At 47.0% G+C, this 57,671-nt stretch carries 54 protein-coding genes and 1 pseudogene (1 of these 55 running past the window's edge); 31 read left to right on the forward strand and 24 right to left on the reverse strand.

Annotated elements, in window-relative coordinates:
- Positions 1-202: 202 nt before the first annotated feature.
- The 6 genes from WH95_RS17590 to WH95_RS17615 all read left to right on the forward strand — a co-directional run bounded on the left by WH95_RS17590 (position 203) and on the right by WH95_RS17615 (position 5,765).
- On the forward strand, positions 203-1,114 hold the full coding sequence (locus tag WH95_RS17590) for a CheR family methyltransferase (protein WP_082114224.1): 912 nt from the start codon (positions 203-205) through the stop codon (positions 1,112-1,114).
- Between the two features lies 1 nt (position 1,115).
- Positions 1,116-1,793, forward strand: coding sequence for a chemoreceptor glutamine deamidase CheD (locus tag WH95_RS17595; protein ID WP_113772047.1), 678 nt, complete (start codon positions 1,116-1,118; stop codon positions 1,791-1,793).
- Positions 1,777-2,874, forward strand: coding sequence for a protein-glutamate methylesterase/protein-glutamine glutaminase (locus tag WH95_RS17600; protein WP_281174850.1), 1,098 nt, complete (start codon positions 1,777-1,779; stop codon positions 2,872-2,874). Before WH95_RS17595 ends, WH95_RS17600 begins: the two co-directional genes overlap by 17 nt.
- Positions 2,875-2,922: 48 nt before the next feature.
- A complete protein-coding gene (locus WH95_RS17605) occupies positions 2,923-4,128 on the forward strand; it encodes a methyl-accepting chemotaxis protein (protein ID WP_046509672.1) in 1,206 nt (401 codons plus the stop codon).
- Between the two features lie 63 nt (positions 4,129-4,191).
- On the forward strand, positions 4,192-4,500 hold the full coding sequence (locus WH95_RS17610) for an STAS domain-containing protein (RefSeq protein ID WP_052742125.1): 309 nt from the start codon (positions 4,192-4,194) through the stop codon (positions 4,498-4,500).
- A gap of 74 nt (positions 4,501-4,574) precedes the next feature.
- Positions 4,575-5,765, forward strand: a complete 1,191-nt coding sequence (locus WH95_RS17615; RefSeq protein WP_052742126.1) for a PP2C family protein-serine/threonine phosphatase — start codon at positions 4,575-4,577, stop codon at positions 5,763-5,765.
- A 61-nt stretch (positions 5,766-5,826) separates the two neighbouring features.
- Here the strand turns inward: WH95_RS17615 and WH95_RS17620 are convergent, their stop codons facing one another.
- Both WH95_RS17620 and betC read right to left on the reverse strand, forming a co-directional pair.
- Positions 5,827-6,726, reverse strand: a complete 900-nt coding sequence (locus WH95_RS17620) for an ATP-binding response regulator (RefSeq protein WP_046509673.1) — start codon at positions 6,724-6,726, stop codon at positions 5,827-5,829.
- Positions 6,727-6,916: 190 nt separating this feature from the next.
- Complete coding sequence (betC, locus tag WH95_RS17625) at positions 6,917-8,440, reverse strand: choline-sulfatase (protein WP_046509674.1); 1,524 nt, start codon at positions 8,438-8,440, stop codon at positions 6,917-6,919.
- A 128-nt stretch (positions 8,441-8,568) separates the two neighbouring features.
- On the opposite strand from betC, the gene WH95_RS17630 reads away from it, so the two are divergent.
- Both WH95_RS17630 and WH95_RS17635 read left to right on the forward strand, forming a co-directional pair.
- Entirely contained in the window at positions 8,569-9,489 is a 921-nt protein-coding gene (locus WH95_RS17630) for a LysR family transcriptional regulator (protein WP_046509676.1), read from the forward strand.
- Between the two features lie 137 nt (positions 9,490-9,626).
- On the forward strand, positions 9,627-10,793 hold the full coding sequence (locus WH95_RS17635; protein ID WP_281174853.1) for a multidrug effflux MFS transporter: 1,167 nt from the start codon (positions 9,627-9,629) through the stop codon (positions 10,791-10,793).
- 75 nt (positions 10,794-10,868) lie between these two features.
- Here the strand turns inward: WH95_RS17635 and WH95_RS17640 are convergent, their stop codons facing one another.
- The 5 genes from WH95_RS17640 to WH95_RS17660 all read right to left on the reverse strand — a co-directional run bounded on the left by WH95_RS17640 (position 10,869) and on the right by WH95_RS17660 (position 17,411).
- Positions 10,869-11,270 (reverse strand): DoxX family protein, encoded by a 402-nt coding sequence (locus WH95_RS17640; RefSeq protein WP_204247831.1) that lies wholly within the window; start codon positions 11,268-11,270, stop codon positions 10,869-10,871.
- A gap of 266 nt (positions 11,271-11,536) precedes the next feature.
- A complete protein-coding gene (locus WH95_RS17645) occupies positions 11,537-11,965 on the reverse strand; it encodes a universal stress protein (protein WP_046509678.1) in 429 nt (142 codons plus the stop codon).
- A gap of 11 nt (positions 11,966-11,976) precedes the next feature.
- The gene (locus WH95_RS17650; protein ID WP_046509679.1) at positions 11,977-14,790 is read right to left on the reverse strand and encodes a TRAP transporter permease; all 2,814 of its coding nucleotides are present in this window, start codon (positions 14,788-14,790) and stop codon (positions 11,977-11,979) included.
- Between the two features lie 206 nt (positions 14,791-14,996).
- On the reverse strand, positions 14,997-15,962 hold the full coding sequence (locus tag WH95_RS17655) for a TAXI family TRAP transporter solute-binding subunit (RefSeq protein WP_046509680.1): 966 nt from the start codon (positions 15,960-15,962) through the stop codon (positions 14,997-14,999).
- Positions 15,963-16,517: 555 nt separating this feature from the next.
- Complete coding sequence (locus WH95_RS17660) at positions 16,518-17,411, reverse strand: MurR/RpiR family transcriptional regulator (protein ID WP_052742127.1); 894 nt, start codon at positions 17,409-17,411, stop codon at positions 16,518-16,520.
- A gap of 171 nt (positions 17,412-17,582) precedes the next feature.
- On the opposite strand from WH95_RS17660, the gene WH95_RS17665 reads away from it, so the two are divergent.
- Together WH95_RS17665 and WH95_RS17670 are read left to right on the forward strand one after the other, a co-directional pair.
- Positions 17,583-18,917: an aspartate aminotransferase family protein gene (locus WH95_RS17665; RefSeq protein WP_046509681.1), complete on the forward strand. Its 1,335-nt coding sequence runs from the start codon at positions 17,583-17,585 to the stop codon at positions 18,915-18,917.
- 4 nt (positions 18,918-18,921) lie between these two features.
- Positions 18,922-19,749, forward strand: coding sequence for a BKACE family enzyme (locus WH95_RS17670; protein ID WP_046509682.1), 828 nt, complete (start codon positions 18,922-18,924; stop codon positions 19,747-19,749).
- A 62-nt stretch (positions 19,750-19,811) separates the two neighbouring features.
- Here the strand turns inward: WH95_RS17670 and WH95_RS17675 are convergent, their stop codons facing one another.
- The 7 genes from WH95_RS17675 to WH95_RS17705 form a co-directional block, all read right to left on the reverse strand.
- On the reverse strand, positions 19,812-21,194 hold the full coding sequence (locus tag WH95_RS17675) for an aspartate aminotransferase family protein (RefSeq protein WP_046509684.1): 1,383 nt from the start codon (positions 21,192-21,194) through the stop codon (positions 19,812-19,814).
- Positions 21,195-21,277: 83 nt separating this feature from the next.
- Positions 21,278-22,789, reverse strand: a complete 1,512-nt coding sequence (locus tag WH95_RS17680; RefSeq protein ID WP_046509685.1) for an NAD-dependent succinate-semialdehyde dehydrogenase — start codon at positions 22,787-22,789, stop codon at positions 21,278-21,280.
- A 132-nt stretch (positions 22,790-22,921) separates the two neighbouring features.
- Positions 22,922-23,428, reverse strand: a complete 507-nt coding sequence (locus tag WH95_RS17685) for an Lrp/AsnC family transcriptional regulator (protein ID WP_046509686.1) — start codon at positions 23,426-23,428, stop codon at positions 22,922-22,924.
- A 35-nt stretch (positions 23,429-23,463) separates the two neighbouring features.
- Positions 23,464-24,627 (reverse strand): acetylornithine deacetylase, encoded by a 1,164-nt coding sequence (gene argE / locus WH95_RS17690; RefSeq protein WP_046509688.1) that lies wholly within the window; start codon positions 24,625-24,627, stop codon positions 23,464-23,466.
- Entirely contained in the window at positions 24,624-25,811 is a 1,188-nt protein-coding gene (doeA, locus tag WH95_RS17695) for an ectoine hydrolase DoeA (RefSeq protein ID WP_046509737.1), read from the reverse strand. Before doeA ends, argE begins: the two co-directional genes overlap by 4 nt.
- A gap of 190 nt (positions 25,812-26,001) precedes the next feature.
- On the reverse strand, positions 26,002-26,967 hold the full coding sequence (locus tag WH95_RS17700) for an NADPH:quinone oxidoreductase family protein (RefSeq protein ID WP_052742128.1): 966 nt from the start codon (positions 26,965-26,967) through the stop codon (positions 26,002-26,004).
- 33 nt (positions 26,968-27,000) lie between these two features.
- Positions 27,001-27,801 (reverse strand): IclR family transcriptional regulator, encoded by an 801-nt coding sequence (locus WH95_RS17705; RefSeq protein WP_046509689.1) that lies wholly within the window; start codon positions 27,799-27,801, stop codon positions 27,001-27,003.
- A gap of 118 nt (positions 27,802-27,919) precedes the next feature.
- Between WH95_RS17705 and WH95_RS17710 the strand changes: the two genes are divergently transcribed.
- The 5 genes from WH95_RS17710 to WH95_RS17730 all read left to right on the forward strand — a co-directional run bounded on the left by WH95_RS17710 (position 27,920) and on the right by WH95_RS17730 (position 31,610).
- On the forward strand, positions 27,920-28,528 hold the full coding sequence (locus tag WH95_RS17710) for a carboxymuconolactone decarboxylase family protein (RefSeq protein WP_046509690.1): 609 nt from the start codon (positions 27,920-27,922) through the stop codon (positions 28,526-28,528).
- 165 nt (positions 28,529-28,693) lie between these two features.
- Complete coding sequence (locus tag WH95_RS17715; protein WP_046509691.1) at positions 28,694-29,470, forward strand: IclR family transcriptional regulator; 777 nt, start codon at positions 28,694-28,696, stop codon at positions 29,468-29,470.
- A gap of 173 nt (positions 29,471-29,643) precedes the next feature.
- Entirely contained in the window at positions 29,644-29,988 is a 345-nt protein-coding gene (locus tag WH95_RS17720) for a RidA family protein (RefSeq protein ID WP_046509692.1), read from the forward strand.
- Between the two features lie 39 nt (positions 29,989-30,027).
- Entirely contained in the window at positions 30,028-31,215 is a 1,188-nt protein-coding gene (locus WH95_RS17725) for an alpha-amylase family protein (RefSeq protein WP_046509693.1), read from the forward strand.
- Between the two features lie 104 nt (positions 31,216-31,319).
- Positions 31,320-31,610 carry a DUF1330 domain-containing protein gene (locus WH95_RS17730; RefSeq protein WP_046509694.1) on the forward strand — a complete coding sequence of 97 codons (291 nt, stop codon included), beginning with the start codon at positions 31,320-31,322 and terminating at the stop codon, positions 31,608-31,610.
- A gap of 112 nt (positions 31,611-31,722) precedes the next feature.
- On the opposite strand, the gene WH95_RS17735 is transcribed toward WH95_RS17730, so the two are convergent.
- Positions 31,723-32,877, reverse strand: a complete 1,155-nt coding sequence (locus WH95_RS17735) for a saccharopine dehydrogenase family protein (protein ID WP_046509695.1) — start codon at positions 32,875-32,877, stop codon at positions 31,723-31,725.
- 288 nt (positions 32,878-33,165) lie between these two features.
- Here WH95_RS17735 and rplU point away from each other — a divergent pair.
- The 14 genes and pseudogenes from rplU to WH95_RS17805 form a co-directional block, all read left to right on the forward strand.
- Positions 33,166-33,474: pseudogene (rplU, locus tag WH95_RS21735) on the forward strand (50S ribosomal protein L21); the annotation flags it as partial.
- Between the two features lie 195 nt (positions 33,475-33,669).
- Positions 33,670-33,927 (forward strand): 50S ribosomal protein L27, encoded by a 258-nt coding sequence (gene rpmA / locus WH95_RS17745; RefSeq protein WP_046509697.1) that lies wholly within the window; start codon positions 33,670-33,672, stop codon positions 33,925-33,927.
- Between the two features lie 216 nt (positions 33,928-34,143).
- Positions 34,144-35,193 (forward strand): GTPase ObgE, encoded by a 1,050-nt coding sequence (obgE, locus tag WH95_RS17750; RefSeq protein WP_046509698.1) that lies wholly within the window; start codon positions 34,144-34,146, stop codon positions 35,191-35,193.
- Positions 35,194-35,208: 15 nt separating this feature from the next.
- Complete coding sequence (gene proB, locus WH95_RS17755) at positions 35,209-36,357, forward strand: glutamate 5-kinase (protein WP_046509699.1); 1,149 nt, start codon at positions 35,209-35,211, stop codon at positions 36,355-36,357.
- 82 nt (positions 36,358-36,439) lie between these two features.
- Positions 36,440-37,699, forward strand: a complete 1,260-nt coding sequence (locus WH95_RS17760; RefSeq protein ID WP_046509700.1) for a glutamate-5-semialdehyde dehydrogenase — start codon at positions 36,440-36,442, stop codon at positions 37,697-37,699.
- A 24-nt stretch (positions 37,700-37,723) separates the two neighbouring features.
- Complete coding sequence (locus WH95_RS17765; protein WP_082114227.1) at positions 37,724-38,389, forward strand: nicotinate-nucleotide adenylyltransferase; 666 nt, start codon at positions 37,724-37,726, stop codon at positions 38,387-38,389.
- Between the two features lie 180 nt (positions 38,390-38,569).
- Entirely contained in the window at positions 38,570-39,028 is a 459-nt protein-coding gene (rsfS, locus tag WH95_RS17770) for a ribosome silencing factor (protein WP_082114228.1), read from the forward strand.
- Between the two features lie 51 nt (positions 39,029-39,079).
- Positions 39,080-39,553 carry a 23S rRNA (pseudouridine(1915)-N(3))-methyltransferase RlmH gene (gene rlmH / locus WH95_RS17775; protein ID WP_046509701.1) on the forward strand — a complete coding sequence of 158 codons (474 nt, stop codon included), beginning with the start codon at positions 39,080-39,082 and terminating at the stop codon, positions 39,551-39,553.
- Between the two features lie 107 nt (positions 39,554-39,660).
- Positions 39,661-40,566, forward strand: coding sequence for a hypothetical protein (locus tag WH95_RS17780; protein WP_052742129.1), 906 nt, complete (start codon positions 39,661-39,663; stop codon positions 40,564-40,566).
- Between the two features lie 209 nt (positions 40,567-40,775).
- Positions 40,776-42,320: a 2,3-bisphosphoglycerate-independent phosphoglycerate mutase gene (gene gpmI, locus WH95_RS17785; RefSeq protein WP_046509702.1), complete on the forward strand. Its 1,545-nt coding sequence runs from the start codon at positions 40,776-40,778 to the stop codon at positions 42,318-42,320.
- Positions 42,321-42,440: 120 nt separating this feature from the next.
- Positions 42,441-43,712: a murein hydrolase activator EnvC family protein gene (locus tag WH95_RS17790; RefSeq protein ID WP_157846002.1), complete on the forward strand. Its 1,272-nt coding sequence runs from the start codon at positions 42,441-42,443 to the stop codon at positions 43,710-43,712.
- On the forward strand, positions 43,712-45,007 hold the full coding sequence (locus tag WH95_RS17795; RefSeq protein WP_046509704.1) for a S41 family peptidase: 1,296 nt from the start codon (positions 43,712-43,714) through the stop codon (positions 45,005-45,007). Before WH95_RS17790 ends, WH95_RS17795 begins: the two co-directional genes overlap by 1 nt.
- 36 nt (positions 45,008-45,043) lie before the next feature.
- Positions 45,044-46,486 (forward strand): divergent polysaccharide deacetylase family protein, encoded by a 1,443-nt coding sequence (locus WH95_RS20780; protein WP_052742130.1) that lies wholly within the window; start codon positions 45,044-45,046, stop codon positions 46,484-46,486.
- A gap of 13 nt (positions 46,487-46,499) precedes the next feature.
- Positions 46,500-46,991 carry an RNA pyrophosphohydrolase gene (locus WH95_RS17805; protein ID WP_046509705.1) on the forward strand — a complete coding sequence of 164 codons (492 nt, stop codon included), beginning with the start codon at positions 46,500-46,502 and terminating at the stop codon, positions 46,989-46,991.
- Here WH95_RS17805 and WH95_RS17810 read toward each other — a convergent pair whose 3' ends face one another.
- Positions 46,992-47,354: a 5-carboxymethyl-2-hydroxymuconate Delta-isomerase gene (locus tag WH95_RS17810; protein WP_157846003.1), complete on the reverse strand. Its 363-nt coding sequence runs from the start codon at positions 47,352-47,354 to the stop codon at positions 46,992-46,994.
- 57 nt (positions 47,355-47,411) lie between these two features.
- Positions 47,412-47,909: a GNAT family N-acetyltransferase gene (locus WH95_RS17815; RefSeq protein WP_046509709.1), complete on the reverse strand. Its 498-nt coding sequence runs from the start codon at positions 47,907-47,909 to the stop codon at positions 47,412-47,414.
- A 252-nt stretch (positions 47,910-48,161) separates the two neighbouring features.
- Here WH95_RS17815 and WH95_RS17820 point away from each other — a divergent pair, with 252 nt between their 5' ends.
- Positions 48,162-48,743 (forward strand): PhnA domain-containing protein, encoded by a 582-nt coding sequence (locus WH95_RS17820; RefSeq protein ID WP_046509711.1) that lies wholly within the window; start codon positions 48,162-48,164, stop codon positions 48,741-48,743.
- Between the two features lie 64 nt (positions 48,744-48,807).
- On the opposite strand, the gene WH95_RS17825 is transcribed toward WH95_RS17820, so the two are convergent.
- From WH95_RS17825 to WH95_RS17855, 7 genes are all read right to left on the reverse strand, one after another.
- Positions 48,808-49,545, reverse strand: a complete 738-nt coding sequence (locus WH95_RS17825; RefSeq protein ID WP_046509712.1) for a TerC family protein — start codon at positions 49,543-49,545, stop codon at positions 48,808-48,810.
- Positions 49,546-49,695: 150 nt separating this feature from the next.
- Positions 49,696-50,100, reverse strand: a complete 405-nt coding sequence (locus WH95_RS17830; RefSeq protein ID WP_046509714.1) for a F0F1 ATP synthase subunit epsilon — start codon at positions 50,098-50,100, stop codon at positions 49,696-49,698.
- Positions 50,101-50,147: 47 nt separating this feature from the next.
- Complete coding sequence (atpD, locus tag WH95_RS17835) at positions 50,148-51,569, reverse strand: F0F1 ATP synthase subunit beta (protein ID WP_046509715.1); 1,422 nt, start codon at positions 51,567-51,569, stop codon at positions 50,148-50,150.
- Positions 51,570-51,614: 45 nt separating this feature from the next.
- The gene (locus tag WH95_RS17840; RefSeq protein ID WP_046509717.1) at positions 51,615-52,499 is read right to left on the reverse strand and encodes a F0F1 ATP synthase subunit gamma; all 885 of its coding nucleotides are present in this window, start codon (positions 52,497-52,499) and stop codon (positions 51,615-51,617) included.
- Between the two features lie 47 nt (positions 52,500-52,546).
- Positions 52,547-54,079 (reverse strand): F0F1 ATP synthase subunit alpha, encoded by a 1,533-nt coding sequence (atpA, locus tag WH95_RS17845; RefSeq protein WP_046509718.1) that lies wholly within the window; start codon positions 54,077-54,079, stop codon positions 52,547-52,549.
- Positions 54,079-54,639 carry a F0F1 ATP synthase subunit delta gene (locus tag WH95_RS17850; protein ID WP_046509743.1) on the reverse strand — a complete coding sequence of 187 codons (561 nt, stop codon included), beginning with the start codon at positions 54,637-54,639 and terminating at the stop codon, positions 54,079-54,081. Before WH95_RS17850 ends, atpA begins: the two co-directional genes overlap by 1 nt.
- A gap of 428 nt (positions 54,640-55,067) precedes the next feature.
- Positions 55,068-57,293 carry a primosomal protein N' gene (locus WH95_RS17855; protein WP_046509744.1) on the reverse strand — a complete coding sequence of 742 codons (2,226 nt, stop codon included), beginning with the start codon at positions 57,291-57,293 and terminating at the stop codon, positions 55,068-55,070.
- A gap of 320 nt (positions 57,294-57,613) precedes the next feature.
- On the opposite strand from WH95_RS17855, the gene fsa reads away from it, so the two are divergent.
- On the forward strand, positions 57,614-57,671 hold the start of the coding sequence (gene fsa / locus WH95_RS17860) for a fructose-6-phosphate aldolase (protein ID WP_046509720.1). 599 nt of this gene lie beyond the right edge of the window; 58 of the gene's 657 nt are visible here — the first part of the coding sequence; it begins with the start codon at positions 57,614-57,616; its stop codon lies off the right edge, out of view.

Here is a 57,671-nt window from a genome sequence, read left to right on the forward strand (position 1 = left end):
GTTAGCTCTGCAAAACCCAAAGAGGTCAAAAAGCTATCTCAGGCAGCAGCTCCTAAACCACAGGCCAAGCAAAAAAAGATTACCGCCCTAAAGCCAACAACAACCGTTGCCATCGAAGATGATGACGACTGGTCTGAATTCTGAATCAAAAAATGAGAAGGTATTTCGTTTTGGTTCCATGGACAGATAAAAGGTTCGACAGATGATTTCATCCGCACTCGCTTCATCTGATACGTGTTCATCAGGAACTTCTGCACCAGAGGTCCCAGGTGAAAGCCATGAACGTGAATTCCCCTTCACTGACAAAGAATTCAAAACGTTAACCAGTATGGTTTACGAACGAACTGGCATCGTCCTAAAAGACAATAAGAAAAACATGGTTTACGGCCGCCTTGCCAGACGATTAAGAACCTTGGGAATGCATTCGTTCAAAGAATACCTAGCCTTTCTCGATAGCGCTGAGAGTGCTGATGAAACGGGCATGTTGATAAATGCAATAACAACAAATCTAACCAAATTTTTTAGAGAACCTCACCACTTTAAACACCTCTTCAACGCTTGCCACGCGATCACACAAAAACAGTCCGACAGAGGTGAGAAACGGCGATTACGACTTTGGTCAGCGGGATGTTCTTCTGGGGAAGAGCCCTATTCAATCGCGATTGTCATGAACGAGCTTTTAAAAAAAACCGCCCCAATCGATATTAAAATTTTAGCCACAGACCTTGATACAGGCATGCTTCAAACCGGAATGAACGGAATCTACAACACCAAATCAACCGAAAGCATGCCAGACAAGTTTAGAAAAAAATACACCCAGAATTTGTCAGACACCCAAATCAAAATGACCGCAGACTTACGTGATCTCATTACATTCAAACAGCTTAACTTGCTCGAAAAATGGCCGATGAAAGGGCCATTCGATATTATTTTTTGCCGAAATGTCATGATCTATTTTGATCAACCTACAAAAATTTCTCTTGGGCAACGTTATGCAAATATGCTGAGGCCAGATAGCTGGCTTTATATTGGACATTCCGAGAGTCTTTCCAGCGAAACAAACCTAAAACTCATTGGAAAAACAATTTATCAGCGTCAGGACAGGAACGGATAAAATGCTAGATATGACCGATATTAAAAGCATACCCCCACAAGAAAAGGTTCCTGATCACTTCTACTCTGACGACACTGATCTAAAGCATCCGCACGAAGGAGAACCCAAAAGGTTCTTCGATCCACAGTTCAAGCATTACGCCGTCAAGATATTACCAGGAACGCACTATGTCACCTCTCGACATGATGAAATGCTTATAACAACCCTAGGCTCGTGTGTGAGTGCTTGTATTCGAGACACCGCGCTAGGAGTAGGAGGGATGAATCATTTCATGCTGCCGGAAAGTGGTACAGGAAAATGGGGCGGAAGTAGTGCAGCTATGCGATATGGCAACCATGCTATGGAAACCTTACTCAACGATGTTCTCGCTATGGGTGGTGCAAAAAATCGTTTGGAAATAAAGCTTTTTGGCGGGGGACATGTTCTAAATTCATCCAACCTCGTTGGTGAGAAAAATGTCCAGTTTGTTGAACGCTATTTAAAAAATGAACACCTCGCCCCCTCATCACAGCATCTCGGCGGTACACAGGCCCGAAAAATTATATTCTTCCCTAAAACCGGGATCGTAAAAATGAAGTTGTTACCACATGCATTTGATGAAGAAGTTGTTATGAGCGAACGCAAACTCCGCTCTAACCTTGATCATCAGGAAATCGAAGGCAGTGTCGAATTATTTTGAGCAGGAAGTTGTTTTGACCCCAATAAAAGTCCTCATTGTTGACGATTCAGCCCTTATGAGAGAGCTCTTGTCAGCCCTTTTATCTCAGGATCCATCAATCAAAGTTGTTGGCACTGCAACCGATCCCTATCAAGCGCGCCAGATGATCAAACAACTACTCCCCGATGTGATCACTTTGGACATTGAGATGCCAAAAATGGATGGCTTATCTTTCCTGGAAAAAATCATGACACTTCGCCCTATGCCGGTGGTCATGGTTTCCTCGCTAACACAGCAAGGGGCCGAAGCAACACTTAATGCACTGGAACTAGGCGCTGTTGACTTTTTCCCGAAACCCAAACTGGATATGAAACGCGGTATTGAAAGTCGTGCTGAAGAACTTATTCACAAAGTGAAAAACGCGGCACTGGCAAGAGTCAAAACCCTCGAGCGGCAGTCCGACTCTCAGCATGATTCATCTATTTTATCAAACATCACCTTCTCCACGACTGAAAAGGTTATCGTCATCGGTGCTTCAACTGGAGGCGTTGAGGCGCTGCGTGTTGTGATTAAAAACTTACCAGCAAATAGCCCTGCGGTTCTGGTGACACAACACATGCCGGAAAAATTCACCAAAACCTTTGCCGACCGTTTGGACAAAATATCTGCAGTTTCCGTCAGCGAGGCCAAACACGGGGAAAGAGTACTACCTGGACACGTTTACATTGCTCCGGGGGGTAAACATCTAAAGCTCCACCGTTCTGGTGCAAATTATCTTTGTCAGCTGACAGATGAAGAAGCGGTGTCAGGGCACAAACCATCTGTTGACGTTTTATTCAATTCCACCTGTGAAGCAGCAGGAAAAAATGCCATCGGCGTCATTCTGACAGGCATGGGCAAAGATGGTGCAGCTGGCATGCTCGAGTTACGAAAAATTGGCGCAAAGACTTTTGGGCAAGATGAAATTTCCTGTGTTGTTTATGGCATGCCCAAAGCAGCCTACGAAATAGGTGCAGTTGAACAACAGGTCCCCTTGAACAAAATGGCAGAAACCATGTTAACAGCCTGCGGGGCAGCAAAAGACAGGCATATCCGAGTATAGGACACCACGCAACGTGAGGGTCATACCTCGCACCCTAAGGAGATTTTTATGGCTATGGTAGCACAACCAAATATCTATGACGCCGCTGAGGATGAGACCATGGATGAGTCTGAACTAGGGGCGACAGAGGATCAAGAGGCTACACCAGAAGATCACAGTTTACCCGTAATCCCTGGGAGCCCACCTGTCGGAAGCCATGAGGGTATGCATGATTTACTCACCCTGTGGGTCGGCTTGTCCGATGTCCAAAAAAGGACCTTTAAAGCACTCACCAAAGAAGTCGAAGTTGCAAGCGAGCTTGTTGAAACATCCACAGAAGAACTATCAACAAACTTCCAAAAGCTCGCTAGCTTTTCCCAAAGGCAAGCAGACGACCTGAAATCAATAATAGAATCTGCCAGTACAGTGGTTGTTGACGATCAGGAAATAACCCTGACAGATATTCTTCATGTCATGGAAGGATCTATCAGCACAGTCGTAGAGCAAATATTACATGTCTCAAAACACGGTATGTCTATGGCCTATGCAATGGAAGATCTGCTTGGTAACGTTGAAAAGGTTCAAGCTAGGGTTACTGATATTGAGACAGTAACCAAACAAACAAACTTACTCGCTCTAAATGCAAAAATAGAAGCGATGCGTGCCGGAGAAGCCGGGGCGGGCTTTTCGGTTGTTGCAGATGGCGTGAGAGAACTATCAAACTCCATTAATGATCTTTCAGGGCAAATTCGACAGGAAATATCCGATGTTTCCCAGTCTCTATCCGATAGTCAGGGGAACCTGAAAGAAGTTACCTCTATTGACATGACCGAAAACATCATGGCCAAAGAACGGATAGAAGAAATTATGACTTGCCTTATTGAGCGCAACGAATCTTTCAGTCAGACCATCCAGAATTCTGCAAGTAATTCAGATAACATGACGCGCCAGGTATCGGAAATGATAACAGGCATCCAGTTCCAAGATCGGACAAGTCAACGACTGGGCAATATCCTGGACGCTTTGAAAATCTTGTCAGAAGCTGGTGAGGAAATGAAAGCAAAAACCGAAGAGCAAGTCGGTGAAGAAATAACCCCCGAACTTGATAGAGAGTGGCTCAACCAACTTATCAATGGATTTCATCTGGGAGAGATGCGCGAACGCTTCATCATGCACGCACTTTATGACGAAGAAGATCCCACAAATACAGAAGCTTCAAGCTCTGAGGGAAACGATTCCTCGCAAGAGGACGAAGACGACATAGAACTATTTTAGTGTAGAAGGCTGATCATAACTCGGATCAATAGCCTGACGATATCAGGGAAAGGACACTACTAAATGGACTATACATTTACATCGGACGGGCCCCTCCTAAAGTGTAAAATGGCTGGTGAATTTACCTTTACCGATCACCCCATTTTCAGAGACATGATTGACGAAGCAGTCAAAACAGGTGCTCGATCCATTCAGCTGGACCTGCAGGAAGTGGAATATATTGATTCTGCTGGTTTAGGAATGTTTCTTGTCGCGAATGAAAGGTCCGGTGAAGAAGGGTGGAAGTTCTCTATAAGCAATCCGCGAGAAAAGGTTCAAAAAATGTTCACTCTTGCAAAGCTTGAAACCATTGTTCCCATCATAACGGATTAAAACATAGAGGTTTCAACCAATTTTTATCGTTTAGATAGCCACTATAAACAAGCTAGATCAAGCGTGGATGCACTATGACTCATAACGCAAATGACATTCCTTTCGAACAGCTGGAAAACCGGAAAATTCTGGTTGTTGATGACGTAAAGTCTTTGCGTGATGTCATGAGAATTATTTTACACAAGGCGGGCTTTAAAAACATAGAACAGGCTGAAAATGGCCAGGATGCTATGGCTAAAATAACCGCAGATCCCCCCGATATTATTATTCTCGATCTAATGATGCCACTAATGGATGGTATGGAGGTTTGTCGCCTGGTTCGAGAAATGGAAAAAACCGCCACCATCCCGATCCTTGTACAAACAGCTATGCATGACAACGAGGAACGACTTAAAGCCTTTGCCGCCGGGGCAAGTGATCTTGTGACAAAGCCTGTTAATGCTCTGGAGCTGGTAATACGGACAACGCTTCATCTAGAGAGCCTGGTTCTTACTGAAAACCGGGAAAAATACAGATCCAGAGTGGCAGATGAGTTAGCGACGGCAAAAGACGTTCAACAAAATTTGTTACCATCCGGTGAGCATCTCAACCAAATTCGTAAGCAAACAGGCATTAAAATCACATCCATGTGCGAACCTTCATCGGAACTCGGTGGGGATTTTTGGGGTGCCCACGCTTTAAATGATGGATCAATAGGTTTTTTCGTCGCTGATTTTTCCGGACACGGCGTTGTATCGGCCCTGAACACCATTCGATTACACACCCTTTTATTTAATGTCGGAGAAGCATGGCAACAACCAGATCAGTTACTTTCAAATATAAATCAGAGCCTGTGCGATATGCTGCCAACCGGACAGTATGCAACAATGATTTTGGGCCTGATCTCTCCTCAAAACCAAACCTTAAACTATGCTGGAGCAGCATCTCCTCCGCCTATTTACGGTGTTTGGCAGAATCCTGAAAGCTTAAACTATCTTGATACAACCGGCCTGCCACTTGGGATTAGCAAAACGGCAACCTACCCTCTTCAAACTGTTCCCTTTACAAAAGATCACTTCCTGCTTTCGTTCAGTGATGCCCTTATTGAAACAAAACTGAGAAACGATACATATCTGGAAGGTGAAGCCTTAATAAACTTGGTAAAAGAGCTTACAGAGGGAACAGCAAATCCCCAATTACTCGACCAACTTATTGCGACTTTTTTTGAAAAAGGTGGTCATGAATTACGGGATGACCTAACAGCTATTTGTTTTGATTATCTATAACAGCGACCCACAGAATTTCTTTTAAGCACATCTAAATATCAAAATTGGGCTTAGTTCTGAATTAAAGAGCAATCCGGGCAGTCACTCTATTACCCTTGTCGTTATACGTAAGCTCACTAAAAACCATCATCTTGGCCATAGCAATACCCCGCCCATGGCTTGAACGGATCCGCTCATCATCAATCGTCAAATACTTCCGCCAATTGAATCCCTTGCCCTCATCTTCAACGATAAAAACGATTTCATCATCATTACGCGTGTAGCTTACCCTTACATATCTTGTGTTAAATGGCTCTAGCTTAATACGATTTTGAATTTCATCGTACAAACGACCTGTCTCTAGCAACTCTGTTTTTAAGTTATAGCCAATTTCAAGATTTCCGTGTTCAACCGCATTTTGAAGAAGCTCGTTTAACCCAATGACAATACCATCGGCACCTGGGCACGCTAAGCTGAGCATAGTCGTTAAATTTCGAGCCTCTTCGACAGTCTGAAACTCAAAAGTACCCGATGTAATCAAACCAATTGCCGAGCTTCGGGTTTCTATTTCATTTAACAACGCACGTACATGATTAAATTGATTAACCGCTGCACAGGTTACAGAATATAAAATATCTAAATCACACGGCTTTTTAATCGTATGGAACCAATTATGAACAACGACCTCCAAAGGTGATTTTCGGCTATCTATTTCTGTCATGACGACGGTTGGAATTTGCTGAGGTAACTTTCTTGAAGCACCAAGAACAAGGGATGAGGCTGATAATAGATCCCGATCATATTCATCGGAAATCAGAATTAATCCAATAGGATCAGCTTTTAAATCGTCATCAAATAAAATGGCGTCCGGATCAAGAGAACAGATCACATCAAAATTTTTATCTGTCAAAAAATTGGTAATCTGTGCTCGAACGGTTTCGTCCGGCTCTATCAAAAGTACCCGCGGCTCTTTGGAGTTCATTAATTCCCCCTGATCCCTGTACGATCATCGGCAATAGTGAAAAACTGTCAACCACTATACCCTTCAGAGTATAAACAAACCATAAAGATGAACTACCTATAATTGACACCCTTCAACGAAGGGCAAACCGCAATACGCCCTGTAAAAATCGCGGTTTTACCAACCACCCCAAAGAGCAATGACAAGAGCCTTATTCGCCGCGAGGATAACGCGCGCCTTCCTCTAGAACATTAAGATCCATGTGATTTCGCATGTATCTTTCTGACGCTTTTTGCAGGGGCTGAAAATCCCAAGGGAAATACCCCCCATTTCGCAAGGCCTCATAAACAACCCAACGACGAGCTTGGCTTTCACGTACCTGTGCATCAAACAAAGACATGTCCCATCTGTTTCTGACCTTTGCCATAAACTCTTCAACCAGTTCAGATAAATTTTCATCCTCGGCCAAATTATTCAGTTCATGAGGGTCAGATTCCAGATCAAAGAGTTGCGGAGGATCCAGTTCACAGTGCGTGAATTTATACTTTCCTTCACGGATAGAAACCAAGGGAGCATAAGAACCTTCGGCCGCATACTCCATGTAAACCGGGCTCGTCCGCTGGCCGCCTTGCATCAAGCTAATCAGGCTTTCACCATCTGTCCAGGGTTCAACTTGGCTCAAGTCAACGCCGGCCAGATCAGCAAGTGTCGGAACAACGTCAAGATTTGAAACTGGGTCGCGCACCAATCTTCTGTCACCGTTAGGAACGGAAATCATCAGTGGAACACGCGCCGAGCCCTCAAAGAAATTCATCTTGAACCATAGTCCGCGCTCACCCAACATATCCCCATGGTCAGAACAGAAAACGATGACGGTGTCATCGCGCATACGACAACGATCCAGGACACCAACAAGTTCGCCGACCTTATGATCAAGATAAGATATGTTCGCAAAATATGCTTGGCGTGATCGCCTTACATTCTCGGGCTTGATGTCAAAATTCTCATAGTCATTCGCCAAATATATACGTTGAGAATGCGGATCCTGATCATCAAAAGAAATTTGATGAACCGACGGTTCCAGATGCTCACAATCTTCATAAAGGTCCCAGAACTCTCTACGGGCAACATAGGGATCATGCGGATGCGTAAAACTGACGGTCAAACACCAGGGACGTTTTTCATCACCCTGTTCACGGGCAAGTTGATACAACTTTTGCTGCGCATGAAACGCGACTTCGTCATCGTATTCCATCTGATTACTTATTTCAGCTACCCCGGCTTCGGTCACAGAGCCCAGATTATGATACCACCAGTCAATTCGCTCCCCTGGTTTTCTATAGTCTGGTGTCCATCCAAAGTCAGCCGGATAGATATCTGTTGTCAGGCGATCTTCAAAACCATGAAGCTGATCGGGTCCAACAAAATGCATCTTTCCACTCAAGCAAGTATAATACCCTGCTCGTCGCAAGTGATGCGCATAGGTTGGAATATCTGATGCATATTCAGCTGCGTTATCGTAAACTCTGGTTCGCGAAGGTAACTGCCCTGCCATAAACGAAGCACGTCCCGGCGCACAAAGCGGGCTTGCGGTATAGTTATTTTGAAAGCGTACCGATTTTTTCGCTAAATCCTTTAGGTGAGGAGCATGCAGAAAATCAGCAGGTCCATCCGGAAATAAGGTACCGTTTAACTGATCAACCATGATGATCAAAATATTTGGTTGTGACGCCATTTCCTTAATCCCCTACCTAAGAAGCGATCAGTCGCGATATTAAAAAATCGATTGACCGCAAGACATAACAAAAATTACGATCAAAATTATAAAAGAAATAGATTTCCTTGTGTAGATTGCGTTTCCATATGGCCGCCATAAATAATTTAGACAACAAGCTGCACACCCATATAGCTGAGCTACATGCCTTTAATGCCGCAAGCAGACTTGGAAGCCTGACAAAAGCAGCGGAACAGCTCAAAATCACCCAACCAGCCCTTAGCCAAAAAATTAAACGCCTTGAAACCTTTGTTGGCGAGCCTCTTTTTTTACGCCAAAATCGCGGTGTAAAATTAACACCGACGGGTAAAGCCCTCTTTGAATCGACCCAAGAGATCTTTCAAACTTTTCATGGTATTTTCAAAGATATTGAAAAAAGAAAATCAGTAAAACAAGTGCGCATCAGTACTGATTTTGCTTTCGCAAGCCACTGGCTGGTTCCCAGGTTGGCCGACCTTCGAAACGATCTAAATGATATAGACATACAGGTCTTTACATCACAAACACCTGACAACCCGCTGTCTTTTCAAAGCGATATCATTATCTCTCTTAAAACAGCACCCCACACCGACAGGCGGAATCATATTCTTTTTGAAGAAGAAGTGTTTGCAATTTGCAGCCCTCGGTTTCTAGAAAAGCACGGCCCTTTTTTGAAAGCTTCGGACATTGGAAACCAACCCTTACTTGATTTAACAGCATCCCCAGACGCAAGCTGGCACAACTGGAGCAGTTGGCTGGAATTACAAGGTGTCAAAAAATCAACTCAAGCAACCTCTATCGGCCTCAGTAATTATAGCCTGGTTATTCAGGCTGCCATTAGAAGCCAAGGTCTTGCCCTTGGCTGGAAAGGATTGATCGAAGAGCAAATTGCCGAAAAAGAGTTAGTGATCGCTTGGCCACAATCAGTACGAAGTGATCGATCTTACAGCCTTGAACACAGGGAAGATGCCTCAACCCACGTAAAAAAAGTCTTTGCCTGGATCAAAGATCACGCATCGCGCAATTCATAATCAATATAAAACAGTCCGACTTGCCCCACTTTATAAGAACTCTTATATGAAAGGGTATATTTTTATTCTTTTTTGAGAGTCCCATGTCATTTATTCGCCCCCAAACACCCCTTAGTTCAGGGGAATTCATAGCACTTATGGCTTTTTTGATGTCATTGGTCGCTCTATCCATCGACGCCATTATGCCAGCATTGCCTTTAATGGGGCAGGATCTCGCAGTTACAAACCCAAATGATGTCCAGCTTGTGATCGGCATCATATTTTTAGGATTGGCTACAGGACAGATTTTCTTTGGCCCCTGGTCTGACAGTATTGGCCGAAAGCCTGTTATCTACTGTGGGTTAATCATTTTTATTATAGGGTCGATTATTTCCGCAACCGCAAGCGACTTTAACCTAATGCTATTGGGAAGGTTACTACAGGGTGTTGGTGCTTCTGGCCCCAGAACTATTTCGGTTGCCCTTGTTCGGGATCAATTCGAAGGCCGAGCCATGGCGCGTATCATGTCCTTTATCATGGCCGTCTTTATTATTGTGCCAACAATTGCACCCGCACTGGGCCAGTCAATTATGATACTCTTTGATTGGCAGGCAATATTCTATAGCTTTTTCCTACTCGCAAGTATCGTTCTGGTCTGGTTTGCAGGCAGACAACCAGAAACGCTATCACAGGAAAACAGAATTCCCTTAAGCATCGGGCACTTCTGGAGCGGCCTGAAAATGATCCTTACCAACAAACAATCGCTTGGCTACACCCTTGCAGCAGGTATTATTTTCGGGGCCTTTATTGGGTACCTCACCAGCGCACAGCAAATCTTTCAGGATATATACAACATTACAGACCTTTTCCCGCTCTACTTTGCGATCTTGTCACTTTCTATTGGTGCAGCTTCCCTGACCAATGCCAATCTGGTCATGCGATTTGGTATGAGAAAGCTATCAAAAATTGCACTGATTATCATGACTATTCTTGCTATCCTGTTTCTGATCCCGGCAACTCTGGCTTCAGGACAACCACAACTGTGGTTGTTTATGATCTACATGATGCTTAGCTTCTTTTGCATTGGTATTCTCTTCGGGAATTTCAATACTCTCGCCATGGAACCTCTCGGTAAACTTGCCGGTCTCGGGTCCGCCGTTGTCGGTTCTCTGACAACCTATATCTGTATGGCAATTGGAATCACTATTGGACAAAACTATGACACCACTGTTTTGCCCTTAGTCTATTCCTTTGCCATTCTCGGCCTCATTTCCCTGGGCATTATGCTCTGGGTTGAAAGACAGCCAGAAACACAGCTCACTTAGCAATAAAGCAGTGCACAAAGCCACTGTGCACTGCTTTATCTTTTAACCCGGGGTTTAAGTTCTAGTCCCGTTTACTTAATCAGGTTTAATTGCAAAGCGTCCGCTCCCCGTAAAAAGAAGCGCCAAGGCCGTCACCAGGAAGAAGCCTTGAAGTTCCAGTTGCCAGCCTCCTTGATTATTCAAAAGCATCAGTTGGTGACTGTGAACCAGCACCATTGCAAAAATCATATTAATCGCGACCAGCAAAGAACCCAGCCGAGAATAAAATCCAGCGATGATCAGAAGTGGTGCGATCACTTCCCCAACGAACACACCATAAGCCATAAACTCTGGCAAACCCAAAGAAGCCAACTTACCGCCGATGAATTGAATTGATCCCGGGTTTCCCAGCTTGTGAATACCATGCAAGATCATCATACCGCCCAGACCAAGGCGAAGAAGAAATAGTCCAAGTGACGAATTATGAAGAATGCCCATCTATTTATCCCCCAAGCGTTTTCACGCTCTCAGCGCATATTCTATCAAAGATAAAAATGCTCTACTTATCAGTTCTATTGCCCTGTCTATTCTTGTGATTTTTTGCTGCAAGCAAGAAAAGACTTTCAAATATGATGACACAACAGCAAAAGAAGATCCATCTTTTCAATAGCTTCCGCATAATCCTCATCTATAAAGACAAAACAGGCCCGACCATTTTCATGATCGGGCCTGCTCTTTACCTTGCTAGAAAAACTTATTCGCCGTTAATCCCGAACAACCAAAACAGAACATTTTGCGTGACGGACAACCCGCGCAGCGTTTGGCCCCAAGAGATAATCTTCCATCCGCGGACGATGTGCACCCATGATGATAACATCTGCGGTTATCTCTTCGGAAATACGTAGAATCTCTTCATAGGCATTTCCGTGTCCGATAATGTGTTGAACCTTGATTCCCTCGGGAATGTTGTCATCGACAAACTTGTGCAGGGCTTTGTTTGCCCCTTCCATCATCTGCTCTTCATGATCCTTTGGAAAAAAAGAGCTTACGATACTGCTCCCAAAGTTGGGGACAACCGTCATGATATGAAGTGTTGATCCAAAAGCCTTGGCATATTCAACACTGGTTGGAAGTGCCTTGCCCCAGCTGTCTTTCTGGTCCAGATCAACGGCCAACAGGATATGTTTAAACATTCAATATCTCCTTAAACGGCTGCTGTTTCAGCAAGTGGATTACGACGGCGACGTTGCAGCATGACAATCAAGCCCAAAAGCAAGAAGGCAGGTACATAGAAAAGCTCTTTTGCTGGGCGCTCGACAGGCACACCAACCGATGTGATAACCTGATCAAAATCAAACCCGGCTTTTTCAGCTGCAGAGTTAAAGGTAACACCGTCAACAATAACCTTACCTTCGTCTTCAAGAAGCTCCAGACCATAGCCTTCAACACGCTCTTGGCCAGTCGCTTCATCACCAACCTTGATCAACATGGTTAAAGCGATGGGATCCCCAACATCATCTTCGGCAGCAACAATCAGGCGGATTTCCTGCCCCGGATCAACATCTGCCATTGCCTGAACAAGGCCATTACCGCCACGTTCTTCGTAGGGTTCAATCGCCAAATCGAGCCAGAATCCCGGACGGAAAAGCGTAAAGGCAATCAAGATCAATGCAACAGATTCCCACAGCTTTGACTTTGCCATGAAATATCCTTGTGTACCGGCCGTAAATATCAACATGGCCCCGGTCGCTATTACAAAGATCAAAACACCCTCGCCGGCTGAAACGTCAATCAACAGTAGATCTGTATTGAAGATAAAGAGGAAAGGAAGCAGCGCTGTTCTCAGGGAATAGAAAAAGGCAACAAATCCGGTACGAATAGGATCACCGCCTGAAACCGCAGCTGCGGCAAAAGAGGCAAGCCCCACCGGTGGCGTCACATCCGCCATAATTCCGAAGTAAAACACAAACATATGAACAGCAATAAGCGGTACAATCAAACCGTTCTGCTGCCCAAGAGCAACAATCACAGGCGCCAGTAACGAAGATACTACAATATAGTTCGCTGTTGTCGGCAGGCCCATCCCCAAAATCAGACTAAGGATCGCTGTCCAGAACAGAATTAGCATAATCTGCCCCAGAGAAAGGAACTCCACCAGCGCCGCCAATTTAAGACCAACGCCCGTTTGAGAGACTGCCCCCACAATGATACCGGCCGCCGCAGTTGCAATACCGATACCAATCATGTTTCTCGCCCCGGCAATCATGCCTTCGACCAACTCGTCTAGACCACGACGGATTGTACCCGCAGTTCCTTCTCCGCGATAGAACGCGAAAAGATAACGTTGCGTAAACAAGATGAAAATCATCAAGGCAGCAGCATAAAAAGCTGAGGTTCCCGGTGACTTTCGTTCAACCATCAAGCACCAGATCAAAACCACAACCGGTAACAGGAAATGTAATCCAGACTTCACAGTCGGACCCGTTTCCGGCAGTTCAACAACCGCGCTATTGGGATCATCCATTTCAAGATCCGGATAAGACGAACTGATCCGGGCCAACAAGAGATACGCAACAAGGATCAAAGCCATAATGACCCACTGCGTCTCGTCACCAAAAGTTGTCTTGATCAAATCAATGACAAAGAACAAGCCAAAGGCACCAATGACAGTCGTGCCCAAAACCATTGCACCTGTGGAAATCGTCTTGGCAACAGTTGATTGATCCGCGGACTTTTTAAGTAAGCCAGCAATGCCGTACATAATAGCAAGAACAACAACAATTCCGGCCAACCGTGCCGTTGATGTCTCAAGGAAATGATAGACTTCGTACAGGTAGTACAGTCCTCCGGCCAAAGCGATGATCATGGAAAGAGTAATCCCCCATGACATTAGCACCCATGATGTTGGCTTGCTTTCGCCATTGCGAGACAATCCCTGCATGTTCAGTTTTTTAGCTTCCAGATGCACAATATACACCAAAGCAATGTATGAAATGACAGCGGGGAGGAAGGCGTGTTTCACAACTTCAAAATAGGGAATGCCGACATATTCCACCATAAGGAACGCAGCAGCTCCCATAACCGGTGGCATGATCTGGCCATTCACAGAAGAGGCGACCTCTACCGCACCTGATTTTTCAGAATTAAAGCCAACCCGTTTCATCATTGGAATGGTGAACGTTCCCGTCGTAACAACATTCGCAATGGAAGAACCGGAAATAAGACCTGTCATCCCCGACGCCACAACAGCTGCTTTCGCAGGGCCACCACTGAAATGCCCCATCAGCGCAAAAGCAACTTTGATAAAATAGTTACCCGCACCCGCACGATCCAGCAGCGCACCAAAGAGCACAAAAAGGAACACAAGGTCCGTTGAAACACCAAGAGCAATACCAAAAACACCTTCATCGCCCAGGAACTGATGATAGGTTGTACCGCCAAAAGAAGATCCCTTCCAGGCAATCAAGTCAGGCGCATAAGGCCCAAAGAAAGTGTAGCTTAAGAACACAATAGCCACGACCATCAAAGGTGGTCCAAGCGCACGTCTAGTTGCTTCCAGTAGTAAGATCATCCCAATGACAGCGACAACAATGTCGAACTCTGTCGGGTTACTTGGGCGGTTCGATAATCGCAGCCCAGAGATCGCTTCGGCAAGAGACGTATCGGCTAAAAACGGGTAGAGAACACAAAAGGTTCCAACGATAGATAAAACCCAGTCGGCCAGAGGAATACGGCGACGTGGAGAATTTTTGAAAGCCGGATAAGCCAAAAAGGCAAGAAACACAGCAAAACCAAGATGAATTGGGCGGGATTCACGTGTCGAAAACACGCCCCAACCAAGTTCGTACGGTATCGGAGACGCGATCCAGACTTGAAAAATTGACCAGATCAATGCCGTAGCAGACATGACAAGAATGATCGTTTTATTAGAGGGTATTCGCCCCCCCGTATCTGTTGAGGCGACAAGGTCTTGAAGTTCCTCATCACTCAGAGCAGTATTAGAATTTTCTGAAGACATCCCCTATATCCCTGTTAGCTGTGCTCGGCTTTAGGCCCCCACAAAGCGACCCCACCATTGCTTTATCTGTTAACAATCAGATGAAACGGAATTCATAACTTCTGATAAACAAAACTAAAGATATCATAGGCCGTGACAAAGTTGGCCCGAAATAAAGATAGGGCGGAAGTACCGTGGTTCTTCCGCCCTATTATTAAATGCCCGGATTACATCCAGCCACGTTCTTTGTAATAACGCACAGCACCATCATGAAGCGGTGCAGACAGATTTTTGGTAATCATGTCTTCTTCTTTCAGATGCGCAAATGCAGGGTGCATTTTTTTGAAACGTTTGAAGTTATCGAAAACAGCTTTCACCATTTGGTAAACAACTTCATCATCAACAGCAGTGGAGCTAACAAAAGTTGCACCAACACCGAAAGTCGTTACATCTTCCGGGTTGCCATTATATGTGCCACCTTTAATAGATGTCATCGCATAGTAATCGTTGTCTGCGGCAAGCTTCTGGATAACATCGTTATCAACAGTGATCAGTTTAGAATCACAAGAAGTCGTTGCTTCTGTAATTGTACCTGATGGGTGACCGACAGTGAACACGATAGCATCAACCTTGTTGTCACAAAGTGCAGCAGCCTGTTCAGCTGATTTAAGTTCGGAAGCCAGCGCAAAGTCGCTCATCTGCCAACCCATTTTCTCCATAACAACTTCCATAGTTGCACGGGCACCTGAACCTGGATTACTGACGTTAACTTTTTTGCCTTTCAGGTCATCAAAGGTTTTGATGCCGGAATCAGCGCGCGCAACAACTGTAAAGGGCTCTGGATGTACAGAGAATACGGCACGCAGTTCTTTGTAAGCACCATCAGGGAATTTTTCTGGCGCAGTCCCGTTATAGCCGTGGTACTGCCAATCAGACTGGGCAACACCCATATCGATATCACCAGCGCGCATACCATTGATATTATCGACGGAACCACCTGTTTTATGCGTACAGTTGATTTCGTGATCTTTGGTACCCTTGTTAACCAAACGGCAGATAGCACCACCAACCTGATAATAAACACCAGTTTGACCGCCAGTACCAATCACAACGTGTTTTGTGTCAGCAAAAGCTGCGGACGTCATCAGTGCCGCACCTGCTACTGCTGTCATTGCCATTTTTTTTACAAACATGCCTACTCCTTGGTTTCATGCTTTTTATTAACTTTAACTATCCTGCAGGATATCAACTTTCACAGCCATCTACCCCACAATCATATTCATGTGCCGAACCACAAACGAATACTATTAACCATCTTACACGTGACGGTTAAATTTCTTAACCATTGGGCCTCTGTAACAAAATACAAACGCACCAAACCCCACTAGCTTTTTCGATGCAAAGGCACCGCAAAATTGTTTAATGTCCTGACAGGTAAATTATATTATTTGGCAGTAGCACCCTTGAACGAGTAATTCAAAATGCTACGAAAAGCATATTGGATCCGTGTGTTACCTTTTCGAATCTACTTTCGTTTCATGCGCTTAGCTTACGTCAAACCCAATGCGAATGGAATAGCCAATTCATATTTTCCCTGTCTAATCGAACTACTTTGCGAGTTCTTTATCCCCGACATGGTTGCGTATGTAATATTTACAGTCAACAGATAACATTTGTTCTTTTTTACACCCCACATCCAAGGACTCCCCAAAAGTCTAGGGTTTCTCCACCTTAGAGAATATTAAAACTCAAGACTTCCAGAAGACATTTGTTTCTTTGCGATATTCATTAAAGGTCTGGATTCTTTGCTTTGTATCCGGGGCACCTTTTTCAATCAAAGCTGTCAAAAGCCATTCTGATAATGCAAAAAATCCGACAAAACTATCAAACCCGACAAAGTCTTTGTAATTCCGAGGCGTTGATATTGGTGATATTAGCGTCACATCAGGCTTGAGCGGCAACGAATTAGCCGTACTATCAGACATCAAGATCAGTGTTGCGTCTCTTGATTTTGCTATTTCGCACGCCTCGATTGTCTCTCTTGAAAAGGGAGAAATAGAAACAGCGAGCACAACATCCTCGGCCCCTACCGTCAATATTTCATCAACCGGAGAATTGGCATGTCCTGGCGCCACAATTAAATTTGGCAACGCCATTCTGCCCACATAATAAAGATAATGAATCAAGGTGTAGGGTGCCCGCGTTCCCATCAAATAGACATTTCGTGCCCCGAGTATCATTTCTGCAGCTTTTTCAATATCTTCGGCTTCGTTATGACGCAAAGCTTCGGTCACATTGCCGATCACACTGGTCGCTGTATCCGCGCGCACACGTTCAATCCCGCCACGATCATAAAGCTCGTTCACCCATTGTGTTGTATTGGAATTTGACGCACTTGCGGTTAAAGCAGCCCTGAAAGGCTCCCTTAATTGATTATAACTATCAAACCCTAACTTTTGGGCCAATCGCACTAACGTATTGGTGCTGACACTTGTTGCTTCTGCGCAATCCCGAATTGACTTCATGCCAAATTTGGCAGGATTATCAATAATAAACATTGCAACACGACGTAAACTGCGAGGGTAAGCATTTAATTCTTTTGTCAAACGCTCTACAATACGGGCCTTCTCGACCTGACTCATGGCACCCCCAATCAACACCTCAAATAATAACAAATGTTATTATATTTGACTTATTGACACAAACGATATTTTAGCGAACTCTATTTACCATCGTTATGACTGGGCAAGGTTTCTCTTTGCCGCCATGCTTCCCGTCGAGCCGTTCGCTCGAAACGCAAATAGAGAGCAGATATGGGACACGTATTTCCACGCCACACCAAGACAAATTTACCAACAGCCGTTTCTGGCGAAGGATGCTACATCATTGACCAAAATGGTAAGCATTACTTTGATGGATCCGGCGGCGCAGCCGTATCTTGTCTTGGGCACTCGGATCAAACCGTTCAGGAAGCGATTAAGAAACAAACTGACCAACTGGCTTTTGCTCATTCCGGCTTTTTTACGACGGAGCCTGCGGAAAAGCTGGCCGATCTACTTGTTGCAAATGCACCAAAAGGCATAGATCGCGTTTATTATGTTTCCGGTGGCTCAGAAGCAGTTGAAGCAGCATTAAAGTTGGCGCGTCAATACCATCTGGAACGTGGCGACAAAGACAGATCACACGTTATCGCCCGCTGGCAAAGTTATCATGGAAATACGATCGGTGCCCTCTCTGCCGGCGGTAACAAGTGGCGACGCGAACCCTTTATGCCCATGCTTGTTCCCATGTCGCACATAGACCCCTGTTATCCCTATCGTGACCAACAAGAAGGCGAGAGCGATGAAGCCTATGGGGTACGTGCCGCAAATCGGCTGGAAGAGGAGATCCTTAAGATTGGCCCTGAAAAGGTTTCAGCCTTTATCTGCGAACCTGTTGTCGGCGCGACCATGGGGGCGGTTGCCGCAGCGCCGGGATACTTAAAACGCATTCGTGAAATTTGCAACCAATACGGCGTTCTGCTTATTCTCGACGAAGTGATGTGTGGTATGGGGCGCACTGGCACTCTCTTTGCCTGTGAACACGACGGCGTCACCCCGGATATTCTCTGTATCGCTAAAGGACTTGGCGCAGGCTACCAACCCATCGGTGCCATGTTATGTAGCAGGAAAATCTACAACGCTATCGAAAACGGATCAGGCTTTTTCCAACACGGCCACACCTATCAAGGGCATCCAACCGCCTGTGCCGCTGGCTATGCTGTTATCTCAACCATGCTGGAACGCAACCTTCTCGACAACGTTAACAAGCGTTCGGAACAGCTTATGCAGGCCTTAACCGATGCATTCGGACAACATCCCTTTGTCGGCGATATCAGGGGACGCGGTCTTTTCATTGCCATTGAACTGGTAAAAGACAGAGAAACAAAAACACCTTTTGATCCCAAGCTTGCAGTTCATGCAAAAATTAAGAAAACAGCCTTTGAAAACGGCCTGATCTGCTACCCGATGCCCGGTACTATTGATGGCAAAAACGGTGATCACGTTCTTTTGGCGCCACCTTTTATCATCCAAGACGAACATATTGCAGAAATTGTCGAGAAGCTTTCCGCCAGCTTTTCATCGGTCTTTGATACACTGGGAAGCTAAGACAATGTCACCAACCATTCTTATGGCAGCACCGAACGGCGCCCGAAAAACCAGATCAGACCACCCGAACCTGCCCGTGACGGTCCCCCAAATCGTAGAAGAGGCTATTGCCTGTCAAAAAGCAGGAGCCGCAATGGCCCACCTTCATGTCAGGGATAAGGATCAGCAACATGTTCTTGATCCCGGTCTTTACACAGAAGTTCTCTCTGGCATCAAAGAAACCATTGGCGGTGATCTTTTGGTTCAGATCACAACCGAGGCCGTTGGCCGATTTACCCCACAGGAACAGGTCAATTGCGTCAAGAGTGTTCAACCCGAAGCCGTCAGTGTTGCTTTAAGAGAAATGATGCCCGACGGCGGAGAGGTTTATGGGTCTAAATTCTATCACTGGGCAGAAGAGACTTCTGTTCATGTTCAACACATCCTTTACGATGCCGCAGATTTCAAACGCTTTCTGTCCTTAGTTCAACAGGGTTTAATTCCAGCGACAAAACCATCCCTTCTTTTTGTTTTAGGACGTTACGCTTCGGATAACTTAGGCAAGATAGAAGAGCTAGGGGCCTTTCTAAAGATTAAACAAGAGCAGAACACAATTGATTTGGGCCCTTGGTTCGTCTGTGCATTTGGGCATAACGAAGCCCGATGTGCGTCTGAGGCCATTACAAAGGGCGGACACGCCCGCGTTGGTTTTGAAAACAACTCCGATTTAAAGACCGGAGAAGAAGCAACGTCGACAGCTGAAATAATCGCACAAACCCGCGACGATGTTCTGGCAATGGGTAACACAATCGCCACGGCTCAGGATGCGCGAAAACTACTCGGCATCACCTAAACCAGACATACCAGCTATCCAGAATAAAAATATCCGGATAGCTGGTAAAAAGTCTTCAATCTTTAGAGAACTTTTTCTGCCACATGAGAAATCGCATCTCTGGCGGCTTCAATAATAATATCGGCCTCTGCCTGTGTCATACAAAGCGGTGGTGCAAAGCCGAGAATGTCGCCCTGGGGCATCGCACGACCAATCACCTTGCTCCGTTCCAGCAAAGCAGTGGCAATTTGAGGGCCAACCTTATCTGCCGCATCAAAGAATATACGGTCATCACGGTCTTTAACAAATTCAATAGCCGAGAGAATGCCCTCGCCCCTGACATCACCAACAATAGCGATATCAGACAGGGCACTCTTTAGGCCTTCGTTAAAATAAGATCCCATTTCACGCGCATTACTGACCAGATTCATTTCATCAATCAGCTTCAGATTTGCTACACCCGCCGCAGCACCAATGGGGTGCGCAGAATAAGTCCAGCCATGACCAATCGGTCCCAGCTTATCGGTTCCTTCTTCCAGAACCTTCCAGACTTTCTCTGACACGATCGATCCGGACAAAGGCGCATAGGCTGATGTCAAGCCTTTGGCGATGGTAATAATATCCGGTTCGATGTCATAGTGATCAGACCCAAACATTGACCCAAGACGGCCAAAGCCTGTAACAACCTCGTCCGCAATCAGCAGAATATCGTGTTTTTTCAAGACAGCCTGAATAGCTTTCCAGTAACCAGCTGGCGGCGGGACAATACCCCCAGTCCCCAGAACAGGCTCACCAATGAACGCTGCAATGGTATCCGCCCCTTCGCGGGCGATAAGCTCTTCCAGACTATCGACACATTGCTGCACAAACTCAGCTTCGCTCTGGTCCAGATTTTCGCGACGGAAATAATAGGGTGCATCCGTATGAACAACTTGCGACAACGGCAAGTCAAATTTGTTATGGAACAGCTCAAGCCCCGTCAGAGAACCGGTCATCAAGCCTGAACCATGATAGCCCCGCCATCTAGAGATAATTTTCTTTTTCTTGGGGCGGTCCAGCACATTGTTATAATACCAAACCAGCTTGATATTTGTTTCGTTTGCATCGGAACCAGACAGACCAAAATACACTTTGGACATATTGGCAGGCGCCCGGTCCAAAATCATCTTTGCCAGCGTGATGGATGCTTCAGTACCATGCCCGACATAAGAGTGATAATAGGCAAGCTCTTTTGCCTGTGCTGCAATTGCATCTGCGACTTCCTGTCGACCATAGCCAATATTCACACAATAAAGCCCAGCAAAGGCGTCCAGCGTTCTGTTCCCATCACGATCTTCAATATAAAGCCCTTCGCCACCTGCAATCACCCGGTTTTGCAGATCACCACGCGCAAACTGTGCAAGGTGTGTTGAAGGATGGAAAAAATTATCGCGATCCCATTCTGCCAATTGATCATTTCTAAGCATATTATTTCCCTTAAACTTTCCGCCCTGAACATTCTGGGCTTAAACACTCAGGCCTTTCATTACAGCCCTAGATTTCATTGTCTTCACGCGTAGTTGCGGCAGACATATTTAATTTCTGTAAAGGCTTCCAGACCTTGCCGTGCCCCTTCACGGCCCAGACCGGATTGCTTCATCCCCCCAAATGGAATAGGTGCCCCCGTCACCTTTGTTCTATTGATCGCAACCATACCGTATTGCAGATCTCGGCTTGCCCGATATATTTTCTTCGGATCCTGACAATGCACATAGGCAACCAAACCATATTCAGATTCATTGGCCAGTGCGATGATATCTTCGCCTTCAGCAAACGAAGTCAGACAAGCCACCGGACCAAAGGTTTCCTCGTGATTGATCAAGGCATCAGCAGGAACATCCCCCAACACTGTCGGCTGATAGAACAACGGTCCCAGCGGATCGCGTTTTCCGCCACACAAAAGGCGCGCGCCCTTTGTCAAAGCATCAGAAACATGTGCCTCTTGCTTCAAAACAGCATTCTCGTTCATAAGCGGGCCAATGTCCGGATCCTCAAGACCGCGCCCAAGACTCAAAGCTTTGACTTCTTCAACAAATTTCTGGGTAAATTCTTCGTAGACACTCTGTTCAATAAAGAAGCGGTTCGCAGCCAAACAGTCCTGGCCAGATGTTGCAAATTTAGCCGATATTGCCGACTTGACCGCATGATCGATATCAGCATCCCCATAAACAATAAATGGAGCATGCCCACCCAGTTCCAGCACTAGCTGTTTAATGGTTGATGCCGATTGCTGATAGATCAGGCGACCAATTTCGGTAGAGCCAGTAAAAGAAACGACCTGTACCCGATCATCCGATGTCCACTGGGGAACAATTTCACCCGGTTCCCCGGTCACAACATTAAAGACACCAGCGGGTATACCCGCACGTTCTGCCAGTTCGGCCAGCGCGGTTGCTGAGAAAGGCGTCTCCTTTGACGGATGGATAACGCAAGTACATCCGGCGGCCAGTGCTGCGGAAGCCTTGCGCGTGATCATCGCACAGGGAAAATTCCACGGTGTAATCAAAGCAGCAATCCCAGCGGGTTCCCGCCAGACCTCAACTTCCCCACCCGACATATGCGAAGTCACATTTTCTATATTTGGGCGTTTGGCTTCTTCGGCATAAAATTCAATAAAATCGGCAGCATAATCAATTTCGCCCCGTGCCTCGGATATTGGTTTCCCTTGTTCAACGGTCATAATCAAAGCAAGGTCTTCACGGTTTTCATGCAACAGATCAAACCAGCGCCGCAGAATAGCAGACCTATCTTGTGGCAACAAAGATGCCCAATCCCGAAAAGCTCTTTGCGCAGCATCAACAGCGGCCTGACTTTCAGTTGCATTCATCTTTGGGATCGTGCCGATCTCTTTTTGATTGGCCGGATCTGTAACAACGAGACTTTCCCCCGAAGACGCATCAGACCAATGCCCATCTATATAACTGAACTGTTTAAAGAGCCTTGGATCACGAAGAGAAGATAGGGATACAGATCTGTTTTTCTCACGACCCGTCCCTGTTTCTTGCTGTGCTTGATTACTCATCTAGAGACAACCCATTTAACTGTGTTTGATATCACAGCTCAATCATGTCGGATCACCGACAAAAAGTGTCTCTAAAGAACGGATAAAAAGAAGAAGAGCTTTCGCCTATACCACGTAAATCAGATGTTTCATCTATGAAGATGTCGATTGCTCTTGTACCAACAGATCAATAGGCAAGGCGTTTGTTTGTTTTACAGGCTTTGTAACAACATAGGTAAAATATCGTTTCAGCCCGATTTCAGCAGCCAGCAATCGGTCCACGAAACGCTGATACCCATCAACGTCTTTCACCACGATTTTAAGAATATAGTCTAGCCCCCCGCCGACAGCCCAACATTCCTGTATTTCCGGATAGTCCTGAACGGCTTTTTCAAACCGCTCAAAATCTTCGGTAAGATGACTGCCAAGTTCCGCCTCCATAAAAACAAAGGACAATGGGGCAAAGAATTTTACAGACAAACGCGCTTCATAGGAATCAATGATACCCGCCTTTTCCAGGCGCTGTAAGCGTCCCCAACACGGGGTTGGGGACAAATTAACCCGTTCAGCAAGAGCCGCCTTTGTAATACGTCCTTCAGTTTGCAATATCTTTAATATTGCAATATCGCGATCATCCAAACGAAGGCCAGCAACGTGCATCAGTAACCTAACTTTCTTTTCTTAATTGGCTTCTCTTATAGAGACTGGTGTTTTGCCAGATCATGCAAGAAAGAGAGACAGCGCTCAAGCTCTGATATTTCTATAAACTCATCAGGCTTGTGCGCCTGATCAATTGATCCCGGCCCAAAGACCACTGTCGACAACCCAACACGTTCAAAATATCCGGCATCAGTACCAAAAGAAACCACGTCTTTTGTATTACTGCCTGTCAATGTACGGATCAATTGAACCGCAGGAGAATCATCGCACGCATCCAAGCTGGGCACATCAGCATCAAGTATTGTTTCAATATTGGCTTCGGGTGAAATCTCTCTCATCTCTGGTAACAAGACATTATCAGAAAAATCAAGAATCTCTTGGAAAATAGCGTGTCCATTATCACCGGGTATCGGCCTGATCTCCCAGATCATTTCGCAACTTCCCGCCGTAATGTTACTCGCAGCCCCCCCATCTATACGTCCAACATTACAAGTTGTATAGGGTGGGTCAAAGGGAGAGCCGATTTTAGGTGCCGCAGCAAGACGTGCGCCGACTTCTAGAATCTTCCCAATAAAACGCGAAGCAAATTCTATGGCATTTACGCCTTTTCCCGGCTGCGATGAATGGACTTCGAACCCAGTAAACCGGGTCGTGATTTCCATACCCGCTTTATGCCCGCTCACAAGGCTCATGCTTGTTGGTTCCCCAACAATCACAACATCAGGCTTAAAATTCTTCGTGACAATATCATCTGCCAAAATCGGTGCGCCGAACCCACCAATTTCTTCGTCGTAACAAAAGGATACATGAATGGGACGTTGCAGATTTTGTGCCTGAAACACAGGAACCATGGCCAGAGAACAGGCCAGAAACCCTTTCATATCAACTGCGCCACGTCCATACAGGCGATTGTTTCGTTCTGTAAGAACAAAGGGATCTATTGTCCAGGCCTGTCCCTTGACCGGGACAACATCGGTATGCCCATTCAAAACAACGCCACCCCCAACCTCGGGACCAATTGTGGCATAAAGATTGGCTTTCTTTTTGGTCTCATCATATGAAAGGGACGATACAATGCCGTGCTCTTTCAAATAAGATTCGATATAGCCAATCATATCCAGATTGGATTGTCCGGACAAAGTTGGGAAAGAAACCAGCTTACTCAAAATTTCTTTGGTTGAGGACAGAAGCTCCGTCATGAAATTACAACCAGTTCACGCGGCACAGATGATAATAGCTCGGGACCATTTTCACCAATGGCGATCGTTTCAGTAATCTCAAGCCCCCAATCATCGGACCAAAGGCCAGGCATAAAGTGAAAGGTCATACCCTTTTGCAAAACAGTTTTATCACCTTTACGCAGGCTCATCGTATGCTCCCCCCAATCAGGCGGGTATGCCAACCCGGTCGAATAGCCCGTCCGACTGTCTTTAATAATGCCATGTTTTTCCAATACGGCGAAAAAGGCAATCGCAATGTCCTCACAAAGGTTACCTGCCTTAGCTTTCTCCAACCCAGCAGCCAACCCTTCCAGAACAGCCTTTTCACTATCCAGTATGTCTTGACCGGGTTTCCCCAAAAACACTGTCCGCGACAAGGGACAGTGATAACGCCTGTAAACACCTGCGATCTCAAAGAAAGTTCCCTCTCCCGATTTCAACGGCTTGTCGTTCCAAGTCAGATGCGAGGCAGAGGCATCTATCCCCGAGGGAAGAAGAGGCACAATAGCAGGGTAATCACCACCATATTCGGGAACACCACGTAATCCCGCATCATAAATAGCCGCAACCAGCTCATGTTTACGCAACCCGGGCCGAATGGTTTCCCTGATACGTTGATGCATCACCTCAACGATCTTTCCGGCTTTACGCATATAAGACAGCTCTTGTTCGGATTTTACAGACCGTTGCCAATGAACAAGATTATTACAATCTTTAAAATTGGCATTGGGCAAATTACGCACCAGCGAAGCAAAAGCGGCAGCCGTGAAATAGTAATTATCCATTTCCACGCCAATAGAGAAGCTACCAAAACCTTTACTGCCCAGTATTTGGGCCAGATAATCCATAGGGTGTCTATCTTCCGATTGGACATAATAATCAGGATATTCAATGATGTTATCGTCAGAAAGATATGTGGTACGTTTTGCCCCATTCACATCAATACCCCGACCATACCAAATCGGTTCACCCGCAAGTGTAATAATCACACACTGGTGCACATAAAAAGACCAACCGTCATAGCCAGTTAGCCAAGCCATATTCGCCGGGTCTGTAATAATTAAACAGTCCAGCTCTGCGGCTTGCATCGCCATACGCGTTTTCAACAGACGATCTGCATATTCTGATCGGGAAAAATTCAGCTCGACTGCGTCAGGAGACATCACCATCACAACACCTGCCATAAAAGGGGAAACAACAGAAAAGAGTGCTGTAAATTTTTCAGGAAATCACGAAAAAAATTACGGAACATATTTGCACAAGACGCCGAGATATTTCATCTAAAGAGCAGCTCAAAAAGAGAAAAGTCTTCGCAAAAACAGCTAAAATTTGCTCAGATTCTAAAACTCGGTTCTAAACAGCTAAAACAACCTTGCCTGTTGTGTCCCTATTCTGCAAAGCCCGCATGGCATCCGGTAGTTGTGCGAGATCAAAACGCCTATCAACCAAAGGCTTTAAAAGATCCTTTTCCAACATGACAAACATTTTATCCATCATCTTCTTGATCAAATCTGCATCATGATCGTGGTGCCAATAGACTCCCTTTGCCGATGCCCTTTTCAACATCAAACGATTTGCTGGAATTTCAGTGATGGTTCCCGAGGCAAAGCCCACAATAAGAATAACGCCATTACGTGCTAAACACCGCAAACTCTGCAGACCTACGTCACCCCCGACCGGGTCATAAATCACGTCAACACCAAGACCACTCGTCGCATCCTTGACAGCCTCAACCCAATTCTCATCACTGTAGTTGATACAGACATCAGCCCCGTGTTCCCGCGCGATATCCAACTTGTGCGCGTTACTGGCGGTTGCGATAACCCGCGCCCCAATGGCCTTGGCAATTTCCACCGCCGCAAGACCGACCCCGCCCGCAGCAGCGTGAACCATGACAGTTTGATCAGATTTCAATTTTGTACTGTCAAAAAAAGCAACCATCGACGTGGTGTAAGTAACTGGTAAGGCCGCTGCTAATTCAAACGAGAAATTTTCAGGAATAAGGAATGCTGAATCGCATGGCACCAAAGCCTGTTCCGCGAAACCACCCCAAGGAATTTTACTGGCGATTCGATCACCTACGTTCCAATGGCTTCCTCGGGGAGCAGAAACAACCGTTCCGGCAATTTCTTGGCCAGGAGTAAAGGGGCGCGGAGGACGAACCTGATACTTGTCTTCTGACATCAAGAGATCTGAAAAATTAAGCGCAGCGGCCCGGACATCAACCACAAGATGACGGTCATCTGGCGGCCCTAAATCCAAATCAACAAACTCCAGACCATCTACACCAAGAACACTCGATGAACGCCACCCCTGCATAGTACCCACCTGTCGCCGATGGTATCAAATCACTCATGCCTTGAGCTTTTTCGATAAGCCCTCAGCAATTTTGGTCATTTTGATACCAATATTATTTTTTTTAATATCATCCATATTATGAAGGGGAAAAGCAATCGCGATTGATCCCACTGGGTAATTATCTGGTCCGGTAAAACACGCAGCCATTCCTGCAGCTCCCAGATAAGTCTCTTCTATCGACGTGCAAAAACCCTCACGTTCTATCTGCTTGATGTCATCGCGAATTTTGTCCGGCGAGATAAAAGTATAGGCAGTATAGGCCACCAATTCCTTCGCCAGATAAACATCCTGCTCTTTTCGAGGCAAAGCAGCCAATATAACACGCGGGGCCGCCCCGGCATGAAGAGGAAAAGATGCCCCGATCTTTTCAAAGACCCTCAGCCCACCGCGCTCCCCCTCGATCTGATCGATACACACCGCTGTCTGTGCGTGACGGTCAAAGGCCGTTAACAAGATGGTTTCATCTGTTAACGCTGACAATTCCTCCAGCGCTGGTTGACAAAAGCTTTTAAGATCAAAGGCAGCTTCTGCCCTTTGCCCCAAATTAATCGCTGCCATCCCCAGGGTATAACGCCCGGTTTTGGGTATTTCGGCCAGATAGCCTGTTTCCACCAGATACCGAACAAGCCTGCTCACTGTCGAACGGCTCACCCCGGTTTGTTCAATTATCTCACCTTGGGACCAATCAGCATGAGCAATTTGAAAAAGATTCAGGATCTCAAAAGCTTTGTGTAAGAGCCCCACACCAGCCTGAGCTGAAGATGGGTCTTTTTTAGATTGTTGCTTGACATTCACAATTAACAAATCCCACTATATGGAAATAAATCTCATTATTTAGGATTCTAGCACTATTACTATACCTCGTGCAAAATTAAAAAATTGGCAAAATTAAAATATTAGAAGGACACTTAAGATGCCTTGGATTGAAACAGTCCCTTACGAAGAATCAGAAGGAAAACTTCGCCGTCTCTATGATCGGGTAAAAGGTCCGGATAATAACGTCGATAACATAATGATGATGCATTCGCTCCGCCCCCACAGTATGGAAGGGCATATGGCAATCTATAAGTACGTCCTGCATCACACAGGGAACACCATTCCAAAATGGTTTTTGGAAACTCTGGGTGTGTGGGTCAGCTCACTCAATGACTGTGGCTATTGTGTTGACCACCATTTTGGCGGCCTCTGCCGCCTGCTTCAGGATGATGAAAAAGCCGCAGGGCTTCGCAAAGCCATTGATGAACGCAACATCGACATTGCACCACTTGATGCCAAACAAAAGCTCGCCATGGCCTATGCCGAAGCCCTCACCAAAGATCCGGCAAGCACCACAGAAGAGATGGTCAAAGGCATGCGAGAAGCAGGCTTTAGCGATGGAGAAATTCTGGAAGTTAATCAAGTCTCTGCTTACTTCAACTACGCCAACCGGACCGTTCTGGGACTTGGCTGTTCCACCAAAGGTGACATCATCGGGCTATCACCAAATAATTCTGACGACCCTGATGACTGGTCACACACATAAAACCAGCCCCCTGATCAAATATCTGGTTGCATGAAACCTTGTATACACTCAAGCGTTCACACAATCAGACCAGAGAAAGAGCGAAAGACAGTAGCAATATTGAATTTGGCTTACCCTTAACCCTCAAGTATAAGACTTTCGTAGTATTATACTTGAGGTGATCAGATGGCAGATGAGAAAAAGAAGGTGAACCAACGCGCGCGTGGACTGGAACGTGCCTTTGATATTCTCGATCTCATCCGGCGTGAAAACCGTGCCATGCGCCCCAATGAAATTGCCAAGTTGATGGGGGCGCCCCGTTCATCGGTTTATGAACTTGTCCACCTGTTACTTGATATGAACGTGCTGGAAAACAACGGTAGTGATGGCCAGGTTTTCCTTGGCAGTCGTCTTTATTTTTTAGGTCGAGCCTATAATGACAAGATTGATCTCTACCAACGCATAGAAAACACGCTAAGCAATATTGTAGAGCAAACAAGCGAGACCGCGCAGTTCTGCAAACTGGAAGGCAACAAATATACTGTTGCCTTGATGAAAGAGGGTAGCCGCCCTTTCCGAATTTCGGCAAACCTTGGTGAGCTTGTCCCCGTTCCCAGCACGGCCTCTGGCCGTCTTCTGCTGGGGCACCTTTCTGATCAGGAAATTATAGATTTTCTGGATAAAGATGATTTCCTTTTGCCCAACGGGGAAAGCATATCACCGGGTAATTTTATAACCGAAGTTCGTCAAGCTACACAGGATGGGCACTATACCTTTGACAGCATTGTTGATACCTTCACCCATTGTTTTGCTGTTCCCATAAAAGATGCCCAATCCACCTGCATTGCCACACTCTGCCTCGTCACCCCCAGAGAAGACGGTCACCGCAATAAGGAACACTATCTAAGTGTTCTCAAAACCGCTGCGACAGAACTGGAAGCACAGTTGAGCACCGACTTCTAAGCCCCCTGGCCTCCCCTATTCTACTGAACATCATATTACATAAATCAAGCTGCAAATCTTCGAGCCGGCTTGCTTGACCACTTGCGTCCGCAAAATTATGCCGTATTATTTGAGTTCCAAAAAAACAAATTAATGTCCTTTATTTTGGACATGCTATAATAAAGAGAGAACCAATGATTAAACGCTTTCAGGTTGGCAGTCGCATGAGCCAAGCCGTTTCCTACAACGGATTTGTATATGTTGCCGGACAGGTTGCCAAAGACAGATCTGCAGATCTAGAGACCCAGACACGCTCTGTTTTACAAAAAATCGAAGACCTCTTGGCTGAAGCTGGAACAGACAAATCCAAAATACTGGCAATCGATGTCTTCCTGCCAGCAATTGCGGATTTCGATAAAATGAATTCAGTCTATGATGCATGGATCGACCCTCAAAATCCGCCAGCTCGCGCCTGTGTCGAAGCCCGTCTGGCCGACCCGATGATCCTTGTTGAAATGACCGCTGTCGCCGCCGTATAAGCTGCAAGATAAAGCTGCGAGAAAAAGGGGGAGACAGATATGCGTCATTCGATGTGGGCCTATCCTTGGGATCTACAGGATCTCGGACTGGATACGACCTATCATGACTATCAAAATCTGGCCGGTGTTAATGGTATCAGCCTTGCTGTCTCCTACCACGCGGGGCGTTTTCTACAACCACGTAGCCCCAAGCGAAAGAGCTATTACCCCGAAGACGGAACGATTTATTTCATTCCTGATGAAAAGTTCTGGGCGGGCAAAGAAATTCAGCCGCTTGTCGCACAGAATCTGCATACAGAGGGCGATATGCTCTCCCCCCTTATAAGGGATAAAAAACAACACGGGTTAAGCGTCTCTTGTTGGACGGTCTGCTTGCACAACAGCCGTTTGGGCTTCAAACACCCTGACCATGTTGCACGCAACGCCTTTGGCGACCCCGGTTATTACAGCCTCTGCCCCAACAGTGATGCCGTACGAGACTATGCGACAACCCTTGTTGCGAACCTGACCCACAGCTACAGGCCAGATATGGTCGAGCTGGAAACTATTGGTTTTATGGGGTTTGACCACGGCTATCACCACGAAAAGGACGGCCTCGGACTTAATGCTGAAGATGAATTTCTTCTGTCACTTTGCTTCTGTGATCACTGCATCAAAGCAGCCCAAGATGACGGCGTTGATGCCCTTGCCGCGAAAAAAGACGTTCAGGACCTGATCATTCAGGCCTGTAACCGGGAAATACCCGAAGCGCAGCTTCCTCACTTTCCCGAACAAAGGCTAGAGTGCTTCAAAGATTATCCGGCACTCTATAGGTATCTTCTGTGGCGTGTTCAGGCCCCAACAAAAATTGTTCAAAGCATAAAACAAGCCGCCCATCCCGATAGCAAGATCGTCGTCATCGAAGGTGAAAACGCCTGGCGCGACGGTGTTGATATCAAAGCCATCGCTCAGGCCTGTGATGGCATTATCTTCTGTGCTTACACGGCAACAGCAAAAGAGGTTGATTATTCCATCACCGAGACACGAAACCTTGTCGGATCAGAAAAATATCTCGGCTTGGGGGCCAGTCTGTTTTACGACCAGACACCAAGCAAAGAACAACTATCTGCACGAATTGACGCAGCTGTGAAAGCCGGGGCCGATGGCATAAACTACTACAACTACGGTCTGATACCGGAAGCCCGCCTTAACTGGATAAAATCAAGCATCGAAATTAAAATTTCATAAAAATCATCTTGCGATCAAACTATTGAATTAACAGAAACAAGACACAAAGACACAAATACATCAACAACTTAACCTAGATTCTATCCCAAGGGGCAAATATCCAAATGGCAGCCTATCTCATCGTTGATACTAAAATCAGTAATCCTGAAGAGTATGAAACCTATAAGCTTCAAGCCAAACCTATTGTCGAGAAATTTGGCGGCGTCTATCGCGCCAGAGGCGGAGAAATGGATGTTTTCGAATCAGATCTCTGGTCCCCAACCCGCATTGTTATTGTCGAGTTCCCGGACATGCAAACAGCACGTAATTTCGTCAACAGCGAAGAATACGCCCCCGTTAAGAGAATCCGCCGGGACAATGCTGAATGCACTTTCTTGCTCGTGGATGGAATGTAGCTAAAAGGTCGGACATAGTCCGACCAATTATTAAAGAATAAGGGCTGTAGAATTACCAGATTCCACAGCCCTTATTCTTTTCGGTTCCAGCTTTTCAGATTCTGGAACGCAATTACGCAAGATGATCAACAATCGTCATTTTTTCACCCGCAGCCAGAAGATCACCGAGCCATTTCTTGGCAACCGTCACATCACTCGGCGCGGCAGAAACACCGGCGGAAATTTCCCCCTTCAGCACAGCTTCAACAGCGTAGCTGACCGGGATTGAAACCAGACGGGCCATGGCAGTATGGGTATCATCCCCATAGGCATCCACAACATACGACTTGTTATACACCTGTTCACCATTGCGTTCGGCCCATAGATCAACGGAGAGAACAACACGGTCGTGTTCGCCCTCACCCAACGCATATTTATCCCAAAGATCAGCAGAGATTTCAGCAAGACGTTTATCCCCGGCCTCGCCTTGCAAAGTTTCAATTTCCTTGAAAAGATCAGCCCAAGCCGTGGACCAACCACCATAACGCAGGGTCCCGCGCACAAACTGTTGCACATTCCAGTCTTTGCCAAAGCCGTATTCATCCATAAAGGGATAGGAATCACGGTTTGGATAGACTTCAAAGGTTTCAGACCCTTTTTCAAGATCAATTTTATAGGACTCAACTGCATCCCAAGGACGGCTAACATCATAGACTTTGCCGTTCCGCAAACTTTTTGATGGCGACCGCAGAGCTTTAAGGACGCCCAACGGTGCCCAACTGAACTTGTAACAAAAGTCATTTGGCACTTCTGACAGGCCACCGCAATAGGATCTGAAGTAGTGCGCGTTATCTGTGGCAAAGGCGGGAGAATTTTTATAGTCATCCATCAGCACATGTGCCATTAGATGATCAATGCCCGGATCAAGCCCCACTTCATTGACCAGCGTCAGGCCTTTTTCTTTTGCAGCAGCATCCAAAGCGCGCATCTCGGGCGCGATGTAAGAACTGGAAACAAAGTTCGCCCCGGCATCCAGACACATCTGGGCAACTGCAACGTGAAAATCACCCGGCAGCATGGAAACGGCAAGGTCGCCTGCCTTCAGATCGCTTTCCAATGCCTCAAGACTAAAAGCCCTGATATCAAAATCGCCGCTCAGACCCTTTGTGGCTTCCTGCGCCTTTTCAACAGTACGGTTCCATACCGTTATACTGTGTCCCCGTTCGATCAGGCGTCGAATACCCGGTACCGTCGAAAGGCCAGCCCCCAGCCAATGAATACGCGCCATCTTTTATTCCCTTATATATCCAGCGATGTTTTTTATGTATTGGGACCTCTCTACACCATGAAGGCCATCTTTTGAAGCCATAAGGGACAAGCCTTGTAAATTAGCTGTTTTTGGCGTCATTTGTGTATGGATTGTTGTAAAGCTATCAAGAGAATCACATAAACTTCACAAAGCGTTTGACTCTCGCGCAAGCACGGCTATATTCCAGCATCACTGGCTGCCCGGATTCCGTGCGGCCATGTATGCATGAATAGAATGCCTAATTTAACAGCTAAGTGACCGATAAATATGTTCGCAGTAATCAAAACCGGCGGTAAACAGTACAAAGTCCGTAAGGACGACGTTCTGGTCGTCGAAAAAATCAACCTGGAAGCAGGTGCTTCTGTTGATTTCGATTCAGTTCTAATGATCGGTGACGATGAGAAGGCAACCATCGGCGCGCCTGTAGTGGACGGCGCCATGGTCAAGGCTGATGTGGTTGAACAGACACGTGGCGACAAAGTCGTCATCTTCAAAAAGAAGCGTCGTAAGAACCATCGCCGTAAAAACGGCCATCGCCAGGATCTCACTGTCATCAAGATCACTGACATTCTCGCCGATGGCGCTAAGAAGCCTGCTAAAAAAGCAGCAGCTCCTAAAGCCAAAGCAGCTAAAGCAGACGCAGACACTGCGGAGAAAAAAGCAGCTCCGAAGAAGAAAGCGGCTCCTAAAGCTAAGGCTGAACCAAAGGCTAAAGCTGCTCCTAAGAAAAAAGCAGCTCCTAAGAAAAAAGCAGCAGAGGAATAAGACCTCATGGCACATAAGAAAGCAGGCGGCTCGTCCCGCAACGGTCGCGACTCAGCTGGTCGCCGCCTAGGTGTTAAAAAATTTGGTGGTGAGCACGTCGTATCAGGCAACATCCTGGTTCGTCAGCGCGGAACCAAGTTCCACCCCGGCGACAACGTCGGCATGGGTAAAGATCACACAATCTTTGCCACAGTTGAAGGCGAAGTTGTCTTCCGCCAGAAAGCTGGTGGACGCACATACATTTCTGTACAGCCGGCGGCCTAACGGCCCCGCCAACCAGTCCTTGCGTCTGGGTTGAAATGGTTTAGGGGGGAATGGCAATCCATTCCCCCCTTTTCGTATTTACCTTTTCCACTTATATTTCCGGCTATATCGCAGTTTCATCTGCGGCCATATAGCTAACTCTGAATACCTATAGCGTTGCATCGCACGTTCCCCACAAGGTGACGAGTTGTATGACGATAGAGAACAGGCACCACGATGAAGTTTCTTGACGAAGCCAAAATTTTTGTAAAAAGCGGCGATGGCGGCGGGGGCTGTACCAGTTTCCGGCGCGAGAAATACATCGAATTCGGTGGTCCCAATGGCGGTGACGGCGGTCGCGGGGGTGACGTTATCATTCAGGGTGCGCACGGTCTGAACACACTGATCGATTTCCGTTACGCCCAGCACTTCAAAGCAAAGCGCGGCGAACATGGTCGTGGCAGTGATATGTTTGGGGCCGCGGCAAAACCTTTGGTCATCAAAGTGCCTGTTGGCACGGTTGTTCTGGACGAAAATAAAGAACAGGTCATCTGTGACATCACTGAAGAAGGCCAGGAATTTGTAATCTGCAAGGGGGGTGATGGTGGCTTTGGAAACGCACGTTATAAAACATCAACAAACCGTGCCCCCCGTCGGTCTGATCCCGGCTGGCCCGGCGAAGAAATGTGGGTCTGGCTCCGTCTGAAATTGATCGCCGACGTCGGCCTTGCTGGTTTGCCAAACGCAGGGAAATCAACCTTCCTGTCAGTTGTATCCCGTGCCAAGCCAAAAATTGCGGACTATCCCTTTACCACACTGCACCCGAACCTGGGGGTCGTCTATAGCCGCGGCGAAGAGTTTGTCATTGCTGATATTCCCGGTTTAATCGAAGGTGCAAGCGAAGGTCATGGCCTTGGCACACGCTTCCTTGGCCACGTCGAACGCTGTGGTGCCCTGTTGCACCTTGTTGACGGAACCTCTGACAGCTATCTCGAAGATTACAAAGTCATTCGCGCCGAACTGGAAGCCTATGGCGAAGGTCTCGACACAAAACCTTCGGTTCTGGCGCTTAACAAGATTGATGCCTTGGTCGAAGAAGAAGCGACCGAAAGACAGGCCGAGCTAAAAGCCCTATCAGGCCAAAAGGTTCACCTGCTTTCAGGTATTAGTCAGGACGGCGTCAAAGAAGTACTTGCCGCTTTACTTGATCATATTCTCGATGGTCGTGAAGAAGAACAGGAAGAACTTGAATCTGAACAGGGGCCGCAAGGTTATTCCCCTATCTAGTCGTGGTACAGATTTATGAACAACATATCATCCGGGACAGGTCTGTCAGCCGCTGAACATCTCAGATCTGCGAAACGTATTGTCATCAAGATCGGCTCCGCACTGCTGGTTGATGATGAAACGGGAAAACCACGTCTGGACTGGCTCAATGCCCTGACGGATGATGTGGCGAACCTTCGCGCTCGCGGTGCAGAGGTTATGCTGGTTTCATCCGGTGCTATTGCAGTTGGAAGAAACCATCTGGGATTGACCAAACAGAACCTGCGGCTCGAAGAAAAACAGGCTTCTGCCGCAACCGGACAAATCCTACTGGCCCATGCCTATCAGGAAGCACTGGCACGACACGACATAACCGTTTCTCAGGTTCTCTTGACCCTTGGGGATACAGAAGAGCGTCGTCGCCATCTCAACGCCAGAAACACTCTGACCACCCTGTTGCGATTGGGCACGGTTCCAATCATCAATGAAAACGATACCGTCGCAACCAGCGAAATTCGTTTTGGGGATAACGACCGCCTCGCCGCACGGGTGGGTGCCATGGTCAATGCGGACCTCTTGGTCCTGCTATCCGATATTGATGGCCTTTATACCGCAGACCCCAAACGGGACAAAAATGCTGAATTTTTGCCTGTGGTCAGCGAAATCACACCTGAAATTGACGCCATGGCGGGTGAAGCCCTTCCCGGCTACAGTTCCGGTGGTATGATCACCAAGATATCTGCTGCCAAAATTTCTGTTGGTGCGGGGTGCAGCATGATTATTGCCAACGGCCATAAGCTCAACCCTTTGCAAAACATCATAGAGGGGAACAGAGCCACGGTTTTTGAAGCCTCTGTCGAGCCCAAAACAGCCCGCAAACGCTACATCGCGGGTAGCCTGAAACCCTTGGGCACCGTAACACTTGATGCCGGCGCTCTCAAAGCCTTGCAAAATGGAAAATCCCTTCTTCCGGCCGGGGTGACTGCTATCGACGGCAAATTCCAACGTGGTGATGCCGTTCTGGTAAAGTCCCCGGATGGGCGCGAAGTTGCCCGTGGGCTTGTCGCCTATTCCAATGGGGATGCCAGAAAGATTATTGGCCTGCAGTCATCAGAGATCGAAGCCAAATTAGGATATCTGGGACGGGAAGAACTGATTCACAGGGACGATCTTGTTCTCAATTAAAAAAGTACAATATAATCAAATCTCTAGTTGAGATATAACCAAAGCAGCAGAGAAAGCTGCACTTAAACAGGAATATAAGGATATGAGCGAACTGAAAGCGCAAATGGATCAGCTGGGACAAGCTGCAAAAGCTGCTGCACAGGATCTGGCTCTGGCCCCGGCAGATGCAAAGAACAATGCATTGCTTGCCGCTGCCAAAGCCATTCGCGCTCAACTCCCGACAATCCTTGAAGCCAATAAAAAAGACATGATTGCTGCCGAAGCCAAAGGCATCAGCAGCGCAATGCTCGACCGCCTTGCTTTGGACAATGACCGTGTCGAAGCCATGGCCGCAGGCCTTGAAGCTATTGCCGCTTTCCCCGATCCAATCGGGAAATCCCTCAAAAGCTGGGATCAACCCAACGGTCTTAAGTTTGAGCAAGTTTCTGTGCCCTTGGGCGTGATCGGTATCATCTATGAAAGCCGTCCAAATGTAACCGCAGATGCGGGGGCTCTGTGTCTGAAGGCCGGAAATGCATCTATCCTGCGTGGTGGTTCAGAAAGCTTTCATTCATCAGGAGCCATTTTGGACTGTCTGCAAACTGGCCTGGAAGAGGCTGGCCTGCCTGTGGCTGCAATCCAACGTGTACCTACAACAGATCGTGCCGCCGTGGGTCACTTGCTGACCATGAACGACTATGTTGACCTGATCATTCCACGGGGGGGGCGTGGTCTTATTGAGCGTATTCAAACAGAAAGCCGCGTACCGGTTCTCGCTCACCTGGATGGCCTTTGTCATACCTATCTGCATGAAGCAGCTGACCCTCAGATGGCTCTTGAAGTTGTGCTGAACGCCAAAATGCGCCGCACAGGCATTTGTGGTGCAACAGAAACACTTCTGGTGGATGCCAACTATGCAGACGAAAGCTTGAAACCAATTCTGAACGCCCTTATAGAAAAGGGGTGCGAAATCAGGGGTGATGCCGAAATCCAGAAACTGGATAGCCGGATAAAAGAAGCCACCACAGCAGATTGGGATACAGAATATCTGGATGCTATTCTTTCCGTTAAAAGAGTAGCCGGTTTGAAAGACGCGATTGCCCATATCAACCGCCATGGTTCTCATCATACCGAAGCTATCATTACGTCAGATGACAAGGCCGCAGCCACATTCCAACAGGAAATTGATGCAGGTATCGTGATCCATAATGCCTCGACCCAATTTGCCGATGGCGGACAGTTTGGCATGGGGGCCGAGATTGGTATTTCCACAGGAAAACTGCACGCCCGCGGCCCCGTCGGGGCCGACCAGTTGACAAGTTACAAATATCTTGTCCGTGGCACAGGCCATGCCAGACCCTAGTCGCAAAGTAGTACATAAAACGACATGCTAAGCCAAAAGCCACCCAGCCTGACCTTTACCAAGGTGCTTTGCCCGCAAAGTATCGCAGACAGTCTGGGTGGCCGACTTCCCCCGAAAGGAAGTAAAGTCGGCCTGCTGGGCGGGTCGTTCAACCCGGCACACAAGGCACATTGCCAGATCTCCAAAGAAGCTCTTGTTCACTTGGGTCTCGATGAAGTTTGGTGGTTAGTCTCGCCACAAAACCCCCTAAAAGACACCAAAGGCATGGCGCCATTGGCTGAGCGAGTCAATAGTGCCCTGTCGATCCCCAAGCACCCAAAAGTGCGAGTCACCACTATCGAAAGTCAGGTTAGATCGGTTTATACCGCTGATACCCTCTCTCGTTTAAAACAGATCTTTCCTTGGGTAGATTTCACCTGGCTTATGGGCGCGGATAATTTAAGCCAGATTCCCCTTTGGCGCGACTGGCAAGATATTTTCAACACCGTAAAAGTTGCCGTTTTTGCCCGCCCAGGGTATTCGCTACAGGCAGCCAATTCAAAAGCAGCACGGCGCTTTAGAAATGTCAGAGTTTCGGAAAAACTGGCACGAAGCCTCTCTACACGCGTCGCCCCGGCATGGACAATTATTCATGGTCAACAGCTTGATATTTCATCAACGGCCATCAGAAATGGAAAACGCAAAGATTAAAGAACAGAAGAGATAGCGGTTCTAGAGAATAAAATCACAAAGAAACAACGATTTTATCTCTTTAATGTAACGATGTTCATTAACATATAGAGTCGCGCACCTTTACTGTGCTAAGCTGACACTGTAAGACCCTTTGTTCTGTATAGCGATAAGTACGGAACGTGTTAGTAACTATCTGTAGTGGGAAGTCGTGACCTCACGAGCAGATTATTTTTACGGAGACCGATCATACCACGAGAATCAACGGCCCCAGAGGCTAATATACAGGATACCACGGGAAATAACCGTGACCTGCTTGAACTAGTTCGTAACTCTCTTGAGGATGACAAAGCTGAAGACATTGTCGTCATCGAACTTGCCGGAAAATCTAGCATTGCTGACTACATGGTAATTGCCAGCGGTAATTCAAACCGACAGGTTTCAGCCATGTCCGATCACCTTCTTCGCGGCCTTAAAAACGCTGGCATGAAAAGCATCATTGCCGAAGGAAAAGATCGTGGTGATTGGGTGTTGGTGGATGCCGGGGATGTTGTTGTTCATCTTTTCAGACCCGAAGTCCGAGCTTTTTATAACTTGGAAAAAATGTGGGGTTTGGAGCTGCCTGAATCAGCACAACCTTTTGCATCGCAAGACGCCTGATATCAGGCGACATGCCATAAACCAGAAGTAGGTCCATAACTGGAAACGGCAATGCGGATAACATTAATTGCAGTCGGAAAGGCCAAGGCCAGTCCGGCCAAGGATCTTTTTGAACTTTACTGTAATCGCCTGCGAGGCAATCGGCTCAACTGGAGCCTTGAACTCAAGGAAGTAGAGGAAAAGAAGAACCTGCCTGCTGCACAGTTGAAAGAACGTGAAGGCGAACTGCTCCTCGCCGCCGCGCCCAAAGGCGCCAGAATCGTGACCTTGGATGAAAAAGGGAAAGACCTTTCCAGTCCGCAATTCTCAAAACTTCTGGAGAAATGGCAAGACAGCGGTGACCAGGATATCGCCTTTCTCATTGGCGGGGCAGACGGTCTTTCAGATGTTGTAAAGGCCCGATCACAACAAAGCCTCTGTTTCGGACGATTGACATGGCCACATATGCTTGTGCGGGGCCTTTTTGCAGAACAGGTATATCGTGCATCCTGTATCTTAAGCGGCCACCCTTACCACCGGGAATAATCATACGATCTCGCCCAAGATCAACTTGCCAATAATCAGACCTAATACTTTATTTACACTGTTTGGATAATCTAGTGCTGTGACAGTCCTGAAGAAAGGAACCTGCAGTGCGTTTAACAGCATCACCCGGCTTATTCTTTCAGATATGTGCAACAATCATCGTCATTGCTTTCCAGACAACTGCTCTTTCTTTCACAGCCCGTTCCGAAACTGTCATTAACATTCGCCCTGCTCAAGGGGCAGGGGATGTTGCCCACAGCTATTTCTCTGAACTTATTACCACAATTTTAAACAGAACATCCGCAAAGTATGGTTTGGCCAAACTCCATGTAACTTCGGAAAACCTCACACAGCAAAGATCTCTTAAGCTATTGGAAGAAGGCCGAAGAATTGATTTGGACTGGGCTGGTACCAATCTGGGCAGAGAACAAGCGCTTCATCCGGTACGGATCCCCTTAAATATGGGGCTTCTTGGCTATAGATTACTTGTTATTCGTCAAGACCGTGTGAGAGAATTCGATCAAATCCGCACCCCGGCTCAACTTAAAACCTTGATCGCTTGTCAAGGACAACACTGGCCCGACAGCGATATTCTTGAAGATAACGGGTACACCGTAAATAGAACAATCCGATTTGAATTAATGTGGAAAATGATAGAGGTAGGTCGATGCGATTATTTTCCTCGCGCCATTAGCGAAGGATACGGTGAAGTTAATTTTTTTGGCAAAGATACCTACGCTGCATATGACAAAATTTTAATCGGATATCGGTTTCCAATGTATTTCTTTGTCAACAAAAGCAATCAAACACTTGCCGCGCGTATAGAAGAAGGCCTAGAGGCCATGTTAGAAGACAATAGCTTGCTACAATTTATGAAACGACACCCAGCAACCAAATCAGCGTTTCCCCTAGGCCAGTATGCGAACAGTCGAATTTTCACGGCTGAAAATAAATATATCAGCGAAGAAACACGCAACCTCCCAGAAAAATACTGGCTAAAAGTTATCCCATAAAAGAAGCTAAACACTCCCTTTTCCCAACCACCATCCACTTTCATTCTAATCATGGTCATATTTTTTTGCATGGATTGAAACAAGGTCGTGAAATTGTCTAAAAAGACAGTTACATTAGCTGAAAATATAACAGCCGACCAAGAAACCCGACGCGACAGACTTCACCTTTACCAAATAACGTCCTGCCTATTAGAAAGAGTTACCAACCTATGTCGCCAGCACTACAAAAACCAAAGCCCGTCGTTCTTTGCATTCTTGATGGTTGGGGCTTTCGCAAAGAAGATGACTACAATGCAATTAATTTGGCAAAGACCCCTTTGATCGACAAGTTAAGCAAAGAAGTACCTTTGGGGTACTTGGCAACCTGTGGACTGGATGTTGGCCTGCCCACAGGACAGATGGGTAACTCAGAAGTTGGCCACATGAATATCGGTGCCGGGCGTGTTGTAATGCAGTCACTCCCCAGGATTGACAACGCAATTCAGGATGGAAGCTTTGCCCAAAATCCAGCCTTGCTGGAAACAATTGCAAAGTTAAAAGCAACTGGTGGAACCGCGCATATTCTGGGTGTCATTTCAAATGGTGGTGTGCATGGGCATCAAGACCAGACATCCTATCTGGTCAATACCCTCAGAACCGCGGGTATCCCTGTGATCGTTCACGCCATCTTAGACGGTCGGGATACAGCCCCCCAATCCGCTGCGGAATTCCTGACCGCTTTCAGAGCAACAACCCCAGAAGTTCAAATCGGGACTGTGCTGGGACGTTATTATGCAATGGATCGCGACAATAGATGGGAACGCGTTCAAAAAGCCTATGATGCCATTACCCTAGCCAAAGGTGAAACAGCTTCTTCCCCGGACGAAGCCGTTGCCAACAGCTATGCAAAAAAAGTGTGGGACGAATTTGTTCTGCCCTGTGTCATTGACGGATATAAAGGCATGCAAGATGGCGATGCCCTGTTGATGACCAATTTCAGAGCCGATCGAGCACGACAGATACTTCATGCCTTTATAGATGACAACTTTTCCGGGTTCGAACGTCTGGCTCATCCAAAATGCTGCGCATACCTGGGCATGGTGGCCTATTCTGACGAACTGGCGACAAAAATGGGCGTTATGTTCGCCCCAAGAGATTTAACCAAAACATTGGGCGAAATTGTTTCCAACGCCGGGTTACGCCAACTCCGTATCGCTGAAACAGAGAAATACCCCCATGTGACCTACTTCTTTAACGGTGGTGTGGAAGATCCCTTGCCCGGTGAAGATCGCATTCTTGTGCCATCCCCAAAAGTCGCAACCTACGATCTTCAACCCGCCATGTCGGCACCAGAAGTGAATGAGAAGCTTTGTTCCGCAATAAAAAGCGGTAATTACGACATGCTGATCTGTAACTTCGCCAACTGCGATATGGTTGGCCACACAGGTGACCTTCAGGCTGCAATAAAAGCCGCTGAAACGGTTGATAGCTGCCTACAGGATATCTATCAGGCAACCTTGTCCATGGGCGGACGATTACTAATCACAGCGGATCATGGTAATGCCGAAGAAATGCTTGACCCAATTACCGGGTTACCACACACAGCACATACTTTGAATCCTGTTCCCATTTTATTAGTAAATGGTCCCGATAATGTTACCAAGATAGCAAATGGACGCCTTGCGGACATTGCCCCAACAATTCTGGATTTGTTAAATCTGGATCAGCCAGGTGATATGGATGGTCAATCGCTTATCAGACGCGATGACGAGTGAATACCTGAACGACCAGAGTAAACATAAATATTTTTGAGGTTACTGTTGCCAAACGCTTTACGCCCGTACCAACTATCTACCCGACACAGCTTCTTGCGAAACTGTCTGTTGGTGGTAACTGTGGCGGGCTTAAGCTTTCTCATTACGGGCTTTGATATCGCGAAAGCCCAGGACGCTTCGCAACAACTTCTGACAATCGAAGAAAAGGCCGCTCAAGGCAAACAAGAGGCAAAGAGGCTTTCTGTTCAGGCACAAAAACTTAACAGTGAGGTAAAGAACTTACGGCAACAACTGATTGCATCTGCCAAAAAGGTACAGAACTACGAAAGTGATCTGACTGACATTGAAGAAACTTTAATCTCACTAAAAGAAGATGCTGAGCACAAAAAAATCCGGCTGACTGAGAACCGTGAAAAATTGGGGCATACACTATCTGCATTACAAAGGATCGCGTTATTACCCCCAGAAGCATTAGTCGCAGCACCCGGATCACCCATAGATACGGTTCGCAGTGCCATGCTTTTGAAGGTAGCTGTTCCAGAAATAGAAACGCGGGTAGAAGATCTTCGTCGCGATTTGGATGAACTTGCTGAATTAAAAAGCCGAATCGAAGATGAACGCGCTTCGTTACTGGCTTCTCAAAAATACATTAAACAAGAACGCCAAGAGCTGAACGCTCTTATTAATAAAAAACAAGCTTTGCAATCAAAGGCTCAAGCCTCGCAGAAATCGGTTAGCGCCAGAGTAAAAAAACTCGCCCAGCAGGCGCGTAGCATGAAAGATCTGGTAAAAAAGCTGGAAGCAGAGCGCAAACGTCTGGCTTTAGCAGCCAAAAAGCCAAAACCAAAACCGCAAAAAATACCTGATCAACCCCCTACAGATACAGCCGTTGAAGCCCCCCCTGCGCAAGTGCAACAGACTGCCAAGCTAACTGTCGTACCTGATCCCTCGCAAATCCGCGAGTTCCCTACGCGCCAAAAACGGGTACTTTTATTTCCAGCTCGCGGAAGAGTGATTAGTAAATACGGCCAAAAAAGAGGCACAAATGAATCCTATGACAAAGGTCTGGTCATCGCCACACGGCCTTCGGCACAGGTTATCGCCCCATTTGACGGGCGAATTGCCTATGCTGGCGAGTTCCGTGGCTATGGACGCATCTTAATCATTGAACATTCTGGACGATATCATACACTATTGGCTGGAGTTGAAAGAATTGATGTAACTGAAGGACAATGGGTTTTGGCTGGTGAACCTGTCGCAAGGATGAGTGACAAGAAGTTGGAATACGCTGAAATCTACTTTGAGTTACGTCAAAGCGGACAACCCATCAATCCATCTCCGTGGATAGTAACAAACAATACGAATTCAAATCTCGATAAGGTGAACGGTTAATGCTCAGTTTCAAAAAAGTGCTCTTAACAACAGCTTTTGCTATTGCACTACCATCCAGCCTGGTGGCGGACACGACTGCGGATACCCGGCTTGACACCTATCGTCAGCTTGAATTGTTTGCAGATGTTTTTGAACGCATAAAGGCCAACTATGTGGAAGAAGCCTCTGATAAAGAGCTTATTGAGTCTGCAATACACGGCATGTTGACCCGTTTGGATCCCCATTCCAGCTATCTGACACCAGAATCATTCAAGGACATGCGAGTTCAAACTCGTGGTGAATTTGGCGGCCTTGGTATCGAAGTCACCATGGAAAATGGCTTTGTGAAGGTTGTCTCTCCTATTGATGACACACCCGCAGCTCGCGCTGGCATCGAAGCAGGCGATTACATCACCCATCTGGATGGCGAAGCGGTTCTGGGCCTAACCCTGCAAGAAGCGGTCGAAAGAATGCGGGGCAAGGTTGGTAGCGAGCTCAAAATCACGATTAGCCGCGAAGGCGTTGAATCTTTTGATGTCACGCTGGAACGCGACGTCATCAAAGTTAGATCTGTCCGTCATCGGGTAGAAGACAACATCGGCTATGTCCGCGTTTCTTCCTTTAACGAACAAACAACACCAGGTCTGGAAAAATCAATCAAGGCGATCCAGGACGAACTGGGCGATAAGATGGTTGGCTTGGTATTGGACCTACGCTTAAACCCCGGCGGACTACTCACAGAAGCAATTTCTGTCTCGGACGCTTTTCTTGAACAAGGTGAGATTGTATCAACCCGCGGTCGGGATAACAGTAATGCGCAACGATTTAACGCAAAATCCGGCGACCTGATCGATGGAAAACCATTGGTTGTTCTGATCAATGGCGGGTCTGCCTCTGCATCAGAAATCGTCGCCGGTGCCCTTCAGGATCATCGACGTGCAATCATTATGGGGACACAGTCCTTTGGTAAGGGGTCTGTTCAAACCATTATGCCGTTACCCGGCAATGGGGCAATGCGCCTGACGACAAGCCGTTATTACACCCCGTCTGGCCGGTCTATTCAAGCCGAAGGAATTGCACCAGATATCATTGTTGAACAGGCCAAGGTTGAAACCCTGGACACCAAAGGACAGCGACGCGAAGCAGATCTGAGAGGGGCCTTGGAAAACAAGGGGGGAACAAACGGTGATGGCGATGCTGATAGCGAAGGCAAAGCTGATGAGGTCGCCAAGCCACAAGATTACCAGCTTGACCGAGCTCTAGATCTTATTCAGGGGATTGCGCTCTACAACACAAGTAACGGAGCGAGCAATTAACCCCCTAATGAGCAGATAACTTCAGTTGGACCAACCGTGAACTGGAAAAAAATCTTACTCATAACCTGCTGGGTTGCGCTGATTTCTGTAATCGGCGCAGCTGTTGGCTATACAATTTTGGGCCCGCAGGTCCCCTTGCCCTATCAATATGTAGAAGAAGAAATTCCCCAGAACAGGGATGATAATCATGCCCGCGATGAGCATGCCCCTGATGAGCATCCCCCTGATGAGCATTCTGGGGAGACAACTTCTCAAACAGAAGAAAACGTGAGCAAAGAACTCTCGGGGCAACAGGTTTCGGACCAAGAGGTCCCTTCTTTCGAAAACAACTCACAGTCAAAACCGGATGCAATGGAGAGCGAAACAGCTCCTCAACCTGAAAGTATTCCACCTGCCCCGGATGTCACGACAACGCCTTCATCAGAAGACGAGAGTGGTCTTGAAAATGCGGGCAATGAAGCTCTTGATAAACCAGAAAAAATAGCACCAGATGAGGCCAAAGCGCCAGACCAAGTACTGACAGAAAATCCTGAACAACCAGAACAAAATATCGTTAAAGATCAGGATACTCCTTCAGCAGAAACCACCGATGCGTCCCCATCAACGGGGGAGCCGACATCTCCAACGACGCCTCAGATCGCAGCAATTGATCCATCACCTTATCCCCCAAACCCACCAATTTTTAGCACCGAGCCTAGCTGGAAGCTATATGGACAAAAGGTACCAGATGCCAATGGAAGGCCTAGGATAGCAATTGTTTTAACGGGACTGGGTTTATCACGCGCAGCCACAGAAGCAGCTATCCGCCAGCTTCCGGGTGAAATTACACTTTCCTTTACACCCTATGCCAAAAACCTGGAAAGCTGGATTGCTCTTGCGCGTTCTCATAATCACGAAGTGATGCTTGATTTACCGATGGAACCCCTGACCTATCCATCTGACGATCCCGGCCCACAGGCACTTCTGACCGGGCGTCAACCCGAAGGCAACCTCAACAACCTCGCCTGGATTGCGAACAGAGGATCTGGCTATGTGGGTATGATATCATATATGGGCAGCCGATTTGTCACATCTGAACGTCAAATGCGCCCCGTTATGGAATACTTCAAAGACCACGGTCTTTTATTCTTGGATAATGGTGAAAACAGCACCAGTCTTGTTCCCTCACTTGGGCAGAGTCTTGGTGTACCCATCGCGATTAATCAACGAGCAATTGACAAGGCCCAGCTTAGCAGAGAAGCGATTGATGCTAGACTTGTCCAGGTAGAACGCATCGCCACCAAAAATGGCGTTGCCATTGCAACTGGACGCCCTTTCCCTGTGACACTGGAACGTATTGCCAAATGGGTTAGCACCATAGAACAAGAGGGATATCAGCTCGTGCCGATAACTGCTGTGATTGATGAAGCCTCATTGGCATCAGCGCAAGACCCCTCCCCCTCTGCCACAATCAACAGTCCTACGGTTGAATCAAACTAAAAGAAATATAACGATGACAGTCACCGCCCTAACCGATCAAGAGATCGAAGCTCTCCCCTACAGACCATGTGTAGGCATCATGCTTCTCAATCGGGATAATCATGTTTTTGTTGCACAGCGAATCGACAACCCCGGTGAGGCATGGCAGATGCCACAAGGGGGAATTGACGAGGGAGAAGACCCAAGAACCGCAGCCCTTAGAGAGTTGGAAGAAGAAACAGGTACAGCCAATGCAAGCTTAATTGCAGAAAGCCAGGACTGGTACGCCTATGACCTGCCTCGTGATCTTGTTCCTAGAATATGGAAAGGCCGCTACAGAGGCCAAAAACAGAAATGGTTTGTCTTTAAGTTTGAAGGACAGGACAGCGATATCAATATAGATACTGAAATACCAGAGTTCTCAGACTGGAAATGGGTTGAAATGAAATCCCTCCCAGATCTCATCGTCCCCTTTAAACAAAAACTATATCAACAACTTGTTGAGGAATTTATCCAGTACGGATAATTATTTGAAATAGGCTTCGTTCAAATCAACGATTTCGACCGACAGCATTGCCTGATCTGCAAGTTTTTGTCGCTTTGTCTCAAGAAGCTTTGTTCCCAACACTTCCTTTTGCTGCGAGCTACGGCCGGGCAGTAACTTAATCGTTGTATGCACATAAAGCTGTTTATCAGATCCGGTTAAAAAATGATCACTGGCAATAGCCCTAACCTTAATTGCGGCTCGATCAAATAACTCTGTGCTCTCCATGCCTTCGAATAGCTCCGTTATCAGATCAGCAATTTTTATATGATTTTCCAAAGGCTTTGCGTACTCTACAATACAGTGTGGCATGAATTCTATTTCCAAATAGAGAGCGTTAGGCACAAAAAGTGCCCGAAGGTTAACAATCGAGCCATCATATTACGAAATAACCTGATCGATTCAATCATTACCCATTTTGTCATTTTCCCACTTCATCGCAAGGTGTTTCACGCCCTCATCCTCGCGCCAATCACCAAGAGGCACAAAACCTTGAGAGCAATAAAAATCATATCCCTGAGTCGACGCGTTTACATATAGCTCACTCGGCGACAATGTCCTAACAACACGATCGAAAAGCTGTGTAGCCAGATGATGTTTTTGTGCATAGCCAGCGATAAATAACAGAAGGATTTGACCACCATTAATCTCGATGTAACCAGAGATCCGGTCATCCTCTTCCTGCACTAAAAGTGCTTTCGATCCTGTCACCAACCTCTTTAAAATTTGGTCAAACGATACGTAGTCCACAAAATCGTCCCATCCCTTTTCATTAAAGTCTGATGCAATACTTCTTTTAGCTTCGGATATCACCATCTGGGATACATCTTCAATGTCATCAATACCACAGGGCCTGATCGCTCTGCCGTTATCCAATAAAACGATTTCCATAAAAGACATAAAGTTCCCCTACTGGTCCGCGACCTCATCACACAAGCCGAGCATTCAAAGCACAACATTGACTACCACTATTATTGAAAAGAATGAAAAAAACGTATCTTCGGCTTCTAAAGAACAGGCGTCACCAAATATCACCTACCTGTAATGTGGACATTGTTGAAGTCACGAAAGATTGCTATTGTCCCCAAAATCAGAATGTACTTATTAAGGTAAAGTTTCTGAGACCCCTTTTATAAGCGAAAGTTCCAAAATATGGCCTTAGATAGTGGTCTTCTTAGTCGTGCAGAATCCAAATGTGAACTGTGTAACTCATCAACGGCTTTAAAGGCCTACGATATTCCCCCAGATGCAAACGGTACATTGGATCAACAAATTTTACTTTGTGAAACCTGTTATGCCCAGGTTACCCAAATAAATGAGCTAGATCTTAATCATTGGCACTGTCTCAATGAAAGTATGTGGAGTCAGGTACCTGCTGTTCAAGTCATGGCTTGGCGCATGCTGCAACGTCTAAGCCAAGAAAGCTGGGCCCGGGATCTTTTAGAAATGCTCTATCTTGATGACGAAACTTTGGCTTGGGCTCAGTCGGGTATTACCCCATCCATTAACGAAGAAAATACGGTAAAACACCTTGATGCAAATGGGGCTGTTCTTGAGCCAGGAGATACAGTCACGTTAGTCAAAGACCTAAACGTCAAAGGCGGTGGTTTTACAGCGAAAAGAGGAACCGCAGTTCGGGGAATCTCTTTAGTACCAGATACACCAGAACATATCGAAGGCCGTGTAAACGGACAGCAAATCGTCATACTGACTAAGTACGTAAAGAAGTCATAGGTTTCAGCCATCGCAAACGATAATAATGAGCCGCAAAATTTAGTTGCGGCTCATATAACGTCATTCAGCTTGCTTTCTTCTTACGGCGCCTTCGAGACAGCATATTCAACAGCTCAACGAACGCTGAAAACGCCATTGCTGCATAGATGTACCCCTTTGGTACATGCACCCCAAAGCCATCTGCGATCAGCGTCATACCAATCATCAAAAGGAAACCGAGTGCCAGCATCACAATTGTGGGATTTGCTTCGATAAAACGTGATAAAGGGCCGGCAGCGAGCAACATCACAACAACTGCGGTAACAACGGCAATTACCATGATAGAGACATGATCAGTCATCCCGACAGCGGTGATAATACTGTCGATGGAAAAGACAAGATCAAGAACAAGGATTTGGCCAATCACGGTTGCAAAACTGCTTACGACAGCGTCTTTGGCATCAGCGTCACTATCTCCCGGATCAACATTATGATGAATTTCCTTCGTCGCTTTCCAGACCAGGAACAACCCACCTGCAATCAGAATAATATCGCGCCATGAAAAACTATGATCGAACAGTGTGATGACTGGCTCGACAAGCTGCACGATAATCGCAACAGTACCCAGCAAAGCAAGCCTAAAAATAAGCGCCAGGCTCAAGCCAATTACCCGTGCCTTGGGTCGCTGAGCTTCTGGAAGTTTATTCGTCAAAATCGATACAAAGATAAGATTATCAATCCCCAGAACAACTTCCATAACAATCAAGGTAAAGAGCGCCATCCAGGCTGATGGTTCACTAAGTAGAGTGACAAGATTTTCCATAAGCTCACTTCTAGAGAATTAGAACGAAATAGTTCCGAGCAATCATTAGCGATATCGCCAAGAGGATCAACGATAAGATTTATAAGAGCAGCAGATATAAAAAAAGCCCGGGCTCGAAAGCACCGGGCTTTTAATTCATAAACTGTCTAATCAGCCAATAGCTGCAAGCATGGCCTCAGACAATCCGATCTGTTTTCTTGCGGCGTCACGAGCATCATCATCTTTTGCATCGGAAAGATCTTCCTTTGCATCCTGAAGCTGTTGCTGGACTGCTGCTTTGTCAATCTCGCCTACAGGCTGCGCAATTTCAGCGAGAACGGTACAGCGTTCCGTGGTTACCTCGGCAAAGCCACCGGCGACAAAAATACGCTCACTAATCTCTTTACCAGAGTAGATCGCGATTACGCCGGGGCGAACCGTGGAAATCATCGGTGCGTGACGCGGCAGCACACCAAAGTCACCATCTTCACCTGGCACGACAACCATGTCGACACTCTGGGAAAGGAGTAGTTTCTCTGGAGAAACGAGTTCGAATTCGACCTGTTCTTTGGCCATCATTCTCTTCCTGCTACCTGTCTAACGACAATTAAAAATCAGAAACCTTAAGCGGCTTCAGCGGCCATTTTCTCAGCTTTGGCAAGAGCTTCGTCAATGGTACCAACCATGTAGAAAGCTGCTTCTGGAAGGTGATCATACTCACCAGCAAGAATGCCTTTAAAGCCGCGAATTGTTTCTTCCAATGGAACCTGAACACCAGGAGAACCAGTGAAGACCTCAGCCACGTCAAATGGCTGTGACAAGAAACGCTGGATCTTACGAGCACGCGCAACAGTCATTTTATCTTCTTCGGATAGTTCATCCATACCCAGAATAGCGATGATGTCCTGAAGGTCTTTGTAAGACTGTAGAACGCGCTGAATGTTACGGGCAGTTTCGTAGTGCTCTTCACCGATCACAGAAGGCTCAAGAATACGGCTGGTGGAGTCCAATGGATCCACAGCTGGGTAAATTCCAAGCTCAGCAATCTGACGAGACAGAACGGTTGTCGCATCCAAGTGAGAGAAGGTTGTCGCAGGCGCAGGGTCAGTCAAGTCATCCGCAGGAACATAAACGGCCTGAACAGATGTAATGGAACCCTTCTTCGTAGAAGTAATACGCTCCTGCATGGCACCCATATCAGTACCAAGAGTTGGCTGATAACCAACCGCAGAAGGAATACGACCTAGAAGCGCGGACACCTCAGAACCAGCCTGTGTAAAGCGGAAGATGTTATCCACGAAGAACAGAACGTCCTGACCTTCTTCATCACGGAAGTATTCCGCCTGAGTAAGACCAGTCAGAGCAACACGAGCACGTGCCCCCGGAGGTTCGTTCATCTGACCGTAAACAAGCGCACATTTACTGTCGCCTTCCAGCTTGATAACGCCAGATTCGATCATTTCGTGATAAAGGTCATTACCTTCACGAGTACGCTCACCAACACCCGCAAACACAGAGTAACCACCGTGTGTTTTCGCAATGTTGTTGATCAATTCCATGATGGTAACCGTTTTACCAACACCCGCACCACCGAACAGACCGATTTTACCACCCTTTGCATATGGGCAAAGAAGGTCAATCACTTTAATACCTGTTACCAGGATCTCAGCGTCGGTTGCCTGCTCGTCAAATTCTGGAGCATTGCGGTGAATTGGGAAGGTACGCTTGTTACCGATGTCACCACGTTCGTCAATTGGTTCCCCAACAACGTTCATGATACGACCCAGTGTCTCAGGACCAACTGGAACGTTGATCGCGTCACCTGTGTCAACAACTTCCTGACCACGGGTCAGGCCTTCAGTCGCATCCATCGCAATGGAACGAACTGTGTTTTCACCCAGGTGCTGGGCAACTTCGAGAACAAGGCGTTTGCCATCGTTCTGTGTTTCAAGAGCGCTCAAAATTTCAGGCAGGTCACCTGAAAATTGAACGTCAACCACGGGTCCAAGAACCTGTGTGATCTTACCGATATTTTTATCAGCCATTTAGTGTCACTCCTAAGCCAATGCGCTTGCCAAAGTTCTCTATGATCAGAGAGCTTCCTTGGCGGAGATAATTTCAATCAATTCGTTTGTAATGATTGCCTGTCTTGTTCTGTTGTATTGAATAGACAGTTTATCAATCATTTCACCGGCGTTACGTGTCGCATTATCCATCGCGGACATACGCGCCCCGTGCTCACTGGCGTTATTTTCGAGCATTGCTTTGAAAATCTGAACAGCAATGTTGCGAGGCAACAGATCGCTCAAGATTTTTTCATCAGATGGCTCGTAATCATATACACCACCGTCAGCGAGGGTTGATGCGTCAGCATCGCCTTCAGCTTCAAACGGGATCAACTGCTGAGCCGTTGGAATTTGTGCGATTGCAGATTGGAACTTCGCATAGAAGATCGTGCAAACGTCAAACTCACCAGCTTTGAACATAGACAGCACACGATCAGCAACCGTTGCCGCCTTGTCAAAACCAAGGCTTGGTTTCGCGATGTCTTCGATTGTATCTACAATGTTATCACCAAAATCACGACGAAGTTGGTCGCGTGACTTACGGCCTACACAGTAGATCTTAATCGTTTTTCCAGCACTCAGTAGCTCTTTCGCTTTGTTACGGGCTTCTCTAACGATGTTAGAGTTAAAACCGCCACAAAGGCCGCGATCAGCAGCAGCTACGATCAGCAGATGAACGTCATCTTTACCAGTACCAGCTAGAAGAGGAGATGCTCCGGGCTGTTTGCCAGCCGATGCAGCAAGAGAACCCAGCATCCGTTCCATACGCTCAGCGTATGGACGGGATGCTTCGGCTTGTTCCTGTGCACGACGTAGCTTAGCCGCAGCAACCATTTTCATGGCTGATGTGATCTTCTGCGTTGACTTAACGCTGGCGATCCTAAGTTTAAGGTCGTTCAAGTTTGGCATGTCGTTACTCGTTTCCCACAGCCATTAAACTCTGGTTCCCCAAACCTTTATACAAAGGTCTTGGCGAAATTATCCAAGAAAGATTTCAGCTTGCCTTCAGTTTCGGCAGACAGAGCTTTCTCTGTACGGATAGTTTCCAGAATATCTTGGCCATTGCCACGAACTTCAGACAGAAGTTTTTCTTCGAAGTGACCAACGTCTTTCACGTCAATCGCATCAAGGTAACCCTTCACGCCAGAGAAGATAACAACAACCTGCTCTTCAACAGTCAGCGGCTTGTACTGTGGCTGTTTCAGAAGTTCTACAAGGCGAGAACCACGAGCCAGCAGACGCTGAGTAGCCGCATCAAGATCAGATGCAAACTGAGCAAACGCTTCCATTTCACGGTACTGGGCAAGTTCCAACTTAATGGTACCAGCAACCTGTTTCATGGCTTTAATCTGCGCAGAAGAACCAACACGGGAAACCGACAGACCAACGTTAACAGCCGGACGGATACCTTTGTTGAAGAGGTTTGTTTCCAAGAAGATCTGACCGTCAGTAATAGAAATCACGTTGGTCGGAATAAAGGCAGAAACGTCACCACCCTGTGTTTCAATAACTGGCAGAGCAGTCAAAGAACCAGCACCGTGTTCGTCGTTCAGCTTACAAGAGCGCTCGAGAAGACGGGAGTGGAGATAGAAAACGTCACCTGGGTAAGCTTCACGTCCAGGAGGACGACGAAGTAGTAGAGACATCTGACGATACGCAACAGCCTGCTTGGAAAGATCGTCATAAACGATCACAGCGTGCATTGCATTATCACGGAAGTACTCACCCATAGCAGCGCCAGTATATGGAGCCAGGAACTGAAGTGGAGCCGGGTCAGAAGCAGTCGCAGCAACAACAATGGAATATTCCATAGCGCCGTTGTCTTCGAGTGTCTTAACCAGTTTCGCAACAGTAGAACGCTTCTGACCAACAGCAACGTAGATACAGAACAGCTTTTCGCTTTCGCTTGCTGCTGCGTCGTTTGTTGCTTTCTGGTTTAGAATTGTATCCAAAGCAATCGCAGTCTTACCAGTCTGACGGTCACCAATGACAAGCTCACGCTGGCCACGACCGATTGGAATAAGACTATCGATTGATTTCAGACCAGTCTGCATTGGTTCGTGAACAGACTTACGTGGGATAATGCCAGGGGCCTTAACTTCCACACGAGTACGTTCTACGTCTTTAAGTGGGCCTTTACCGTCAATCGGATTACCAAGACCATCAACAACGCGACCCAGCAGGCCTTTGCCTGTTGGTACGTCAACGATAGAACCGGTACGCTTGACCGTATCACCTTCTTTAACACCACGGTCATCACCAAAAAGCACGACACCTACGTTGTCGACTTCAAGGTTAAGGGCCATACCCCGAATACCGTTAGCAAATTCCACCATCTCGCCAGCCTGAACATTGTCCAGACCATAGATGCGAGCCACACCATCACCCACAGATAGAACCTGGCCTACTTCTGCCACATCGGCATCAGCACCAAAGTTTTCGATCTGATTTTTGAGAATGGTAGAGATTTCAGCGGCGCGGATATCCATTACCCAACCCCTTTCATCACCAGTTCAAGTCTCTGAAGTTTTGTACGCAAGGAGCTATCAACCATGCGGCTACCAACCTGCACAATCATGCCCCCGATTAGAGATTCATCGACAGTTACGTCAACTTCGACAGATCCACCAGCGGAAGCTTTTAACGCATCTGCGATTGCTTTTTGCTGTGTCTTTGTCAATTCGTGTGCTGCTGTTACTTTTGCTCGGACCTCACCGCGGCGACGTGCCAATTCTGCCAAGTAGGCATCAGCCATGTCAGCCAGAACAGCAAGACGACGATTCTCAGCAACAACCAGTGCAAAGTTACGCGTCACTTCATTAACGCCTGCTTTGTCCAGAATCGCTGAAATCGCTTTTACCTGCTGATCGCGAGTGTAAAGCGGAGAGCTGAGCAAATCCTGAAGCTCAGAGCTGTCCGAAACGAGTTGTTTCAGGCCCTGTAGATCTTCAGCCACTGCATCCAATGCAGATTTTTCCTCGGCAATTTCCAGTAGCGCTAGTGCATAGCGCCCTGCCAAGCCATTCAAGCTAGTGTTTTCGCCTGCCAAGCTGGTTGCCCCCAAGATAAGCCAGAAATTGACCCTGCCTGCACAGGTCGCATTTCAGTGAAGCCGAAATTAAATTCATTAAGAAAAGTAGCAAGTACTAATCATCAGGCGCGGGTTAGGTATCACAGACATAACAGGGTTTCAAGCGAGTCAGACGAAAGATTCGACCTTTTATGACACTCTTTTCGCCGCAGTTGCGAAAAAGAGTCCTCTGGAACCCCTGTGAAGTCCCTGTTTATCCTTAAAAATGCGTCATTTTCATCGATATTTTTTTTATGCTCGTTTTCATAAAAAAACTTTTACTCCTAAATCCCCGCCACTTTACGAGACTAATTACGACATGCCTATTGCCCATTGCGAACAACACCCGGCAAAAATGATATCGAATAGTACATCGTCCCGAAACATCCGTCACCAATCGGGATTCGTCACAGAAATGAATAGGGATCAACGTCAACAACGACCTTAATACGTGATGGCGCTTTCAGCTGGCTGAGCCAATTCCTTGCGATACCCTGAGGTGCGATAGTTTTTTTACTCATAATGAGGAAACGCCGCCTAAATTTCCCACGTAACAAAGCAAGCGGTGCTGGCGCAGGGCCGAGAATTTGCGCCCCATCAAATTGAGGAATCGATCTGGCCAGCCCCGCACAAAAGTTATCCAGCTCACTTTCATCTGGGCCAGACACAATGACAGCCGCCAAGCGGCCAAAGGGCGGCAGGTTTCCTCGCGCCCTTGTTTCTGCTTCAATTTCCAGAAACTTGTCGCGATCTCCCTCTTTCAGCGTCTGCATCACAGGGTGCTTGGGATCAGATGTTTGCAACAACACACGTCCTTTGTGTTCTGCACGCCCGGCACGCCCGGCCACCTGATGCAATAGCTGGAAAGTTCGTTCCGCAGCCCTCAAATCACCGCCAAACAAACCAAGGTCCGCATCTACAACACCAACAAGCGTTAGATAAGGAAAGTGATAACCTTTGGCAACGACCTGTGTTCCGACAAGAAGATTAACCTCCCGATTCTGTATTCGATCGACCATTTCTTTTGTCGCAGCCGGTGACGTCATGGTGTCACTGGCCATAAGCGCCACATTCGCCTCGGGAAAAAGCAACTTCGCCTCTTCCACGATCCTCTCAACCCCCGGACCGCAAGGAACCAGAGAATCCTCTGCCCCACAAGAAGGACAGGTTTCCGGTAACGCAGCGGAAAAACCACAATGATGGCACTGCAATCGCCGAAAGCGTCGATGCTCAACCAACCATGCCGTACAATGCGGACACTGCAATCGATGCCCACAGGTCCGGCAAAGTGTTAGGGGGGCATAACCTCTGCGGTTCAAAAAAAGCATCGCTTGCTCGCCTGCCTCCAGGGTCTGGCGAATAGCCCCTCGCAGCGCCTGTGATAGCCACCCCGGTCCCGACTGCAATCGCTCGGGCTTATCAAACCGCAAATCGATTAACTCCACATCAGGCATACCGGCCCCACCATGGCGACCGGGAAGGATCAAACGTTCGTACCGCCCGCTTTGTACATTGACCATCGTTTCCAGCGCCGGGGTAGCAGATGCCAGAACAATAGGACAACCACAGCCCTTTGCCCTGACCACCGCCATATCCCTTGCATGGTAATAAACGCCATCTTCCTGCTTGAAGGAACCTTCGTGCTCCTCATCCACAATAATAAGGCCGAGGTCACTATAGGGTAACATCAAAGCAGAACGCGCCCCGACGACAACTGGCGCCTTACCTGACGCAACTGCTCGCCAGGTTTTTCGCCGAAGCGCTGGCGTCAGATCAGAATGCCATTCAGCTGGCGCAACCCCGAATCGCTGCTTAAATCTATCCAGCCACTGACTTGAAAGCGCAATTTCCGGCAACAAGACCAAAGCCTGTCGCCCTTCCCTCAATGCCGCCTCGATAGCTTCGAAATATACTTCCGTTTTACCGGACCCGGTAACACCATCCAGAACAACTGTTGAGAAAGATCGTCCCTGAACCCTGCTGACAAGGTCATCCGCTGCCGCTTTTTGATCAGGGGAGAGTTCGGGGCCGACAGCATCAGAAACAGGGGCGGGAAAGAAAAAATCCGGTGCCTCGAAATAACTCTCAATCATGCCAAGTTTTTCCAGCCCCTTTACAACAGAACTGGAAACACCCGCTTCTCTCGCCAGATCAGCCGACGTCCAGCCACCACTATTTGTGACGACATCAATTACCTTTTGGCGGGCACTTGTCAGGCGAGTTTTTTCCCTTTCACCTTCTTTTGAAAGAGCATCACCTGATAACCGATAGAGCTTTTGCCCTACCTGATCTTCCAACGCCTGGGGAACAGACAAAGCCATCTTAAGGACAGAACCTTGCGGAGAAAGCGTATAGTTAGCGACCCATTCAACAAATTTTCGCAACTCTTCTCTCAGAGGCGGGACTTCAGAGACACTTACAATCTCTTTCAATTTTTTCAGGGGTACATTTTCGTCCGCGTCACCATCCCAGACAACACCCGGCAAGACTCGCCGGCCAACCGGCACCATGACAACCTGTCCCGGTTCCAACGCGATCTGCGCGCCATCCGTTCCATAAGGTAATAAATAGTCATAAGGTTTTTCAATTGGCAGAACAACCTGTACCCGGCAACGGAGAGGTTGCTTATTCATCTCCTCAAATAAAGCCTGCCCTTCACCACCATTCTGCACGAATCGTCATTCCCTGTTAAAAATTATGCTCTAGCCTTTGCTTATAGAGGCTTCCTTTACAAGGAAGAAAAATCAAAAGAGCTGATACAAAAGATATGAACGATACATCGAAAAACTCTATCGTTCACTTTCCCTTCGTACTTTCATGATTTATATATACTGAAACTCTGAGCCACGGGCAGCAACACGCTAGCTTACGGACGGACAACATGTTCTGCTAACCTGGATATCCCTTCTTGGATTAAGAAGCAGAACGCGACACAGTAATACAGGATTGATTGATGGAATTCTTTATCGACACTGCGGATATCGACGAAATTCGCGAACTTGCTGCAACCG

It is taken from the genome of Kiloniella litopenaei (assembly GCF_000982415.1).
GTDB lineage: Bacteria > Pseudomonadota > Alphaproteobacteria > Kiloniellales > Kiloniellaceae > Kiloniella > Kiloniella litopenaei.

What these genes read in the sequence shown, in the direction of transcription:
- WH95_RS17590 (WP_082114224.1), top strand. Translation starts at nt 203, where the DNA reads ATGATTTCATCCGCACTCGCTTCATCTGATACGTGTTCATCAGGAACT.
- WH95_RS17595 (WP_113772047.1), top strand. Translation starts at nt 1,116, where the DNA reads ATGCTAGATATGACCGATATTAAAAGCATACCCCCACAAGAAAAGGTT.
- WH95_RS17605 (WP_046509672.1), top strand. Translation starts at nt 2,923, where the DNA reads ATGGCTATGGTAGCACAACCAAATATCTATGACGCCGCTGAGGATGAG.
- WH95_RS17610 (WP_052742125.1), top strand. Translation starts at nt 4,192, where the DNA reads ATGGACTATACATTTACATCGGACGGGCCCCTCCTAAAGTGTAAAATG.
- WH95_RS17615 (WP_052742126.1), top strand. Translation starts at nt 4,575, where the DNA reads ATGACTCATAACGCAAATGACATTCCTTTCGAACAGCTGGAAAACCGG.
- WH95_RS17620 (WP_046509673.1), bottom strand. Translation starts at nt 6,726, where the DNA reads ATGAACTCCAAAGAGCCGCGGGTACTTTTGATAGAGCCGGACGAAACC.
- betC (WP_046509674.1), bottom strand. Translation starts at nt 8,440, where the DNA reads ATGGCGTCACAACCAAATATTTTGATCATCATGGTTGATCAGTTAAAC.
- WH95_RS17630 (WP_046509676.1), top strand. Translation starts at nt 8,569, where the DNA reads ATGGCCGCCATAAATAATTTAGACAACAAGCTGCACACCCATATAGCT.
- WH95_RS17635 (WP_281174853.1), top strand. Translation starts at nt 9,627, where the DNA reads ATGGCTTTTTTGATGTCATTGGTCGCTCTATCCATCGACGCCATTATG.
- WH95_RS17640 (WP_204247831.1), bottom strand. Translation starts at nt 11,270, where the DNA reads ATGGGCATTCTTCATAATTCGTCACTTGGACTATTTCTTCTTCGCCTT.
- WH95_RS17645 (WP_046509678.1), bottom strand. Translation starts at nt 11,965, where the DNA reads ATGTTTAAACATATCCTGTTGGCCGTTGATCTGGACCAGAAAGACAGC.
- WH95_RS17650 (WP_046509679.1), bottom strand. Translation starts at nt 14,790, where the DNA reads ATGTCTTCAGAAAATTCTAATACTGCTCTGAGTGATGAGGAACTTCAA.
- WH95_RS17655 (WP_046509680.1), bottom strand. Translation starts at nt 15,962, where the DNA reads ATGTTTGTAAAAAAAATGGCAATGACAGCAGTAGCAGGTGCGGCACTG.
- WH95_RS17660 (WP_052742127.1), bottom strand. Translation starts at nt 17,411, where the DNA reads ATGAGTCAGGTCGAGAAGGCCCGTATTGTAGAGCGTTTGACAAAAGAA.
- WH95_RS17665 (WP_046509681.1), top strand. Translation starts at nt 17,583, where the DNA reads ATGGGACACGTATTTCCACGCCACACCAAGACAAATTTACCAACAGCC.
- WH95_RS17670 (WP_046509682.1), top strand. Translation starts at nt 18,922, where the DNA reads ATGTCACCAACCATTCTTATGGCAGCACCGAACGGCGCCCGAAAAACC.
- WH95_RS17675 (WP_046509684.1), bottom strand. Translation starts at nt 21,194, where the DNA reads ATGCTTAGAAATGATCAATTGGCAGAATGGGATCGCGATAATTTTTTC.
- WH95_RS17680 (WP_046509685.1), bottom strand. Translation starts at nt 22,789, where the DNA reads ATGAGTAATCAAGCACAGCAAGAAACAGGGACGGGTCGTGAGAAAAAC.
- WH95_RS17685 (WP_046509686.1), bottom strand. Translation starts at nt 23,428, where the DNA reads ATGCACGTTGCTGGCCTTCGTTTGGATGATCGCGATATTGCAATATTA.
- argE (WP_046509688.1), bottom strand. Translation starts at nt 24,627, where the DNA reads ATGACGGAGCTTCTGTCCTCAACCAAAGAAATTTTGAGTAAGCTGGTT.
- doeA (WP_046509737.1), bottom strand. Translation starts at nt 25,811, where the DNA reads ATGTCTCCTGACGCAGTCGAGCTGAATTTTTCCCGATCAGAATATGCA.
- WH95_RS17700 (WP_052742128.1), bottom strand. Translation starts at nt 26,967, where the DNA reads ATGCAGGGGTGGCGTTCATCGAGTGTTCTTGGTGTAGATGGTCTGGAG.
- WH95_RS17710 (WP_046509690.1), top strand. Translation starts at nt 27,920, where the DNA reads ATGCCTTGGATTGAAACAGTCCCTTACGAAGAATCAGAAGGAAAACTT.
- WH95_RS17715 (WP_046509691.1), top strand. Translation starts at nt 28,694, where the DNA reads ATGGCAGATGAGAAAAAGAAGGTGAACCAACGCGCGCGTGGACTGGAA.
- WH95_RS17720 (WP_046509692.1), top strand. Translation starts at nt 29,644, where the DNA reads ATGATTAAACGCTTTCAGGTTGGCAGTCGCATGAGCCAAGCCGTTTCC.
- WH95_RS17725 (WP_046509693.1), top strand. Translation starts at nt 30,028, where the DNA reads ATGCGTCATTCGATGTGGGCCTATCCTTGGGATCTACAGGATCTCGGA.
- WH95_RS17730 (WP_046509694.1), top strand. Translation starts at nt 31,320, where the DNA reads ATGGCAGCCTATCTCATCGTTGATACTAAAATCAGTAATCCTGAAGAG.
- WH95_RS17735 (WP_046509695.1), bottom strand. Translation starts at nt 32,877, where the DNA reads ATGGCGCGTATTCATTGGCTGGGGGCTGGCCTTTCGACGGTACCGGGT.
- rpmA (WP_046509697.1), top strand. Translation starts at nt 33,670, where the DNA reads ATGGCACATAAGAAAGCAGGCGGCTCGTCCCGCAACGGTCGCGACTCA.
- obgE (WP_046509698.1), top strand. Translation starts at nt 34,144, where the DNA reads ATGAAGTTTCTTGACGAAGCCAAAATTTTTGTAAAAAGCGGCGATGGC.
- proB (WP_046509699.1), top strand. Translation starts at nt 35,209, where the DNA reads ATGAACAACATATCATCCGGGACAGGTCTGTCAGCCGCTGAACATCTC.
- WH95_RS17760 (WP_046509700.1), top strand. Translation starts at nt 36,440, where the DNA reads ATGAGCGAACTGAAAGCGCAAATGGATCAGCTGGGACAAGCTGCAAAA.
- WH95_RS17765 (WP_082114227.1), top strand. Translation starts at nt 37,724, where the DNA reads ATGCTAAGCCAAAAGCCACCCAGCCTGACCTTTACCAAGGTGCTTTGC.
- rlmH (WP_046509701.1), top strand. Translation starts at nt 39,080, where the DNA reads ATGCGGATAACATTAATTGCAGTCGGAAAGGCCAAGGCCAGTCCGGCC.
- gpmI (WP_046509702.1), top strand. Translation starts at nt 40,776, where the DNA reads ATGTCGCCAGCACTACAAAAACCAAAGCCCGTCGTTCTTTGCATTCTT.
- WH95_RS17795 (WP_046509704.1), top strand. Translation starts at nt 43,712, where the DNA reads ATGCTCAGTTTCAAAAAAGTGCTCTTAACAACAGCTTTTGCTATTGCA.
- WH95_RS17805 (WP_046509705.1), top strand. Translation starts at nt 46,500, where the DNA reads ATGACAGTCACCGCCCTAACCGATCAAGAGATCGAAGCTCTCCCCTAC.
- WH95_RS17815 (WP_046509709.1), bottom strand. Translation starts at nt 47,909, where the DNA reads ATGTCTTTTATGGAAATCGTTTTATTGGATAACGGCAGAGCGATCAGG.
- WH95_RS17820 (WP_046509711.1), top strand. Translation starts at nt 48,162, where the DNA reads ATGGCCTTAGATAGTGGTCTTCTTAGTCGTGCAGAATCCAAATGTGAA.
- WH95_RS17825 (WP_046509712.1), bottom strand. Translation starts at nt 49,545, where the DNA reads ATGGAAAATCTTGTCACTCTACTTAGTGAACCATCAGCCTGGATGGCG.
- WH95_RS17830 (WP_046509714.1), bottom strand. Translation starts at nt 50,100, where the DNA reads ATGGCCAAAGAACAGGTCGAATTCGAACTCGTTTCTCCAGAGAAACTA.
- atpD (WP_046509715.1), bottom strand. Translation starts at nt 51,569, where the DNA reads ATGGCTGATAAAAATATCGGTAAGATCACACAGGTTCTTGGACCCGTG.
- WH95_RS17840 (WP_046509717.1), bottom strand. Translation starts at nt 52,499, where the DNA reads ATGCCAAACTTGAACGACCTTAAACTTAGGATCGCCAGCGTTAAGTCA.
- atpA (WP_046509718.1), bottom strand. Translation starts at nt 54,079, where the DNA reads ATGGATATCCGCGCCGCTGAAATCTCTACCATTCTCAAAAATCAGATC.
- WH95_RS17855 (WP_046509744.1), bottom strand. Translation starts at nt 57,293, where the DNA reads ATGAATAAGCAACCTCTCCGTTGCCGGGTACAGGTTGTTCTGCCAATT.